We start from the raw sequence: 57,671 nt of genomic DNA, 5'->3' as shown, positions 1-57,671 counted from the left end.
AAAGCGGGCGTCTACGGACCGAGCGAGGGCAACGAATCGATCCGAGGCAACGTCGAGATCCAAGCGCCCGGCGTCACGCTGCGGAACGTAACCATTAATGGCGATTTGCTGCTCGGCGCGAACGTCGGAGAAGGCGACGTGATCCTTCGCAATGTGAAGGTGACGGGCTTGACCGAGATTCATGGCGGCGGGGCGAACAGCGTGCATATCGAGAATTCCGTCCTGGCTCAGGTGATCGTCGACAAGGCGAATCATCAGATACGCATCGTGTTGGAAGGGGATTCCTCCGTCGAGGAGATCGTGCTTCAATCCGGCGCGAAGCTTGAAGAAGCCGACGACGCAAGCCCGGGCGGCGTTAACGTCGTAACGCTGTCCGAGCAGCTGCCGGAGAAGATCTCCATCGAGCTGAGCGGTTCGTTCGATACGGTGAACGTGTTGTCCGGCAACGTGGTCGTGTCTTTGCTGAAGGGCGTCGTCCAACAGTTGAACGTATCGGCCGATTCGGCGAACAACGAGATCAAGACGGGCATGGATACTACGATCGCCAATCTGCTGCTTGACGCGGTTACGAAGGTGGTCGGTTCAGGGACGATCGAGAAGGCGATTATCAACGTGAACGGCACGACTTTCGAGAAGGCGCCGCTTCAAGTCGTGAAGAAGGAAGGCGTCGATTCGCAAGTCGGCAACTCGACGGGCGGAGGCGGGACGCCGCCAGCTCAACAACCGACCGCGCAGGAACGACTGCAGACGGCGAAAACGAACACAGCGGCGCTGCAGGAAGGCGAATATTCATCAGACAGCTGGGCCATTCTTGCGGCGGCGTTGGGGTTGCCCGAAACGACGAGTATGGAAGTCTCGGCGAAAACGACGGCGATCGAAGCGGCAATCGCGGGCTTGATCAATGCGCAAGCGGCAGCGGACTTGGCCGCTGCGGTCGCTGAAGCGAACGCTCTTGCGGAAGCGGATTACACGACGGGAAGCTGGTCTGCGCTCGAGACGGCGCTGAGCGGCGCGGAAGCGACGAACGCGCAGGTCGTGGCGAAGACGGCGGCGATCGAGGCGGCGATCGTGGACTTGGTGTTCGCGGGAGCGGCGGACTTGGCTGCGGTCGTGGCAGAAGCGAACGCTCTTGCGGAAGCGGATTACACGACGGGAAGCTGGTCGGCGCTCGAGACGGCGCTGAGCGGCGCGGAAGCGACGAACGCGCAGGTTGCGGCGAAGATGGCGGCGATCGAGGTGGCCATCGCGGACTTGGTGTTCGCGGGAGCGGCGGGCTTGGCCGATGCGGTTGCCGAGGCGAACGCGCTGACGGAAGCGGATTACACGACGGCAAGCTGGTCTGCGCTCGAGACGGCGCTGAGCAGCGCGGAAGCGACGAACGCGCAAGTTGCGGCGAAGACGACGGCGATCTATTCCGCCATTGCGGACTTTGTGTTCGCGGGAGCGGCGGACTTGGCTGCGGTTGTGGCAGAAGCTGACGCTCTTGCGGAAGCGGATTACACGACGGGAAGCTGGTCGGCGCTCGAGACGGCGCTTAGCGGCGCGGAAGCGACGAACGCGCAAGTCGTGGCGAAGACGACGGGGATCGAGGCGGCCATCGCGGACTTGGTGTTCGCGGGAACGGCGGGCTTGGCCGATGCGGTTGCCGAGGCGAACGCGCTGGCGGAAGCGGATTACACTACGGCAAGCTGGTCTGCGCTCGAGACGGTGCTTAGCGGCGCGGAAGCGACGAACGCGCAGGTTGCGGCGAAGACGACGGCGATCTATTCCGCCATTGCGGACTTGGTGTTCGCGGGAGCGGCGGACTTGGCTGCGGTCGTGGCAGAAGCGAACGCGCTGGCGGAAGCGGATTACACGACGGGAAGCTGGTCTGCGCTCGAGACGGCGCTGAGCAGTGCGGAAGCGACGAACGCGCAGGTCGTGGCGAAGACGACGGCGATCGAGGCGGCCATCGCGGACTTGGTGTTCGCGGGAGCGGCGGGCTTGGCCGATGCGGTTGCCGAGGCGAACGCGCTGGCGGAAGCGGATTACACGACGGGAAGTTGGTCGGCGCTCGAGACGGCGCTGGTCGGCGCGGAAACGACGAATGCGCAAGTCGTAGCGAAGAAGGCGGCGATCTATTCCGCCATTGCGGACTTGGTGTTCGCGGGGGCGGCGGACTTGGTCGATGCGGTTGCCGAGGCGAACGCGCTGGCGGAAGCGGATTACACGACGGGAAGTTGGTCTGCGCTCGAGACGGCGCTTGGCGGTGCGGAAACGACGAACGCGCAAGTCGTGGCGAAGACTGCGGCGATCGAAGCGGCTATCGCGGACTTGGTGTTCGCGGGAGCGGCGGGCTTGGCCGATGCCGTCGCTGTGGCGGACGCGCTCGCGGAAGCGGATTACACGACGGCAAGCTGGTCTGCGCTCGAGACGGCGCTGGTCGGCGCGGAAACGACGAATGTGCAAGTCGTAGCGAAGAAGGCGGCGATCTATTCCGCCATTGAGGACTTGGTGTTCGCGGGGGCGGCGGACTTGGCTGCGGTCGTGGCAGAAGCGAACGCGCTGGCGGAAGCGGATTACACGACGGGAAGCTGGTCTGCGCTCGAGACGGCGCTGAGCGACGAGGAAGCGACGAACGCGCAGGTCGTGGCGAAGACGGCGGCGATCGAGGCGGCCATCGCGGACTTGGTGTTCGCGGGAGCGGCGGACTTGGGCGATGCGGTCGCTGAGGCGAACGCGCTCACGGAAGAAGATTACATGCCCGAAGATTGGAATGCTCTCGTTACGGCGTTGGCAATGACGGAGGGAACGAACGCGCAGATCGTGGCGAAGACGACGGCGATCGAAGCGGCGATCTCGGCGTTGGTGACGAGAGCGGAAGCTTTGATTACGGCGGAGCAGACGGCGGCCGCTCTAACGGTAACGGCGTACACGGCAGCGAGCTGGAACGCGTTGCAGTCGGCATTGGCTTTGCCGGCTTCAACGAATCAGGAGAAGTTGGACAAGATTGATGCCATCGGGAGTACGATTGCGGAACTGGTCGTGAGGGTCGTTACGAGCGTTACGATCATTGGCGAATCGGGAGAGCCGATCGTCCTGCGGATGCAGTACCCCGGTGCGTATAATCACCTGCCATTCCAGGCCGTAGTAAGAGATCAATTCGGCATCGCGATGACCCATGAGGGCGTGACGTGGAGCATGCAGGGCAACGACGCCAATGATTTACTCCAGCAGGTCACCTCTTCTTCCGTTACATTCAGCATCAATCACAACGCCAATCCTCGCACGGCCCTGCTTGTCGCGACGTCGACCGCTAATTCTAGCGTGAGCGCGACGTTTGCCGTTCAAACGACGACCTGATCGATATAACGCCACACTCCTATCCGATGGAGGGTGCGATAATAACGGTAACAAGCTGTTCGGAACGGGAGAATCGGCGAATTGGAAGAATGAGGCGAAACGGTGATTATACGAATAACGAAGAGGCAGCCCCGCCGGGCTGCCTCTTCGCGTATGCGAGCATGTTAGTTGCAGAACGTACATCTAATTTGTCCCATTGAACCTCGGTCGGAGATTTAGTTGCAAAACCTACAGTTAGTTTAGGATCAAAGCCGCCATTCGGCCGGTTGACGCCGAAATAGCTGCACGAAATGCAACTAAACGCGCGGAAACGAGGGTGCGAGCCGAAATTAGTTGTACCAAATACAATAAGGGGCTTGCCGAGCGGCGAGTCGGTGTCAAAATCGGCACGACGGCACGACGGCACGACGGCACGACGGCACGACGGCACGACGGCACGCCGGCCCGCCGGCCACCCAACGGCCCATCCGCCTGCTCGCCTACGCGGCCCCCTCCCTACAACAACATCCCCAAGAACTCCTCGCGAGGAATCGGACCGAGATACGCCCGCAGATCGATGTCCGCCAGCGCTTCGGTAAGCGACGCGGCGTCGTAGCGCACGCCGACGAGCCGCCCGGTCACGTCGGACACTTCGCCGGTGCCGAAGAAGTCGCCGTAGATCGCCGCCTCCGTCACGATGCCGCCCTCCACGTTCAGCCGTACGTCGTACGTGCCCGCGCCTTCGACGCGTTTCTTCTGCCGCAGGTTGAACGCCGGGGACCGCCCGTAGTTCCACTCCCACGACCGGTAGCGCTCGTCCGCGAGCGCGCGGACCTCCGCCCACTGTTGCTCGCTGAGCCTATACTCCGGAATATCCGGCGAATCCGCGAAGATCGATTCCAGCAGCGACCGGCGGAACTGCGCCATCGTCATCGGCCCGGCGAGGAATTCGGAGATGTTGGCGACGCGGCTGCGCACCGACTTCGTCGCCTTCGAGGCGAACTTCGACGGGTCGACGTTCAGCGCCGAGACGACCGCGTCGATCTCGGAATCGAGCAGCAGCGTGCCGTGGCTGAACATGCGGCCTTTGGTGGCGAATTGCGCGTTTCCGGATATTTTGCGTTCGCCGACTTGCAGGTCGTTGCGTCCGCTCAGCTCGGCTTCCACCCCCAGCTTGCGCAGAGCGGTAACGACCGGCTCGGTGAACTTGCGGAAGTTATGGAACGACTTGCCGTCGTCCTTCGTCAGGAAGCTGAAGTTCAAGTTGCCGAGGTCGTGGTATACCGCGCCGCCGCCGGACAGCCGCCGAACGACGTGGATGTCGTTGTCCGAGACGTAGGCCGCGTTGACCTCTTCGGCGGTATTCTGGTTCTTGCCGATGATGATCGAAGGTTCGTTGATGTAGAAGAGGAGATAGTCTTCCTCTTCGATCGGAAGCTTGCGAAGAATATACTCCTCGAGCGCGAGGTTAAGGGTAGGGTCGGTAATGTTGCCGTTGTCGATGAAGCGCAAAGTCAGTCCTCCTGTGTGCAACGATGGAATCAGTTAATCACATTCGCCATCGAATCACAAGTCGAAGCGGACATGGCATAAATTCAAACCTATCGTGTCGCGAAAACGTAGAGAGGACGAACGGGAGCTATGCTAGACTAAGGGTGATTTTCGGGGGAAAATCGGGCGTTCACGCAGGTTCGAGGAGAACCGGGAGGTAAACAATCATATGGCGATTATCGAAGGAAGACGAATCCGGAGCGCGGTCATCGGGTACGGCGGCGCGTTCAATATCGCGAAGATGCACGCGGAGCACATGACGCAATGCGGGATCGAGTTCGTCGCTGCATGCGAAATGAACGAAGAGCGGCTGGAGCAGGCGTTGAAGGATTGGCCGGGCATCCGCGGCTTCAAGAGCGTGGAGGAGCTGCTCGCGCAACCGGATATCGATCTCGTAGCGGTCATTACGCCTCACAATACGCATTACGAGCTGGGCATGCAGGTACTGGAGAGCGGCAAGCATTGCATTCTCGAGAAGCCGATGTGCATTACGGCGGAGGAAGGCGACGCGCTCGTGCGCAAGGCGCAAGAGAAGGGCGTTGTGCTGTCCGTCTACCATAATCGCCGGTGGGATGCTTGGTATATGGCGGTCAAGGAGCTGGTCGCGCAGGGAGCGATCGGGGACATCTTCTCCGCGGAGCTGTACACGGGCGGACACGGGCATCCGGGCCATTGGTGGCGCGGCAATAAGGAGATCTCCGGCGGCATCGCGTACGACTGGGGCGCGCACTTCCTCGACGCGCTATTCGGCATTATGCCGGGCAAGCCGACGACCGTTCGCGGGTTCGCGAACAAGCTGAAGTGGAACGACGTGACCAACGAAGACCATATGGAAGTCGTCATCGGGTTCGATAACGGCGCTTCCGCTAGCTTGACCGTCTCCAGCATCTCGTACGCGCCGCGTCCGAACCGCCGCATTCTCGGCACGAAGGGCGCGATCATCAGCAACGGAGACACGGAAGTGACGCTGTATACCGAAGAAGACGGCAAGCGGGTCGAGCGGAAGATCGAGACCGGCGGGTCTCAATGGCCACGCTACTACGAGAACATCGTCGACCACCTGACGAAGGGCGGCGAGCTCGTCGTGAAGCCGGAGCAGGCGCGCCGCGTCATCGCCGTGCTCGATACGGCGGGCAAGTCGGCCGCGGAGGGCAAGGAGCTTCGCGTGCCGTTCGAGTAAGAGAGCATGGGGAGAGGCATTATCCGGGCGAGACCGGGTAGTGCCTCTTTCGTCGTTCCAAGTGCGATCATGCGTCGACGGGCTTCGATCTGTTACAATAACGGTCAAACAAGGATACAAGGATATCGGGGGATCGTCATGACGGCCTGGTTCAGTAAATCGCTCATGCGCAAGTTGTCGTTGATCATGCTGGTGTCTATTCTTGTCCCCTTATTATCGCTCGGAATCTTCTCGTACTTGACCGCTTCGGATCTGGCAGAAGAGCAAGCGAAGCTGACCGGCAGCAACATCCTGAAGCAGCTCGATACGAACCTGGAGTTCATCATGAAGGATATTCAGAACCAGTCGTTGTTCTTGATCGGCAGCAAGGACGTGCAAGCGTACTTGAACAACTCCGCCTTGGACGCGCTGAAGATGCAGACCCGGATGATCGAGTTCCTGTCCAATCTCGTCTTCTTCAAGCCGTACATCGCCGATATTACGATCTATCCGAAGAGCGGCGCGCCGCAGGCGTCGAGCACGACGTTCTTCGGCACGGAGCTGCCGGACGTCTTGGCCGAACACGGCCAGTATTCCGCGGATCACCCCTACGATTGGACGAGAAGGTACGAGACCGTTACCGACGCGGGGAAGAAAAGGGTCATCTCGCTCATTCGGCCGGTTCGCAATACGTATTCCTACAAGGAGATCGGCACGCTCGTCATCAGCATGGACGAGAAGGCGATCGGCCGCATCTTAAGCGAAGCGGGAGCGGGAGGCGAGAGCGACCTGTTGCTCGTCGACGCGGAAGGACGCATCTTGTCGGGCTCGAGACCGTCCGTGCCGGAGCGCATCGACGCGCTGTTGCCCGGCTTGCGGCTTCCGGGGGAAGCTTCCGGCTCGCTGAACCACGGGAGCGGCAAGGACAAGCGCACCGTGCTCTATCTGACGGTGCCGGGCGTCGATTGGAAGCTGGTCGAGGTCATTCCGTTCTCCGTCTACAAGGCGCAGAACCGTTACGTGCTCGCGCTGACCGCGGTCGCGGTCGGCCTCTCGCTGTTCATCGTGATCGCGCTCGTCATCTACTTCGTACGGCGGTTGACGAAGCCGCTTCGCATGCTGACCGTCTTCTTGAAGGACACCGATCCGGAGAAGCCGATGGTCACGTATCCGGTCGAATCGATGGACGAAGTCGGCCAGCTGGTGCGCAGCTACAATAAGCTGTCCGACCGAATCGGCTTGTTGACCGAGCAGGTGAAGCTGAACGAAGCGATGAAGACGGAGGCCGACATGCAGGCGCTGCAGGCGCAGATCAATCCGCATTTCCTCTATAACACGTTATCTTCGATTCACTGGATGGCGCTCATGAACAAGGACAAGAATACGGCGGACATGGTGGGCAACCTGAGCGATTTTCTCCGATTCAGCTTGAACAAGGGCGCTCAATATTGCTTGCTCGAGCAAGAAGTCGACCATGCGCGCCATTACGCGAACATCCAGGCGATCCGTTATCCGGACAAGTTCGACATCCTGTTCGCGATCGATCCGGAGCTGAACCGCTACGCGATGTTGAAGCTGCTGCTGCAGCCGCTCATCGAGAACGCGCTCGCTCACGGCATCCAGAAGCAGCCGGGCAAAGGCAGCATCAGCGTGAACGCGACGAAGCAAGGCGGGACGATCCGGTTCTCCGTCGAAGATACCGGCGTCGGAATCGTGCCGGACAAGCTGGCTGACATTCGGGCGGCGCTGAGCCGGTCGGACGAACAGGACGATGTTCCTCAGGGCAGCTACGGGCTGCGCAACGTGAACCGGAGGCTGTTGCTCCATTACGGCATTAACGCGGGATTGGTCGTCGAGAGCGTCGTCGGCGCCGGCACGCGCGTCTCGTTCACCATTCCAGTGTCGGAGGAATCGGCATGATTAAAGTATTGATCGTCGACGACGAAGTCATCATTCGCAACGGGCTCAGCACCGTCATCAATTGGGCGGAGCTGGACTTCCACCTGCTTCCTCCCGCCGAGTCGGCAGAAGAGGCGCTCGAGCGCATTCCGGGGGAGAAGCCCCATATCGTGCTAACCGATATTCGCATGACCGGCAAAGACGGATTGATGCTCGCGGCCGAGCTGAAGGAGATGCTGCCCGATACCGAAGTCATCATCTTGACGGGGTACGACGACTTCGGTTACGCCCAGCAGGCTCTTCGGGAGGGCGTCAGCGACTATTTGCTGAAGACGAGCCGGCCGGAAGAGATCATCAAGGCCGCGATCAAGGCGCGTCAACGCATCGAGTCCCGTTGGGAATCGCAGAAGCAGGATCATGTGAAGCAGTCCGCGTACCGCGATAAGCTGCTGGACCGCCTGCTCGTGGAAGGCTCGCTGGACCGGGCGGGCGTCGAGCAGGTCGGGCAGCTGCTGACCGCCGCGTGCGCGGACGCGCGGACGTACCGGGCGATGATCGTCGCCGCTTCCGGCTGGGGAGACGGCGCGCAGAGCGTGGCGTTGCTCCATTATTCCGTGCAGAATATCGCCGCCGAGCTGCTGCCCTGCGTGACGGTGCTCCGTCCGGACTGCGTCGTGCTCCTGCTCTGCGACGGCGGGGAAGCGGCGGACGCGAGCTTGCAGAAGGCTCAGATCGAGCTGGGTAGAATCGGACGCAAGCTGAAGTGCAAGCTGTTCGCCGCCGCGGGCTCCCCGGTAAGGGACGTCGAAGCCTTGAAGCGGTCGTACGAGGAAGCGTTATACGCCAGCACGTTCCGATGGATGTCCGGAGAAGATGCCGTGGTGGAATACGAACGCGTCAAAGCCCGCCAAGGCGGGAATACGGTATGCGCGCAAGAGGTAGAGACGAGAATGATCGCGATCTTGAAGCAGGGCAGCGTCATCGAGCTGCGCCATTGGGTGCAGGAGACGATGACCGCGCTCATGCAGGTTCCCGATGCGACGCCGCAATCGGTCGACTTGTATATGAACTCGGTTATCTTGTCCGCCCGGCGCTGGCTGGAGCGGGCATGGCAGGCGTTAGGCCAGCCGGGCTCGCCGCCTTATGCCTCCGGCGGATTGTCCGAAGAGCGGAACGACAAGCCGGAGGAGGCGCTGTTCGCCAGGCTGAAGTCTTATATGGATCTGTACCGCGAATCGATGTCGGGCGAGCGGGTGTCGTATATTCAACGCGCCGTCGCGTACATTCGGGACAACCTGGATCGCAACTTGACGCTGCAGCACGTGGCCAACCATATCCATCTGAATCCGAACCATTTCAGCGAAGTGTTCAAGCGCGAGATCGGCATGACGTATATCGAATACGTCACGAACGAACGCATCCGCCGAGCGATGGAGATGCTGGACGAGTCTTCGATCAAGATTAACGAAGTCGCCGGAAGGGTAGGTTACGAAGACGTGAAGTACTTCAGCCAGCTGTTCAAGAAGATCACGGGCAAGACGCCATCGGAATATCGGTTAAGAAACTGAAGTTTGTCTACCCTCCGACCGAAGCATGTCTCCTGCCGCCGATTCCGTAATGCCCCTATACTGAACTCGTAGGCAAGACAGTACACCTATCCAGGAGGGGTTCACGATATGAGAAAATGGCTTATTACGGGTTCGGCGCTCGTTCTCTCGACTTCCCTTGCTCTTACGGGCTGCGGCAGCAACGGTAACAACGACGATGCCGCGGGTTCGAACAACGCACAACCATCCCAAGCGAACGGCGAGAAAGTGAAGCTGTCGATTTGGCATAACTATACCGGCGACGACGGACGCGCCAAGACGATGCGCGCGGTGCTCGACGAGTTCCAGAAGTCGCATCCGAACATCCAGCTCGACGTTCAAGGCATTCCGCCGGACGGCTACCGCACGCGACTGAAGACGGTAGCCGCGGCCAACGAAATGCCCGACCTGTTCGTCATGTGGCCGGGCGTCATGACGAAGGAATTCCAAGCGGGCGACTTGATCCAACCGATCAACGATCTGCTCGACAAGCAGACGGAATGGAAGGAAGGGTTCCTGCCGGGTTCCTTCGACGGGTTCACGATCGACTCGAACGTCTTCAGCGCTCCGATGGCATTGTCCCCGACATCGATTCTGTACTACAACAAATCGATTCTCGAAGCGAACGGCCTGAAGGCGCCTACGACTTGGGACGAGCTGATGAACGCGGTGGAAGTTCTCAAAGGCAAGAAGATTACGCCGATCGCCCTCGGCAACAAAGCCGCATGGTTGGCGCAATCCAGCATCCTCAGCTCGCTGGCCGACCGCGTGACGGGAACGGAATGGTTCCTCAAGGCGGCCGCTCAGGACGGCGCGAAATTCACCGATCCGGAGTTCGTCCAAGCGCTGGCGTATTTGAAGCAGCTTGGCGACGCGGACGCCTTCCAAGCCGGCTTCAACTCGCTGGATAACACGCAGATGGAACAATACTTCGCCCAAGGCAAAGCGGCGATGATGATCGACGGCGGCTGGGCGCTTACGAACCTCGCGGCGAACGCTTCCCCCGAAGCGCTGGCGCAAATGGGCGCGACGGTTCTGCCGTCCATGCCGAACGGCAAAGGCGATCCGAATACGTTGTCCGGCGTCGTCGGCACGGGTCTTGGCATGGCCAAGGGCGTAACGGGCGCGAAGAAAGACGCGGCTCACGAGCTGATCTACGCGTTGGCGGGTCCGGATGCGCAGAAGCGCGTTCTCGAGAGCAACCAGCTCGTCAGCTACAAGGTCGAGCTCGATAAGAGCAAAGTATCGCCGATCTTCGCGGAAGTGTACGAGCTCGTGAATCGCGTGAACCGTACGCCGGTATACGACGGCATTCTGCCTTCGGCTACCGCTGACGAAGTGAACAACGGCTTGCAGGAATTGCTCATGGGCGGCAGCCCGGAGTCGATCGCTAAGAAGATCCAAACGGCCCACGAGAAAGCGATGGCCATTGCCCAATAATCATAGTCGAGATCGCGGTTTCAGTACTTCTCCCCCGGAGGAGGGCTGAAACCGTTCTCATTAAAGAAGAAGGAGGGGTTTGCATGACGTCCGTCAGACGTATGCGAGGCTTCATCGCTCTCGGTCTCGCGCCTGCGCTATTGCTGTTCAGCGTGTTCGTCATTATTCCGATCGTCTGGTCGGCTTACTATGGATTTTTCGATTGGAAGGGTATCGGCTCGGCGAAATTCATCGGGTTCGACAACTTCGAAGAAGTGCTGCTCGACCCGGTATTCTGGAAATCGTTCAAGAACAATATGCTCGTCGTGGCCGCGTCCGTATTCGGACAGGTGCCGATCGCGCTCATTCTCGCGTTGCTGCTCATGCGCAATACTTGGCTGCATTCGTTCATCCGTTCCGCGGTGTTCATGCCGATGGTGCTGTCCTCGGTCGTCGTCGGCATCATCTGGAGCTACATCTATCATCCCGAGATCGGCATCCTGAATTTCCTGTTCGACAAGCTCGGCCTTGAATCCTGGAAGCGGCAATGGCTGTCCGATCCGGACGTCTCGATGTACTCGCTCATGGTGCCGATCGTCTGGAATTATATCGGTCCTTACTTGATCATGTTCATGGCCGCGCTGAAGAACATTCCGGGCGACATGGACGACGCTGCGAAGATCGACGGCGCGCAAGGCGCGCGCAAGCTGTTCTCGCTCACGCTTCCGATGATCTGGGATACGATCAAGGTCGCGGTCGTGCTCTGCATCTCCGGCAGCTTGAAGGCGTTCGACCTCATCTACGTCATGACCGGAGGCGGACCGGCGCACTCGACCGAATTGCTCGCGTCCTATATGTACAACAACACGTTCGCCATCTATCGCTTCGGTTACGGCAGCGCCGTATCCACGATGATCATCCTGCTCAGCTTGCTTCTGATCGTCGGCAGCCAATATCTCATGAAGAGAGACAATCGTTAAGGAGGGCTTTGGCATGAACTTGCGCATGTGGAAAAACAGCACCGCGAACGTGCTAATGACCCTATATGCTTTGGTAACGTTATATCCGCTATTCTGGCTGTTCATCAGCTCGCTCAAGTCCAACGAGGAGTTCTTCTCCCGCCCGTTCGGGCTGCCGTCGACTTGGCATTGGGACAGCTTCTCCCGGGCTTGGCAAATATCCGATATGGGCACGAGCATGGTCAACTCGATCATCGTTACGGCGCTGTCGCTCGTCGCGACGCTCGCGGCCGGCGCGCTTGCGGCCTACGTGCTGTCCCGATTCCAATTCCGTCTGAAATGGCTCGTCATGGGCCTCTTCCTGCTCGGCATGCTGATTCCGGTTCATAGCACGCTCGTTCCGTTGTTCATTATGATGAACAAGATCGACCTGCTCAACTCGTACTGGGCGCTCGTGCTGCCGTACGTCGCCTTCGAGCTGCCGATCGCGATCTTCATCATTCAAGCCTATATGATGACGTTCCCGAAGGAAATCGAGGAAGCGGCGCACATCGACGGCTCCGGCTACTGGGGCATCTTCTTCCGAATGATGCTGCCGTTGTCCGCGCCGGCGCTGGCTACGGTGTCCATCCTGGCGTTCTTGCGGTTCTGGAACGACTTCGCGTTCGCGCTCGTGTTCATCAGCGATCCTAAGCTGAAGACGCTGCCGCTCAGCCTCTCGATGTTCGCCACGGGCTACATGACCGACTATCAATTGACGATGGCCGCGCTGGCGATCGCCGTCATTCCGACGATCGTCGTGTACTTGATCTTCCAGAGAAGCATTATGCAAGGAATGATCGCGGGAGCGGTCAAAGGTTGAATAGGATCGGTAATACAAGAACACCCTCGTCCGGGATCCGGGCGAGGGTGTTCTGATTTAGAACGGGTTGACGATGTGGAAAAACACGTTCGGCGACGCCATTCGGTAATAATAGCTGCACCAGCCGATGCCGCGATTATTGTGGCGGTTGGCGGCGCTGAAGACGAGCCGTTCTTGCTCGAGCTCTTCGATGCGCGCGAGCGTGCCGTCCGCGTATTCGGCGAGACGCTTCGACGCCGTATCCAGACGGGTCAGAATGCCGCCGTACCGGATGTCGATGACTTCCCAGCCGAACGGCTTGAACATGCGAAGCCATTGCGCGCGGTGGGCTTCGCGAAGCGCATGCACGGCGTCCGCGATCGCTGGCAGCTCGATCGTGGCGATGCTCTTGAGCGTCGCCTTATCGTTCGCGTCGTATGCTCGCTTGAGCGCGATGCCGAGCTCGCTCTTGCGCTTCAGAACGGCGCTTAGCTTCTGCGGCATCTCGAACAAGTAGTCGAGCGCGGCTTCCGGATGGCGGTCGCCGCGAATCGCTTCTTCCAGGCGAGCGTAATGGTCGTTCAGCGGAAGCCCTTCGATCTGCTTGTCGAACTGGCCGAGCAGCACGTCCTGATACAGCAGGAACTTCGAAGGATTGCTCTGCTTCCGGTTGTTCGGCTCGGAGCCCGGCGTCTCGTCGAGATCCTTCAGCCGAAGGAACGTCTCCGCTTCGATGCCGGTGCACAGCTTCACGCGGGCCGCGACATGGGCCCACTCCGGTTTACCTTCCGAGTAGGCATGCTCCGCGTACAATTGCAGGCCGAGGAGCGCCGCGAACGGATTGCCTTCGTTGCCGTCGTCGCCCCACATCGTCGCGTACGCTTCGCGGATGCCTTCCTTCTTGCACACTTGCAGAGCGGTATCGGACGCGCCGAGCGACATCCCGTAGTTGACGCCGAACGTGTTGAAGATCCATACCGCCCCCGCGAACACGAGGTTGCACCCGAGCGGACGGTGGTTGGCGATGACGCTCTCGTACTCTTCCGGCTCTTGGTGGACGTAGTCCCAGTACACGAGGTCGACGTCTTTCGGAATGCGCCTGGCCATGTCTTCCGGAATCGTCGTGCCTTTGTCGTAATAGTTATGCTCGGTGCCGGCGTTCCCGACCGCAAGCTTCAGGAACATGTCGCTCCAGATCATCGGTTTCAGGTTCATGCGGCGAACGACGGCAAGTACGGCGTCGAGATGCTCGACCATGATGTCGAACCGTTCGCGATAACCGTTCTTGTCGAGATATTTGCCTCTTCCGAGCTCCTCGGCTTCGTCCATGCCGAGATGAATCCGGCGGCTGCGGAACGGCGCGCTGGCCGCTCGGATCATGCGCTCGACGAGGTCGTCGGTGCGAGGCTCGCCGACGATGAGCGCGCCTTTCGTATCGCGGTAGTGGGAGACGGGGGCCCACTTCAGGAACTCCTCCAGGTGGGCGAGCGTCTGGATGCTCGGGAACGCTTCGATGCCGAAGCGGTCGGCGTAATCGTCGATCTCGCGCAGCTCCGCTTGCGAATAGCGGCCGCGCATGTAGCCGAAGTAAGGCTCGCCTTCGATCTCGTACGTATCTTCCATATACAGCATGACGGAGTTCATGCCCATGAGCGCAAGCTTGTTCAGCATCGTCTTGAAGGCGTCGACGGTGAGCACGGCGTTGCGGGACAAGTCGAACATCGGACCGACCCGTTCGAATTGCTGCGATTCTTGGATGCGGAAGTCGGCGCCGTCCGCACCATGTTGAACGAGCAAGCCGAGAGCCCGGTAGAATTGGTGCTTAAGCTCGTACCGGATATAGCCGGCTCCGCCGGCGAGGCCGACTTCGAGTCCGTTCGCGGACTTGTCGACATGGACGGCAATACCGTCTTCCGCTAACGTGACGCCAAGATCCGGCAGTAACGGTTCTATGCCTGGCAGCAGCGCCTCGAACTCTCCCGACAATCGTATTTTCATGTGAATAGGCACCTCCGGAGCATGCGAAACGCATGCGCAGCATGGATTTTTCATAAACATTATAACGTTATATTGTTTATTCCTTGCCTTCTATGCTATCTTAATGTGTATAGGAAATCAATCATATTCGTTTACACCAGGAGAGGCAGGCGATACCGCCGTGAGAGACACATTCGTACTGCGCAACGTCAAGCGCTTGAGCGGCGACATCGTCGATATCGTCGTCGAGGGCGGCGCGATCGCGAACATCGCCCCGGGCGGCGAAGGCGAGGGAGAGCGGATCGTCGATTGCAATGGACTCTACGCGTCCAGCGGCTGGATCGATCTGCACGTTCATGCGTTCCCGGCGCTCGACCCGTACGGGGACGAGATCGACGAGATCGGGGTTAAGGCGGGCGTCACGACGATCGTGGACGCGGGAAGCTGCGGCGCGGACCGCATCGGCGAGCTGGCGGACAGCAGGCGGCATGCGCGCACGAACTTGCTTGCGTTCTTGAACGTCTCGCGCATCGGATTAAGCCGCATAGACGAGCTGTCCCGTATGGAATGGATCGATACGACGCGAGCCGTTCATGCCGTTAATCGTTATCCGGATTTCATCGTCGGGTTGAAGGCGCGCATGAGCCGCAGCGTCGTCGGCGGCAACGGTACCGAACCGCTCCGTGTCGCGCTCGCGCTCGGCAACGTGACGGGGCTGCCGCTGATGATGCATATCGGTTCCGGACCTCCGGGCATTACGGATATCGTGCCGATGCTCCGCCGAGGCGACGTGATCACGCATTACCTGAACGGCAAGGCGAATAATCTGTTCGACGAAGAAGGTCGTCCGCTTCAAGTGCTGACGGATGCCGTGGGCCGTGGCGTGCGGCTGGACGTCGGCCACGGGACGGCGAGCTTCTCGTTCAAGGCCGCCGAAGCGGCCAAGCGGCACGGCATCGCGCCGAACACGATCAGCACCGACATCTATCGGGGCAATCGGCTGAACGGCCCCGTATATAGTCTGTCTAACGTGCTTACGAAATTTCTCTCCTTGGGCTATTCGCTCGAGGAGGTCATCGGCGCCGTAACGGAACGAGCCGCCGATTGGCTAAGAAGGCCGGCACTCGGCCGAATCCGGGCAGGGGAAGCCGCGAATCTCACGCTGTTCTCCGTCGAGGAAGCCGATACGCCGATCCGGCTGGTCGACTCCGAAGGGGACGAGAGGTTCGCGCATCGATTCATACAAGCGAGAGGGGTCGTTACGAATGGCGAATACATGGCATGCGAAGTACGGGCTTAAAAGGGTCATCAACGCGAGCGGCAGAATGAGCATTCTCGGCGTATCCGCGCCGACGGACACGGTCATGGAAGCGATGAAGCAAGGCGGCCAGCGCTACGTGGAGATTGCGGATCTCGTCGACAAGGCTGGCGATCATATCGCGGGCGTTCTCGGCTCGGAGGCGGCGGTCGTCGTCAATTCGGCGTCGAGCGGCATCGCGCTAAGCGTCGCGGCGATCGTCACGCAAGGCGACCGCCGCAAGTCGCTGCGAATGCATCAAGAGCCGATCGAGAAGAACGAGATTATTCTGATGAAAGGCCACAACGTTCAATACGGCGCACCCGTCGAGACGATGGTATTCCTGGGCGGCGGGAAAGTCGTCGAAGTCGGCTACGCGAACGAAGGACGTCCCGAGCATATCGAGGATGCGATCGGCGACCGGACGGCGGCGATCCTGTTCGTGAAATCTCATCACTGCGTGCAGAAGAATATGCTCTCCGTCGAAGAGGCGTGGGAAGTCGCGCAACGCAATGGCGTGCCGCTCATCGTCGATGCCGCGGCCGAAGAAGACGTTCGCAAATACGTGCAAGTGTCCGATCTGGCCATCTACAGCGGCTCGAAGGCAATCGAAGGCCCGTCCTCGGGCATCGTCGGAGGCAAACGGAAGTTCGTCGAATGGGTGAAGGTTCAGCTGTACGGCATCGGCCGGGGGATGAAGGTCGGCAAGGAAACGACGTTCGGCTTGCTCCAAGCGCTGGACGAGTATATCGTGAAGGAAGATACGAGCGAGCGGGATAAGGAAGCGCTGCAAGCGCTCATGCCGCTGAACGAGCTGGACGGCGTTCGCGTGAGCGTCGTGCAGGACGAGGCGGGCAGGGCGATTTTCCGCGCGCGTGTTCAGCTCGATCCGGCTGCGGGGGCGGGCGCATCGGCCAAGGAGGCAGCCGCGGCGCTGCAGAACGGGGACATCGCCGTCTACACGCGCGACTACGGCGTGAAGCAAGGTTACTTCGACATCGACGCGAGATCGTTGCAAGGCGACGATATTCACGTCATCGCATCTAGAATCCGCGAAATCGCAGGGGGGCAATAACATGTCTATACTATCGAATCGTCTATACCAAGATCGGGTCGGCTTGAACGTGCTGGCTAACAGCATCGAGAACGCCAAGGAAGTATTCGAGGCCGCCGAAGGCTACGTGCTCGTCGGCGTGCTGTCTAAGGCGTATCCGACCGTGGAAGAGGCGGTCGCCGCGATGAAGGCTTACGGGGAAGCGATCGACGGAGCGGTATCGATCGGTCTTGGCGCGGGAGATAACCGCCAGGCTGCGGTCGTCGCGGAAATCGCGAAGCATTACGCCGGCGCGCACATTAACCAGGTGTTCCCGGCCGTCGGAGCGACGCGCGCGAACTTGGGCGGCAAGAGCAGCTGGATCAACAGCCTCGTGTCCCCTTCGGGACGCGTCGGCTACGTGAACGTCTCGACCGGTCCGGCTAGCGCGGCGGCAGGCGAGCACGCCATCGTGCCGGTCAAGGCGGCGATCGCTCTCGTCAAGGATATGGGCGGTAACGCGTTGAAGTACTTCCCGATGAACGGATTGAGCTGCGAAGACGAATACCGCGCCGTCGCTCAGGCGTGCGCCGAAGAAGGGCTCGCGCTGGAGCCGACGGGCGGCATCGATATGGACAACTTCGAGCCGATCCTGCGCATCGCGCTCGAGGCGGGCGTAAGGCAAGTCATTCCGCACGTCTACTCGTCGATCATCGACAAGGCGTCGGGGAAGACGCGGACGGAAGACGCGGCGGCGTTGCTCGCCATCGTGAAAAGGCTGGTTGACGCCGATGGCCGCTAAGCGAGTCGCCGCTTTCGGGGAAGTGATGATGCGGCTGCAAGTGCCGGGTTACGACCTGCTGGCGCAAGCGGACACGCTGAAGTATTCGTTCTCCGGTACCGGCGTGAACGTCGTCTCGGCGCTCGCGCGCTTCGGCCACGAAGGCCGGCTCGTGACGACGTTGCCGGACAACCCGCTCGGGGACGCCGCGCTTGCGGCGTTGCGCCGATTGGGCATTAGCGACTCGTTCATCCGGAGGGACGGCCGATTAATCGGCATGTATTTCCTGGAGAACGGATTCGGCGCGAGAGCGAGCCGCGTGACGTACGCCGACCGGCTGTCGAGCAGCTTCAACACGGCGCCGGACGGGGCGTACGATTACGAGGCGATCGCTCGCGAGGTCGACTTTATGCACTTCTGCGGCATTACGTTCGCGATGAACGACGGCGTGCGCGAGCACGCCAAGAAGCTGGCGCGCGCCGTGAAGGCGAACGGCGGCACCGTCGCGTTCGATTGCAACTATCGGCCTTCGCTATGGGGCGAGGACGGGTACGCGAAGGCGAAGCCGCATTATATCGAGATGCTGCGGCTCGCGGATATCGTCTTCATGAACGAGAAGGACGCGATAGGTATTCTCGGCATGCAATCCGAGCATGAAGGGCGGCGAGAGCGGCTGACCGACCTTATTCCGCAAGTCGCGCGCGAATACGGCATCTCCGTCGTCGCCGGCACGCACCGGTCGATCAACGGGGACAACACGCATTCGTTGACGGGGTATATTTTCGCGGAGGGAATGTTCGCCTTCTCGGGTCAGCTAACGTTCTCGGTCTATGATAGAATTGGAGCAGGAGACGCCTTCGCGAGCGGTATCGCGCACGGCGTACTGGAAGGTTGGGAGCCATCGCCGACGGTCCGCTTCGCGTCCGCCGCCGCGATGCTCGCGCATACGGTCGCGGGCGATACGCCGATGTCGTCGGCCGCGGAGATCATGCGGGCGATGACCGACGCTCCAGGAGACGTAGAAAGGTAGCGGGTGCGCATGAGCTTGTCCCGGAACAAACGTCCGTTATATTTGCAAATACAGAGCATTCTGAAGGATCGGATCCTTCACGGCTTGTATCCGATCGACACGAACATTCCTTCCGAGCCGCAGCTCGAGAAGGAGTTCGGCGTCAGCAAGATCACAGTACGCGGAGCGATCAAGGCGCTCGTGCAGGAAGGCTACCTGGAGACGAGCAGCGGGAAAGGGACGCGCGTCGTCCGCAACACGTCGACCTCGAAGCGCTCGACGTGGAAGAGGTTCACCGAAGCGCTCGTCGAGGAAGGCCACCGCGTCGAGAAACGGCTGCTTGGCGCTTCCGTCGTACGCTGCGACGCGGACACCGAGCCTTATCGGCTATATGGCGATAGCTGCATCCGCATCGAACGCCAGTATTCGCTCGACGGCGTTCCGTACATCCATTACGCGCACCATGTGCCGGAGCGGCTGGGCGAAGCGGATCTGACCGAGCTTAGCGAGCGGTCGCTGTACGGCTGGCTGGAGGAACGCCAGGTGACGATCGTGCGATTCCGCGACGAATTCGGCGTCGCGTTCGCGACGGCGGAGCTGGCCGAGCTGCTCGGCGTGGAGCCGGGCGCTCCGCTGCTGAAGCGGCTGCGCTATTCGTACGACGCGTCCGGAGAGGTCGTCGAGTACAGCGAGGGCGTCTATAATTCGGCGATGCACCGGTACGTCGTGCACTCGGACGTGTAGCGCGGAGCGCGGACGACCGCTTCCAGTTCGCTTCCTTGACAGCGCGGGGCGGATACGATAGATTACTACCATTAGCAACGCCATATGGAATAGCGATGACCCAAGGAAATGACGTTCGGCATCGGTCGCACAGAGAGGGAGCCCCCGGCTGCAAGGCTTCCCGACGCGAACGGACGCTCCCCGCCTTGCGAGCTGCCGCGGAGAATTCGAGTATCCGCCGCCGGGACGATCCCGTTATCCGATTGAGAACCGCTGGTTGCGGCGCATTCACGATGCGTCCGGCGCGGTTGAATTAGGGTGGTACCGCGAACGCATTCGTCCCTGACGAATGCGTTTTTTTGCGTTTCGCGGGGTGCCGCGCACCCGGGTGACCGAGACGGATTAGCGTTATGAGACAGCGCTAATTTGCCGAAGTCCGAAGTTTCGCCGCAATAGCGTTATGAGACAGCGCTAATTCGCCGGAGTACGGGATTACGCCGCAGTAACGTTATAAGACAGCATTATCAAATACAAATCATACGGAGGCCACCCCCATGAGACAAAACAACCTATTCGCGCCGACGCTGCGAGAGGCGCCTGCCGACAGCGAGGCGATCAGCCACCAGTTGCTGCTCCGCGCCGGCTTCGTTCGCCAGCTGGCGGCCGGCATCTATACGTATCTGCCGCTCGGCTGGCGGGTGCTGCGCAAGCTCGAGCGCATCGTCCGCGAGGAGATGGACCGCGCGGGCGCGCAGGAACTGCTCATGCCGGCGATGCAGCCGGCCGAGCTATGGCAAGAGTCGGGCCGCTACAACGTGTACGGACCGGAGCTGATTCGCTTGAACGACCGCCACGACCGGGCGTTCGCGCTCGGCCCGACGCACGAGGAGGTCATCACGGCGCTCGTACGAGACGAGATCCAATCGTACCGGAAGCTGCCGGTGACGCTCTATCAGATCCAGACGAAGTTCCGCGACGAGCGGCGTCCAAGATATGGGCTGCTGCGGGGCAGGGAGTTTCTCATGAAGGACGCCTATTCGTTCGACGCGAGCTGGGAGGGACTGGACCGGATCTATTGGCGGATGTATGAAGCGTACGAGGCGATTTTCGCGCGTGCGGGCTTGAACGTCCGCCCCGTCGAAGCCGACGCGGGCGCGATCGGCGGCGAAGGCAGCACGAACGAGTTCATGGCGCTCGCCGACATCGGCGAAGATACGATCGCGAGCTGCACGCATTGCGGCTACGCCTCCAACCTGGAGAAAGCCGAGAGCGGAAGGCGCGAAGGCAACGTCGACTCTCGCGAGCAAGCGCCGATACCGCAACCCGAGAAGCTCCTAACGCCGGACATCCGCACGATCGACCAGCTGGTCGAAGCGCTTGGCGTCCAGCCCCAAGAGCTGATCAAGACGATCGTCGCCGTCGTCGACGGCAAGGCGATCGCCATCCTCGTCCGCGGCGACCATGAGGTGAACGGCATCAAGGTGCTGGGCGCCCTCGGCGGCGCGGAAAGTTTCGAGATGGCGGACGCGGAGACGATAGCGAAGCTAACCGGCGCGCCCGTCGGCTTCCTTGGCCCGACCGGCTTGCCGTCCGACCTGCCGCTGCTCGTCGACGCCGAAGTCGCGCGTCTCTCCAGCGGAATTGCGGGCGCGAATGAACGAGATTATCACCTTCGTTACGTTCAGCCAGGACGCGACTTCCCGTTGGCGCATGTCGGCGACTTCCGCAACGCGGCGGAGCACGATCCGTGCCCGCGCTGCGCGGAAGGCACGCTCGCGTTCAATCGGGGCATAGAGGTCGGCCACGTGTTCAAGCTCGGCACCAAGTACAGCGAGAAGCTCGGCGCGACGTTCCTGAATGCCTCCGGCCAGCCGCAAGCGGCGATCATGGGCTGCTACGGCATCGGCGTCTCGCGCATGATGTCTGCGGTATGCGAACAGCATCACGACGACAATGGGCTCGTCTGGCCGCTCGCGATCGCGCCGTTCCATGTCCACGTTATTCCGGTATCCGCGAAGGACGAGACGCAACGGAGCGTGGCCGAGCAACTCTACGCGCAGCTAACCCGCCAAGGCGTCGAAGTTCTCCTCGACGACCGAGACGAGCGCCCGGGCGTGAAGTTCAAGGATGCGGACTTGTACGGCATCCCGATGCAAGTTATCGTCGGCAAGCAAGCCGGCGAAGGGCTCGTGGAATTCAAGGAGCGAGGCGGCCAATCCGCCCGGAGCACGATAACGATCGAAGAGGCGATCGTACGTATTATGCAGAAGATGGACGGTAAAGAGAATAGCGAATAGGTGAAGCAATTATGAAAAGAATTATGTTCAAAGTGGCGGTATGGAAGGGTCACGTCATGGTTTCCAAGCCGTAGGCTGGACCGCCGAACTAGACGGGCTTCCGAACGAGAGTAGTTACGTTGTTGACCTGATTAACCGAGATCGTGGAAGCGGCGACGCGAAACTGGATTATTCGAATTAGAAAGCTGCTTGCCGAGATAAAGCGTCCATGGCGATAGGGAGGGGCGTGGTCGCGTTCATCAGCGATGGAAAGCATGCAAGAAGGCGGCTACCCGAACTCCGGGTAGCCGCCTTCTTCTGTCCGATGACCGATCAGCTCGTGAACAACCGGCCCGTCGGAATGACTTGCTTCGTCTGCGAAGCGCTCGACCAGCTCAACTTCGCGTGCGCGTTGCCGCCGTTCTCGAGATATTCCATGACGAGGTCGTACTTGACGCCCGCGGAGAGCGTAATCGTCGCGCTAAGCTCGCCGTTCATGGATACCCAGTTGTTGATCAATTGCACGCCGTTCACCCAGAGGCGAACGCCGTCGTCCGTGTCCGTGTAGAACGTGTACGTCTCCGAATATTGAGGTTGAACCTTGCCGGAGAATCTGGCCGTGAACCATTCGCCAGGCACGTCCGGGGTAGGACGACCTCCGCCCCAATCGAGGTCGATCGTCGCGATCGTCTCGGTCAGCGCGAGCGTGCCGAAGTTGCCCGAGTAGTATTGCGCGACGACGCCGTTGCCGCCCGAGGAGGCCGCGTTGGTCGTCACGTTAAGCGCGGAGCTCGATGCGGATAAGTTGCCCGCCGCATCCTTCGCTTTGACCGTGAACGCGTACGCCGTGCTCGCGGTCAATCCGGTCGCCGCGTATGTCGTCGCTCCGGTCGTGGAGCCCGCGAGCGCGCCGCCGATATAGACGTTATAGCCCGTCACGCCGACGTTGTCCGTCGATGCCGTCCAGGACAAGTTCACGCTCGTATCCGTCTTGGAAGGCGAGGCGAGTCCCGTCGGAGCCGTCGGAGCCGTCGTGTCGGAGACCGCGCTCGTCGTCACGTTCAATGCGGAGCTCGCCGCGGATGCGTTACCCGCCGCGTCCTTGGCCTTGACCGTGAACGAATACGCCGTGTTGGCCGTCAGGCCCGTAACGTTGTAAGTCGTCGCGCCCGTCGTGGAACCCGCGAGCGTGCTGCCGTAATAGACATCGTAACCCGTTACGCCGACGTTGTCCGTCGAAGCCGTCCAGGACAAGCTGACGCTCGTCGTCGTCTTCGAAGGCGAAGACAGGCCCGTCGGAGCCGTAGGCGCCGTCGTGTCGGAGCCCGCGTTCGTCGTCACGTTCAATGCGGTGCTCGCCGCGGATGCGTTGCCCGCCGCGTCCTTGGCCTTGACCGTGAACGAATACGAAGTGTTCGCCGCCAGGCTGCCTACCGTATACGTCGTCGCGCCTGTCGTCGATCCGGCCAATACGCCGCCGACGTAGACGTCGTAACCCGTGACCGCGACATTATCGGTCGAAGCCGTCCAAGACAAGCTGACGCTGGTCGTCGTTTTCGACGGCGAAGTCAGGGCCGTCGGTACCGAAGGCGCCGTCGTGTCGCCGCCGCTGCCGCCCGCCAGGTTCACGTCGCAATGCTTGTATTGTCCGGCCGCGGGATCCGTGCCGAACCCGTTATTGGAGCACATGACGGAATTCGTGAAGTTGCCGTACACGTAGCTGCCCGTCACGCCGTAACGCACCGGCTTGGTGCCCGAGAAGGAACACAGATTGTTCTCGCCGGCGCAGAGCGTCCAGTTCGCTGCGGGGTCCGTCGTCACGTTGAGCGTATTGCTCGCCGCGGACAGGTTGTTCGAAGCGTCGATCGCCTTGACCGTGTAAGCGAACGCCGTGCTCGCCGACAACCCGGTCAACGTGATCGTCGTCGCGGCCGCGCCTGTCGTCGTGCCGACTTGCGACGAGCCGTTGTAGATCCGGTAGCCCGTGACGCCGACGTTATCCGTCGATCCCGACCATGCCAGGCTTACGCTCGTATCCGACTTAGCCGGGGAATACAAGCCTGAAGGAGCCGTCGGCGCTTGCGTATCGCCCGCGTCCGTCGTCACGTTCAGCGTGTTGCTCGCCGCGGACACGTTGCCGGAAGCGTCCTTGGCCTTGACGGTGAAGCTGTACGCCGTGCTCGGCGTAAGGCCCGTCGCCGTCAACGTCCTGAGCGTCGTCGTGGAGCCGATCAGCGTGCCGCCTCTGTAGACGTCGTAACCGACGACGCCGACGTTATCCGTCGATGCCGTCCAGGACAGATCGACCGTTACGTTGGATTTCGTAGGCGCGGAGAGCGTCGGCGCCGAAGGAGCCGTCGTGTCCGGCGGTCCCGTGAATACGGTAACCGTCTGTTCCTTGACGCTCGCGCGGCCGCCGTTATCCCACACGCCGAGGATGACCTTGTAAGTGCCGGCCTTCTGGTACGTGTAAGTCGGACTAGCGGTCGTCACCGGAATGCCTTCGCCGAGATCCCACAAGTTCTCCACGATCGTACCGTTATCGGTCGACGTGTTCGTGAACGTGATCGGCTGGCCCAATTGTACCGTCAGCGGCGCCGTGAAGTTCGCGACCGGCTTCGGATCGGTGAAGCCGCGGCTCGTCAGTTGCGTGTTCGTGCCGTTGCCGCTGACGGTATTGCCGCTCCATTCCAAGTCTGCCGCGGAGGACGGGTATTGGTCGATGGACGGACCCGCGTTGCCCGTGATCGTGTTGTTAATGAAGCTCAGGCGATCGGTGCCGGAAGCGGTCGTGATCTCGATCGCCTTGCGTCCGTTGTTCAGGATCTGGTTGCTGTCGAACACGATGTTCTTCGTATTGCCGTGAATCCGGATCGCGTTGCCGTCGTAGCCCGCGTATGCCGCGGCCGGGTTGCCCGCCGCTCCGTCCTTCAACGTATTCTTATAGAAGTATTGGTACTGCTCGGTGAAGCCGGTTCCCTCGCCTTGGAGCTGCATGCCCCACATGACGATGTTCTGAATCGTATTATAGTTCCACAGCTGGTAGCCGGTACCCGGCGACTGCTGCATGCCGACTTGCTGGCCGCCGTCGACCAGATTGCCCGACGTGACGCCGTGGTCGACCATGACTTCGAGGCCCATGTAGCCGACGGAGCCGTCGTTCGCCTTCACGATGTTGTTCCGCACGGCGATGTATTTGGAGCGTACCGCGCTGATCCAGTGGTCGACGTTGTTGTTCTCGATCAGGGAGTAGTCGACGTTCGTATGGAGCTCGATACCGAGCCCTTCCGTATGATGCCCGGTGCCCGTGACCGTGTTGCCGCGAACGATCGCGTAGGGGCTGTCGTCGTTGACGAATATGCCGCCGCGGCCCGTATCGTGGACGGTGTTGTTCTCTATCAGCGCGTGGCTGGAGCCCCAGCCTGCCCGAACGGCGCCGCCCCAAGCGGAGTTCACGCCGATATTCGTGACGATGTTGTTCGAGATCTCGATATACTCGGAATCTATCGAATAGAGTGCGAACGGACCGAAGCCGGCGGAAGCCGCGAAGTCCTTGGCTCTCAGATTGCGCATTTTGTTGCCGGTCCCGCCTTCGGACGTCACCGCGGAGAGAAGCGTCGTGCTGTTGTTGCCGTCGAGCGTCATGTCGGCGACTTCCGCGTTGTTCACGTTGTGCATATAGACGAACATCGTCGAGCCGGAGCCGGACGTCATCCGCACCGTCGTCGAATCGCGTCCCGCGCCCGCGATCTTCACGCCGGTCTTGCCGTTCAAGTTCGTGGACAAGTAGTAGGTGCCCGCCGGCAGCAGGACGGTATCGCCGACGGCCGCGGAGTTGATGGCGTTCTGGATCGGCGTCGCGTCGTCCGTCGTATCTCCGCCGTTCGCTCCGAAAGCGGTTACATTAATCGTCGCGGCAAAAGCCGTCGTGGCCGGAATGACCGGGAAGACCATCGTTGCAGCGCATAATAGCCCGATTACTTTCGATCTCAGCTTGCCCGGTTGTCTTGTGTTCTTCGTCATCGTCATGAATCCCTCGCTTCATTGTGTACGTGCTCTTCCATTCACTGCATGTTGCCATGGCTTGCGAATCAGAGAAGTAGGTGCGCCAAAACGCGAATCGTCTGCTTATTCGCCTCCCTTCGTCACTATCATGTATGGAGAAAGTTGGCAAGTACAGTATGACATCTTCGAAAACATCGAGTTCCTACTGTTAAAAACGTCAATTCCTGCGTATTCGCAAAGCCCGTATCCTATCGAATTCCAGCGTTGTCGGACGGTTCCCAACACAAAGTTCGAGACGTCGCGAAATCCGTTAGCCATGAACGAAGCGATTGCACGTATAATGGGGAAGATGTGAAGTATACGAGAGTATCGAGTAGGTGAAGAGTCAATATGAACAAGAAGCGGAAGATCATGTTCACGGGCGGCGGGACGGCGGGTCACGTTACGGTGAATCTCGCGCTCATTCCGAGGTTCCAAGCCGAAGGATGGACCGCCGAATACATCGGCTCGCAAGCGGGCATCGAGAAGCAACTGATCGCGGACGTGCCGAACGTGAAGTATCACGGCATCGCGACCGGCAAGCTGCGCAGATACTTGGACTGGAACAACGTGAAGGATCCGTTTCGCGTCGTCCAGGGCGTGTTCCAGGCGTACCGGACGATCAAGCGGAGCAAGCCGGACGTGATTTTCTCCAAAGGGGGATTCGTCTCGGTTCCCGTCGTGCTCGGCGCCAAGCTGAACCGCGTGCCGGTCGTCATTCACGAATCGGACGTGACGCCGGGACTGGCGAACAAGATCGCGATTCCGTTCGCGACGAAGGTGTGCACGACGTTCGCGGACACGGATCGGCATCTGCCGAAGAACAAGGCGCAGTATGTCGGCCCGGTCATCCGCGAAGCGCTGAACGAAGGCGACGCCAAGCGAGGAAGAGCGTGGGCCGGGTTCTCCGACGGCAAGCCGGTACTGCTCGTGATGGGCGGAAGCCTCGGCTCCCGCCGAATCAACCTGGCGATACGGGCGGCGCTCGAGCGGCTGACGAAACGGTATCAGATCGTGCATCTGTGCGGCAAAGGGCAGACGGACGACGCCGCGAAGGCGCCGGGCTACGTGCAGGTGGAATACGTGCAGGACGAACTGCCTGATATTCTCGCGATGACCGACGTCATCGTATCCCGGGCGGGGGCGAACGCGATCTTCGAATTCCTGCACCTGCGCAAGCCGATGCTGCTCATTCCGCTCACGAAGGCGCAGAGCCGCGGCGACCAGCTGCTGAACGCGGAATCGTTCCGCAAGTCGGGCTACTGCGACGTGCTGCAGGAAGAGAATCTGACCTCGGAGGAGCTCGCTTCGCGGATCGATCGGCTGTACGACGACCGGCAAACCTACATTGACCGCATGGTGAAGGGCGCGCCGCATAAAGATACGTTGGCGAGCTTGATGAATCTCATCAAGAGCGTGGCGAAGAAGAAGTGAACAATAACAGAGTAACCGAATCGCCGTCTCTGCTTCGCGCAGGGGCGGCTTTCTCGTATTGCACGGGGCAATCACGGGGCAATGGCGGCGCGGCTTTATGCGTTGGACTCGATTTTTCGAATACAATTTGGCGAATAACGCTCATTCGATCCAATACATCCGAATTTTCATATACATATTTCGATTTTCTCGATTCAGCGTGCCATGTGTATGATTATTCGAATATAAGGATGATTTTTGCCCGAACGGTAATGAATAGACTCGAAATTTCGAACATAATGGACCGGACTAGCGCCAGCAGACACGAACCGCCCGCCTCTCCAGAAATTCCGCGCGGAAGCACGCTAACACGACTCGCTCCCTGCGCCTGATACTCCGCCCGCCCCGCACGCAACCAAGACGCTCCTACCTCCCCCAACTCCGTAAGAATGCCAACGATTTGCATAGGTTCAGACATTAAGGCGCCGGGCGAGCCGTGCTATCCTGTCACAAGAAGCCGCGAATGCGGCCATTTCGCAGGGGGAAGGACGGGTTATCATGGCGAAAGTGGCGGACAAATATTTGAAAGTGAATCCGTGGGCGGTCATCGAGGAGGGCTTCGATCCGGCGCGCAACCGGGTGTCGGAATCGATCTTCTCCTTGGGCAACGAATATATGGGCGTGCGGGGGTACCCGGACGAAGGGTATAGCGGAGACAGCCTCGTCGGCAGCTACTTCAACGGCTTGTACGAGGAGATGAAGCTCGGCGCGCATTACAAGGGCATTATCCGCAGCCTGCGGTTCATGGCGAACGCGGTGAACTGGCTGCACACGCGCATCGAAGCGGACGGCGAGACGCTGGACTTGGCCAAGAGCGACTTCTCGAACTACGTCCGCCGCGTCGACTTCCGCACCGGCGTGTACGAGCGCCAATTCGTCTGGCATCTCGCCGGCGGCAAGTCGATCCGCGTGACGTTCGAGCGCCTCGTGAGCATGACGCATTCGAACTTGGGCGGGCAGCGCGTCACGTTCGAGTCCGACGACTTCGAGGGCGACATCCGCGTCCAAGCGGGGCTCGACTTCTCGCCGATTCACGAAGACCAGGGCAAGAATCTGTGGAACGCGGTATCGAGCGGCGAAGAGAACGGTTGGACGGGCATCGTCGCGAAGACGATCAATACCGGCAACCGGCTCGTGTCGGCGTTCGCGCTCGAAACTTCGAACGGCGTTGATACGAAGCTCGTCCTCGAGGACAAATACGTCGGCCAGGCTTTCTCGCTGCCGCTTAAGCCGGGACAGCTCGCGCACTTCGGCAAGCTGGTCGTTAACTTCGCGGAGAAGGACGCCTCCGTCGACATGCCGGCGCTGAAGGAGAACGTCCTCTCGATTATCCGATCGCTGCCGATCAAGACGTTCAACGAGTTCATCGCCGACCAGACCGCCTATTGGACGCGCATCTGGGACACGTCGGACATCGCGATCGAGGGCGATCCGGACAATCAGCAGGGGATCCGGTTTTGTATTTTCCAGCTGTACCAGACGTACCGGGGCGACAACCCGGGCTTCAACATCGGCGCCAAAGGGCTGACCGGCGAAGCCTACCGCGGCCTCGCGTTCTGGGACACGGAGACGTATTGCTTGCCGTTCTACCTGTTCAACAATCCGAAAGCGGCCAGAAGTTTGCTCGAATTCCGTTACCGGTCGCTGCCGAACGCGCTCGAGCGGGCGAAGGAAGTCGATTGCAAGGGCGCGTTCTATCCGATCGCGACGATCGACGGCACCGAGAGCTGCGACCTGTGGCAACACTCGAACCTGCAGCTGCAAGTCGGCACGGCCGTCGGCTACGGCATCTGGCACTACGTGAAGGTGACTGGCGACAAGTCATTCCTGCACGAACAGGGGATGGAAATGCTGATGCAGCTGTGCCGGTTCTACGAGAGCAGGGGCCAATGGGGCCAGCAGTCCGGCAAGTTCGGCTATTTCGGCGTCATGGGTCCGGACGAATTCCAGCTGATGGTCAACAACAACTGCTACCTGAACTTGATGGCCAAGAACCTGTTCGAGTACACGCTGCAAGCGATCGCCGACATGCAGGAAGAAGCGCCGGAGGCGTTCGACGCGCTGGCCGAGCGGCTTGGCGTCACGGGCGCGGAGTGGAGCGGCTGGAAGCGGCTGGCGGACGACATGAAAATCCCGTTGAACGAGGAGACGGGGGTTTACGAGCAACACGACGGATTTTTCGATATGCCGCATATCGACATCCATGCCATCCCGGTGACGGACTTCCCGCTGTACCATAACTGGTCGTACGACCGCATCTATCGCTACGACATGATCAAGCAGCCGGACGTGCTCATGTTCATGTTCCTGTACAATCAGCAATTCTCGCACGACTCGAAGCTTGCGAACTACGAATACTATGAATCGCGCTGCATCCACGAGTCGTCGCTGTCGCCGTCGATCCATTCGATCTTCGCGGCCGAGCTCGGCAAGCACGAGGAAGCGTACCGGTTCTTCGAATTCGCAACGCGGCTCGATCTGGACAACTACAACCGCAATACGCGCGAAGGGCTGCACACGACTTCGATCGCCGCGTCCTGGATGAACATCGTCTACGGCTTCGGCGGTTTGCGCTCGGACGGTCCGGGCGGACTGATTCTGAACCCGACGATTCCGAGCCAATGGAGCGGCTATAGCTTCAAGTTCCTGTATCAAGGCACGGTGCTGAGCGTCAAGACGACCCAGTCGGAAGTCGAAGTGAAGGCGGTGTCCGGCGGCCCGGTCCGGATTCGCTTGTATGGCGGAGACTACGAGATCGACGCCGAGGGCGTGAAGATCGAGCTGGAAGCGGTGCGGGTAGGCTAATCGGCATCATCTATAGCGGGAGACGAGGGACGCCTATGCGGGCGTCTCTTTTGCGTTGCGTGCATGGTGCGGACACCAGAGACGTTAATGTCGTGAAAATAGCGGGTATCGACGAAAAGACGGACACAGGAGTCGTTATTCTCGCCAATCGCCTGCTCGACGAGCTGGTTAGCATCAAATAACGTTCGCGGTGTCCGCGATTGGTCCGAAACTGCGCGAATCGTCCCGGATAGCGTCTTCTGTGTCCGTTCCATGCGATCAGTTGCGGGGCTTATTGCAAAAAAAGTCGTTTATCCTTATGATCGATTCATATTATAAGCATACCGATGCACTCGAACAAAGGATGATCGCGCATGACGTCAGCATTGGCAGGAAGCATCATATCCGCAATGGCGACCGTACTCGGGGCCGCCCCGATTTTTTTCATCAAGCAACTATCCGAGAAGTGGAAAGACATATTGATCGCGTTCACCGCGGGAATCATGGTGTCCGCCTCGACGTTCGGGCTTATGCCGCAGGCAATCAAGGAGTCGGGCATCGTTGCGCTGACGATCGGCTTGTTGCTTGGAATCGTCGCTCTAGACCTGATCGAGAAGAACATCCCCCACATCGACGTGGAGAACGACAGCCGCATCTCGTCGTTCGACAAGAAGTCGCTCCTCGTCATTATCGCGCTGTTCATCCATAACATCCCGGAAGGACTGAGCACCGGGTTCAGCTACGCCAGCCAGAACGCGGGCCTCGGTCCGATGGTGGCGATCTCGATCGGGGCTCAGAACATCCCCGAAGGGCTCATACTCGCCGTGTTCCTCATCAATTCGAACGTGAAGAAGCTGAAGTCGTTCGCGATCGTCTTCTTGACGGGACTTATGGAGGCGGTGTCCGCCATCGTCGGTTATATGACCGCGAGCGGCATCGGGTCGATGATCGGAGGCGGACTCGCGTTCGCCGCCGGCGCGATGATGTTCATCGTCTACAAGGAACTTATCCCCGAGAGCCACGGTCACGGCTTCGAGCGGCCGTCGACGTATTCGTTCATCATCGGGCTGCTGGTCATGGTCTATATCAGTCATTGGTTCGGTTAAGCCGTCCAGCATAGAAAGGGTGCCTCATTCGCATGAACGCCAAAACACGATCTACCTTAACCGCCGTCGGCGTGTTCTTGCTCGCGAAGTTCAAGTGGGCGATCGCGCTGCTGAAGTGGACCAAATTCGGGGGCACGCTCATTACGATGGCCGCGAGCGTGTCTACTTACGCGATATTCTTCGGGTGGAAGTTCGCCGTCGCTCTCGTCTATCTGATCTTCGTTCACGAGATGGGGCACGTCGTCGCCGCCCGGATGAAGGGCATCGCCGTGTCGCCTGCCATCTTCATCCCGTTCGTCGGCGCGATGGTCTCGATGAAAGAGCAGCCGCGGGATGCCGCGACCGAGGCGTTCCTCGCTTACGGAGGCCCGCTCGCGGGACTGATCTCGTTCCTGCCCGCGATCGCGCTCTACGAGTCGACGGGCGATCCGTTCTGGGCGCTCGTCATCTACATGGGCGCGTTAATCAATCTATTCAATCTGCTGCCGGTCACGCCGCTCGACGGCGGCCGGATCGTATCGGTGCTCTCGACGAAAATATGGCTCATCGGACTCGGCATCCTTGTCGCCATCGTTATCCTGTATCCCGCGAATCCGATCATGTACATCGTGCTTATCGTTGGCGTGGTCGGCTGGTGGAATCGGGCGAGAGAAGGCTATCGCGCCTCCGTGCTCGCCTACGAGAAGGAGAAGCTCGAGCAATTCGTCGCCATGGTGCGCGAATGGCCGAGCCTGACGAGCACGCTGCACGTGAAGCTCGCGCTAACGGCGGAAGCCGAAGACGCGATGAAGCAGTCCGGCGAGCTGCGGAAGTGGTCGATCCCGTTCCTGCACGACAAGGAGAAGTTCGCGAAGGAGAAGGCGGCGATCGATCTGCGGCACGTCGAGCGGACGCGCCAGCTGCTGCAAGCGTGGGAGCACCAGCCGGTGCTCTACGAGGACGGGGATCCGGACCGTCCGGTGCCTTCGGAGCTGCTCGCCGATGCGGAGCAACGGGCGCTCGACGCGATCAAGCTCATCGAAGAGGAACAAACCCGCTATCGTACGTATTATCTATCTTCTCCGTCCGTGAAGTGGAAGGTGCTGATCGCGTATTTGGCGCTTGCGGCGGTACTGTCGGCGCTCATGATGTACGGCCATCATCTGATGGAGCTTCATCCGCTCGATCGATAGATCGTGCTTAGGCGGCGCGTTGCGGGATTTCCCGCATGCGCCGTTTTTGGTGCGCGCATGCGCGGGAGCCATCGTCACAAATCGTTGCCGATTGGAGTGATTGCGATCACAGGGTCGCCTTGCTTCTCTGGGTATACTTGACCGTGTCAAGGATTCACAGAGAGCAGAGGAGCGATGCACATGCTTAGCCAGAATACGATACGCATCATCAAATCGACGGTGCCGGTGCTGGAAGTGCACGGTACGGCGATTACGAAGCGATTCTACCAGATGCTGTTCGAGAACCATCCGGAGCTGCTCAACGTGTTCAACCATGCCAACCAGAAGCAGGGCAGGCAGCAAGCGGCGCTCGCGAACGCGGTATACGCGGCCGCGCTTCATATCGACCGGCTGGAGACGATACTCCCGGCCGTGAAGCAGATCGCCCACAAGCATCGGAGCTTGGGCATCCGCGCGGAGCAATATCCGATCGTAGGCAAGCATCTGCTGGCGGCGATCAAGGACGTGCTGGGCGACGCGGCGACCGACGAGATTGTGCAAGCTTGGGCGGAAGCGTACGGCGTCATCGCGAATGTCTTCATCTCGGTGGAGGCGGACATGTACTTGCAGGCGGAGCGTCAGGAGGGCGGCTGGGCCGGGTTCAGGGAATTCACGGTCGAGCGGATCGAGAAGGAGAGCGAAGCGATCGCGTCCTTCTACCTCGTGCCGAAGGACGGAAGCGCGATCGCGTCGTTCGAGCCCGGCCAATACGTTAGCGTGCGCTTAACGGTGCCTGGCAGTCCGTATACGCATATCCGGCAATACAGCTTGTCAGACGCGCCGGGGCGGTCGTATTACCGCATTACCGTGAAGCGGGAAGACGGAAGCGAAGAAGCGGACGGGGGCGTCGTGTCCCGGTTCTTGCACGAAGCGGTCAAGGAAGGCGACGTTTTGTCGTTGTCCGCGCCGGCGGGAGACTTCGTCTTGGACGTTCGCGACGCGCGTCCGGTCGTGCTCCTGAGCGGAGGCGTCGGCTTGACGCCGATGGTCAGCATGCTCAAGACGCTCTCCGAGCGCTATCCGAAGCGGCAAGTCACGTTCGTCCACGCGGCGCGCTACGGCAAGCTGCACGCGCTGAGGGACGAAGTCGAGGCGATCGCGCGCGACAACCCGCAGGTCGGCGTCTACTGGTGCTACAGCGAGCCGACGGAAGCCGACCGCGACGCGCGGGCGTTCCATAAGGAAGGGTTCGTCGACGCGGACTGGCTGAACGCCGTCGTTCCGAACAAGGATGCCGCCTATTACTTCTGCGGGCCGATTCCGTTCATGGCGGGGATCAACGCGTCGCTGAAGTCTCTCGGCGTGCCGGACGCGGACATTCGCTACGAGTTCTTCGGCCCGGCGGGCAAGCTGGAGGCGCCGGTCGCCGAGCGAGTCTGACCGCGGAGCAACCGGTTGACGGTCTCGCGGCGCAAGCCGATGAACTGGCCGATCTCGTCCTGAGTCAGCACGTCGGTCAGGGCGGCGGGCGCGATATAGGCGTCGAACCAAGCCTGTAGCTTCCGCAAGCGGTCGGCCGGAGCGACTTCGGTCAGTTGGTCGATCCGCTGCTGCATCATCCGGAGCTTGTCCTGCAGCTTGCGCGCGACGGTTAGGCATAGCTGCGGGTCGTTCTCCAGCGAACGGTACCAGTCGTCGGAGCGCAGCGTCTCGGTCTCGCTCGTCGTCAGCGCGATCGCGGTCCCGTAATAAGGCGCCGGCGTAATGAGCGAATGATGCGGAATCATCTCGCCGGGCACGATCACGTTGACGAGCGTCGGCGTGCCGTCCGCATGGACGCGGACGATTTTCAGCAGGCCGCTTTTCAGATGGTACAGCGGGCCGGTCTCTCCTTGGCGGAACAGGACTTCGCCTTTGTGCAGAATCATAGGGAGTTCCTCATTTATCGAATATGGAAAAGGCGAAGCGTCCGAGACCGGACCTTCGCCTTTTTGGGCGTGTCTATAGTATACCGGAAAATAGGCTCCATGAATTTACCGTTTGTCGTACGCGTTGAACATGACGTGGTAGATCGCGGCGGACAGGACGGCGATGCCGGCGAGCAGCCCGAACGTCCAGTCGAAGCCGATCGCGCTGCTGAGCGGAATCGAGAGCGGCGCGATCGTACGGCCGAGCGTGAAGCGCATGCTGGCGGCGGCGAAGTATTGCCCGCGCAAGTGCTCCGGCGCGATTCGGGAGACGAACGTCATCTGCGGACCGGCGGACATGAGCTCGGCGAGAGTGAAGACGGCGATCGCCAGCGTGAAGCCCCAGAACGCTGACATCTGGCCGAACATGACGATGCCGAGCGCGTAGAACAGCGCGCTGCCGACGAAGACGACGCGGTCGCGGAAACCGAGCATCCACTTCGTTACGGCGACCGTGAACAGCGCGACGAACAAGCCGTTCTCCGAGACGATGAGGCCGAACAGCTGCTGGCTCGTTACGGTAAGATCCCAATCGCCGAAGGACAGCAGTCTCGAGGTGTCGATCGTCTCGTCGATGAAGACGGGGAACAGCAGGTCGAGCTGCATGAAAGTCTGGGACAATAACACGCCGGCAACGATGAACAGCAGGAAGACGCGGTCCGTCGCGATGATGCGGTAGTCTCGTAGCTGCGCGCCCAAGAAGCGGTACCACGGCTGGCCGCCGTCGTCCCGGCGGCCGGTCGCGATCGATGCGGGCAGCGTCTCCGTCAGCTTGCGCCCGAGCACGAAGAAGAGCACGGCGCTGAGGACCGCGGCGGCGAACAGCATCGGGTACGGATTGTCGTCGTACGTAAGCGAGCCGATGAGCGGTCCGAATACGACGGCGATGTTGGCCGACGTATAGAAGATCGCGAAGACGCTCGATCGGTGCTGCTCGGGTACGACGTCGGCGACCATTGCTTGGCTCGCGGGCCAGTATAAGGCGCCGCTTACGCTGGCGAGGCTGAAGCCGGCGAAGCCGAGAAGGGGCAGCGACAAGAGGGGGGACGCGGCGAGGGCGAACGCGCCGTAGCCGATCGTCTGTCCGGCGGCCGCGATGACCATCATGCGCTTGCGACCGAACCGGTCCGCGCAATAGCCGCCGAGCAGATTGCCTAGGACGGACAATGCTTGCGACAGCATGAGCAGCACGCCGGTCCAGCCTTTGCCGAACGTAGAGGCGAAATAGATGGACAGGAACGGGAAGAACGTCCAGAATATCGTGTTATAAGCGAACTCTCCGGCTAACCGGAGCTTTAAATTGCCGTCCCAATCTTTGATTCTCATGATGTCGTTAATCCTCTGGTTGTCGAAGTCGTCCGTCCATCATACCGCTTGTCGCGGGAGCGATACAAGGAGGATTCGGTTTCCACGGCTCGAATACCGAATACGTACAAGTAAATTCATCGCATGAAGCGATAAGCCATAAGCATAAGGGAGTCGTTACCATGACTATCGAGTTGGACCGATGGATCGTCGAGGCGGATATCGCCGGCATGCAACGGGGGATGGAGGAAGGCTCGCTGCGCTCGGAAGAGCTAACCCGCGCGTATATAGACCGCATTCAAGCCTGCAACGATAAGCTCAGAGCCGTTCTGGAGATCAATCCGGAAGCGATCGCTATCGCGAAGGCGCTCGACGCGGAGAGACGGGAGCGGGGCAGCCGCGGCATCTTGCACGGCATTCCGATCTTGTTGAAAGATAATATCGACACGCACGACCGAATGCATACGAGCGCCGGTTCCGTCGCGTTGGCGAATTCCGTCGCCGCGGAGGATTCCTGGGTCGCGAAGAGGTTAAGGGCGGCCGGGGCCGTACTCCTCGGGAAGACGAACATGACGGAATGGGCGGGTTACATGGCCGGAGGCATCTGGGCGGGCTACAGCTCGAGAGGCGGGCTTACGCTGAATCCCTACGGCCCCGGCGAGATGTTCGTCGGCGGCTCGAGCTCCGGCTCCGCCGTCGCCGCGGCGGCGAATCTCGCGGCGGCCGCGATCGGGACGGAGACGTCGGGCTCGATCATCAGTCCGGCCAGCCAGAACAACATCGTCGGCTTGAAGCCGACGATCGGCCTGATCGGCAGAAGCGGCATCATTCCGATCTCGCATTCGCAGGATACCGCAGGGCCGATGGCGAGAACGGTGGCGGACGCGGCGAGGTTGCTCGGCGCGCTGACGGGCGTCGACGAACGGGATGCCGCGACGAAGGCAAGCGACGGGCGCGCTTACGCGGATTACACGCCGTTCTTGGACGCTTCTTACTTACGGCATGCCCGTATCGGGATTCCGAGATTTTATTACGGCGAATTGGACGAGGCGAGGCTGGCCATCATCGAGGCGGCTATCGAAGCGCTGCGCCAAGCGGGGGCGACGATCGTGGATCCCGTAACGCTTCCGTGCGAGCGGACCGAGTGGACTTGGGACGTTCTTCGCTACGAGTTCAAGAAGGGCGTCGACGATTATTTGGCGGGCGTAGGCTCGGACGTTCCGGTTCGTACGCTCTCGGACGTGATCGCGTACAACGAACGCCATGGCGACGTTGCCTTGAAGTACGGCCAAGACGGGTTAGAGAAGGCTAACGAGACGAGCGGGACGTTGACGGAGCAAGCTTACGCCGACGCGTTGAAGCAGAACGAGGAGATGGCCCGCCGGCTCGGATTGGACCATGCATTGAAGGAGCACCGCCTGGACGCGCTGCTGTTCCTTGGCAACGAAGGCGGCTCCGACCTCGCCGCGAGGGCGGGCTATCCTTCGATTACGGTCCCGGGCGGCTTCGCCGCTACCGGAATCGTCGCGCCCGGAGGTTACGTGACCAAGGGCCCGCAGGGGATTACGTTCGTAGGCGCGGCGTATAGCGAGCCGGTCTTGATTAAGCTCGCGTACGGCTATGAGCAAGCGACCAAGCACCGGACCCCGCCTCCGCTTGGTTAACCGGCGTTCATGACCGCGGCGATTACGGCCAGCGCGGCGAGATGAGCGGGATAGAAGCTTCGCCATACCCAGCGGGGCGGAGCGATGCCGAGCTTGAACTCGGCGAACAGCGTCTCCCGGTACGCAAGGAACACCGTCGGGACGATGCTGAACGACTGCACCCACCAGCCGTTATCGAACCATAGCGCGAACAGGTTCAGCGCGAAATGGGCGGCAACCCAATAATGGCGATGGAGGTAACGGTACATCAAGACGAGCGCCAGCGCGTAGTAGCCGTAGCTGAACGGGAGCGCTTCGAGCGCGAGCGCGCCGGCGGCGACGAATCCGATCGTCCAGAGCGGGTAGCGATTGGCGGCGACGATGACGGCCAGGCAGACGGCAAGCGTCGCAATGACGTTAATATTCAACGTGCTGAAGCTTAGCATGTAAGGGACTTGGGAGATCGCGGCAAGAACGGTCAGGCGCCGCAAGTAGTTATTGACGCTGCGCGTATGAAGGAAGCCTTGCACGATGCAGTACGCGTAGATCGGCAGCGCGATGCGCCCGATGATCCGCCACACGGCGTTGTCCGGGAAGAAGATCAAGCCGATATGATCGATCAGCATCGTAATCATGGCCATAATCTGCATATGGACGGCCTCCTGCGCGATGGTATAGTTAGAGAATATACGAAGGGGTCCGCACGAACAAGGGGCCGCGATTCGCGAGAAGGAGCAATCATGAAATCTACTATGGAACAACCGCTGGGCCTCGCGCGAAGCGGACGTAAGGCGGTCGCTTGGCTGATCGTCCTGCTCGGCTCGTTGACCGCTTTCGGTCCGTTGACGATCGACTTATACTTGCCCGCGCTGCCGCTGATCGCCGACGAACTCGGTACGAGCTCGTCGCTCGCGCAGCTGAGCCTGACCGCGTGCATGCTCGGCTTGTCCGTCGGGCAGCTGTTCGCCGGCGCGTGGAGCGACGTGCGGGGCCGAAGGATGCCGCTGCTGATCGGCCTTGCGGCGTACGCCGTCGCATCTTCGCTGTGCGCGCTTAGCCCGTCGATCGGAACGTTCGTCGCGATGCGCTTCCTGCAAGGGCTGGCGGGCTCGGCCGGTCTCGTCATCGCCCGAGCGGCGGTACGAGATCTCTACGAAGGACCGGAGTTGACGAAGTTCTACGCGATGCTGATGCTCGTGAACGGCGCGGCGCCGATACTCGCCCCGATCGCCGGGGGGCAGTTGCTGAAGGCGATGGCATGGGAAGGGTTGTTCTTCGTATTGGCGGGCTGGGGGTTATTGCTGTTCGCTTGGGTATGGTTCGGCTTCCGCGAGACGTTAAGCCCCGGGAAGCGCATGAGAGGCGGACTCGGGGAGACGCTGCGGACGTTCCGCAGGCTGCTCGGCGACCGGACGTTCATGGGCTACGCGCTCTCGCAAGCGCTCGTAACCGCCGCGATGTTCGCCTACATCTCGGGATCGCCGTTCGTGCTGCAGGACATCTACGGCATCTCGCCGCAGCAGTTCAGCCTCGTCTTCGCGATGAACGGCGTCGGCATCATCATCGCCAGCCAGACCGCGGGCAGGCTGGCCGCGCGCATCGGGGAGAAGCGGCTGTTCGTCATCGGGCTCGTCGCTTCGTGCGCGGGCGGTCTATGGCTCTTGGCCGCGATATTGGCGTCGGCCGCGCTGCCGATGATCTTGATCGGGTTCTTCGTCGTCGTGTCGAGCGTCGGCATCGTCGGCGCGACCGGCTTCGGGCTCGCGATGCGGGACCAGGCGCAAGCGGCGGGCAGCGCGTCGGCGCTGCTCGGCTTGCTGGCGTTCCTGCTCGGCGGCATCGTCGCGCCGCTAGTCGGCATCGCGGGCGGGGATAACGCGCTGCCGATGGGCATTATCATCGCGGTTGCGGAGCTGGGCGCGGCGGCGGTGTTCGTCGTCATGATTCAGCGGCGGAAGGGCCGAAGTTGAAGTTGCATCGGCCGAACGAGTCAGGTACGCTAAATTCTGAGATTACGGTTCATGCGGGTTGCGCAGGACGAGGAGGATTACGGTGAGCCAAGCAAGCGGTCGGACGAACGAGCAATTACAAGAATCCTACGATAAATACGCGGAACAACGGGACCAATCCCGAATGGAGCCGTGGAAGTTCGAAGAGCGTCAGCATTATTTGCAAGCGCTGCTCGAAGAGGATAGGAACGATATTTTGGAGCTGGGCGCGGGCACGGGTCGCGACGGGCTCTATTTTCAAGAAAACCGGTTCGAGGTCGTGTGCGTGGACCAGTCCGCGGAGATGGTCCGGCTGTGCAAGGAGAAGGGGCTTGACGCGCGCCAGATGGACATTCGCGAGATGAAGTTCGAAGACGGGCAATTCGACAGCGTCTACGCGATGAACAGCCTGCTGCACATCCCGAAGGAGGAGATCGGCGGCGTGCTGGCGCAAGTTCACCGGGTGCTCAGGCCGGGCGGCTTGTTCTTCTACGGCGTATACGGCGGCGAGAGCAGCGAGGGCATTTGGGAAGGGGACAGCTACGAGCCGAAGCGCTTCTTCGCGATGTATACGGACGAGGAGCTTCAGTCGTTGGCGCAGCCGCTGTTCGCCGTTGAAGAGTTCCACACGGTGGCGATGGGCGAAGGGAAGCCGCATTTTCAATCGCTGTTGTTGCGCAAGTCGGGAGAGTAGCCGGAAGGTAGGGAGATAAGATGGCGAAGCAGAAGTGGTACGTCGTATGGGTCGGCAAGGAGCCGGGCCTCTATATAACCTGGGACGAATGCAAGCGACAGGTCGACGGGTTCGACGGCGCGAAGTACAAGTCCTACGAATCGAAGTCGGAAGCCGAGATCGCCTACGCGGCGGGCTGGAAGAAGACGTTCGGACAAGCCCATGCTTCCGGCGGCAAGGCGAAGAAGGCCGCGGGCGCGGCGTCCGGCGAGAAGATCGACTACGACAGCATCTCCGTCGACGTCGGTACCGCGGGCAATCCGGGGCCGGTCGAATACAAGGGCGTGGACACGCAGACGGGAGACGTCCTGTTCTCCGTCGGCCCGATCAGCAAGGGAACGAACAATCTCGGCGAGTTCCTGGCGATCGTGCACGGGCTGGCGTACTTGCAGAAGCTCGGCAGCGCGAAGACCATCTATAGCGATTCGGTCAACGCGATCAACTGGGTGAAGAAGAAGGAAGTCGCCTCGACGCTCGTACGCGACGCCTCGACAGCCGAGATCTGGCGTCTCGTCGACCGCGCCGTCCACTGGCTCAAGACGAATCCGTACAAGAATAAAGTCGCGAAGTGGCAGACCAAAGAGTGGGGCGAGATCAAGGCGGACTACGGGCGGAAGTGATGCGCGGCACCATGGTAGCGGCGGCGGACTTCGGTTGATCTTGGCGAAAAAGAGTCACATATGCTTCTATCGATCCGTCGGCAGGCCGCCCGCCTTCCGAAAGTCGGTCGGCGACATTCCCGTCCGGGCGAGGAAGACGCGCGCGAACGTCGGATACGAGGAGAAGCCGACTTCGTAGCAGACGTCCGCGACCTTCATCTTGCTGCCGAGCAGCAGGTTGCGGGCGTGCGCGAGCCGGATGCGTTCGAGGAAGCGGGAATAGTTCTCCCCGGTTAGCTCCTTGAACGCCGCGCTAATATAAGGGACTGCGAAGCCGAATCGGTCGGCGAGCGACCGCAGCGAGATCGGCTCGCGATAATGTTGGTAAACGTGCTTAATGACGTCCCACATGCCCGTCGGACGGGGGCTCGCCGATCCGGCAGGGCGATTCCGCATGCCCGCCGCTAGGCGATGCCGGTCCAACCTTACGAATACTTCGAATAGCTTGGAGACGTACAGCACCTGGTGCCAAGCCTGTCCCCCCAGCAATTCCTCATGCATCCTCTTCAATAACGCGAGCATGTCGCTCGCGGCTTCCCCTTCCAGCGCATAGGACGTATTCCAATCGTTCTCCGCGTCCCGCAACAGCCGCTGCAACGACAGCAACGTATCCGTCCGATCGAAGAACGCCTGCAAGCCGATCGCGCCGATATACAGGAACACTTCCTCGCCCGGAGCGAACCGGATCTCGTGCACTTGATGCGGGAACAGAAGGGTGAACGTGCCCGGCAATAAGGGGCGTTCGATTCCGTTGATGATTTCGGTGGCGCGTCCTTGGAACGCGTAAGTATATTCGATGAAGTTGTGCACGTGGGCAGGAACGTGTCCCGTTAGATGATGGATTTTCAGCGTATGCGGGAACTCGCCGTGAATTTCCTGGTCTCCGTGCAGATGCTTCGGAATGGACATCGCTCGCTTCTCCCCGCTCCTCAAGCTTGATCATTCCCTTCATTATAACGAACATGAACGCCGTTGCTCAATGGTTCCACCTTAAATATTGAGAGGTTGTCGCAAAGGCTGGTACGACCGGGAGCCGCCTGCTTCATACAATGGGAATATACGCCGAATCCAGGCGACAGCCCTTAGGAGGCACGAGTACCCGATGACGAATTATTTGCCTTACGTGAACCCGCTGCAAGGAACGGCTTCCACGTTCCATTATTCCAACGGCAACACGCTTCCGCTCGTCTCCCGGCCATTCGGAATGGCTTCGTGGAGCCCGCAGACGAAGCTCGAGCAAGACGGCTGGTTCTTCCATCCGTCCGACAGGCATGTATACGGGATTCGGTTGACGCATCAGCCGAGCCCATGGATCGGCGACTATGGGCAGTTGCTCTTCATGCCCCAGAGCGGCGAGCTGCGCGTAGATCCCGCGAAGCAATGGAGCTCGGTGCTGCCGGAGGAGACTATCGTGCGGCCCGACTATTACGCAACGAAGCTGCAAGGGTGCCGAACGAAGCTGGAGATGACGCCCACGGAGCGCGGCGCGGCGTTCCGGCTGACGTTCGACGAGCCGGAGCAAGGCGCGCGGCTGCTCGTCTCGACGTTCAAAGGGGAATCGGCGATCCGTTGGCAAGCCGCCGAACGGCGAATCACGGGCTATACGCGCGCGAACCGCGGGGGCGTTCCCGACAACTTCGCGCATTACTTCGCGATCTCGTTCGATTGCGAATGGGACGACGCGGCGAGCGGCACGTTCGACGAAGAGCTGCGGCTGCAGGCATCGCCGACCGACGCGGCGGGCGAACGGGTCGGCGCATACATCGGCTTGAAGCTGCCGCCGAGTAATGAAGCGATCGTCCGCATCGGGACTTCGTTCATCAGCGAGGAGCAGGCAATTCTTAATCTGGAGCGCGAAGCGCCCGCGGGGACGAGCTTCGACGAGCTTAGAGAAGAGTCGGCGCAAGCGTGGGAGGAGCGACTGAAGTCGATCGAGGTCGACCCTTCCGGCGAGGACCCGGAGAAGCTTCGAACGCTGTATACGTGCTTGTACCGAACGTTGCTGTTCCCGCGCCGAACGTACGAATTCGACGCGTCCGGGGCGATGGTTCATTACAGCCCGTTCAACGGAGAGATCCTGCCCGGGCCTATGTATTCGGATATCGGGTTCTGGGACGTCTACCGGACGACGGTGCCGCTGTATAGCCTGCTCTGCCCGACGCAATTGTCCGAGATGATGGAGGCATGGGCGAACGTCTATAAGGAGAGCGGATGGATGCCGAAGTGGGTGTCTCCGGGAGAACGGGGAGTGATGCCGGGCACGCTGATCGACGCCGCCATCGCCGACGCGTTCGTCAAAGGCATCCGGGGCTTCGACGTGCAAGCCGCCTACGAAGGGTTGCTTAAGCATGCGAAGTATCCGGTGGATCGGCCGCACGTCGGCCGCGAAGGCCTCGCGCGCTACGAGCAACTGGGTTACTTGCCTGACGAAGAGGTGCATCATAGCGTGAGCTATTCGCTCGATTACGCCTACGGAGACTTCTGCATCGCGCAGCTGGCGCGGGAGCTAGGGGACGAGGAGACGTACCGGAAGCTGATCGAACGCTCCGGCAATTACCGTCACTTGTTCGACGCGGACGTCGGCTTCATGCGCGCGCGGAATGCTTCGGGCGAGTGGGCTGGCGACTTCGATCCGATCGAGTGGGGCGGGCCTTACTGCGAAGGCGGTCCTTGGCAATCGAGCTGGGCGGTGCAGCACGACCTGCTCGGGCTCGCCGAGCTGCACGGAGGACGCGAACGCATGGCGGCGAAGCTCGACGAATTGTTCGCGGCGCCTCCGACGTTCCGAGTCGGCTCGTACGGGCAAGAGATCCACGAGATGTCGGAGATGGCCGCCGGCGGGCTTGGCCAGTTCGCCATCAGCAACCAACCGAGCTTCCACATCCCGTATATCTATACGGCGTTAGGGTATCCTTCCCGCGCGCAGCGTTGGATCAGGGAGACGCTAGAGACGCAATTCAGCGCCGAGCCGGACGGCTTGCCGGGCGACGAGGACAACGGCAGCTTGGGGGCATGGTATCTTTTCTCGGCGATGGGGCTATATCCGCTCAGTCCGGGAGTGCCGCAGTATGCCCTCGGCAGCCCGCTGTTCAAGCGGATGACGGTCCGGCTGGACAATGGCCGCGCCTTGACGATCGAAGCGCCGGACAACGGGCCGGCGAAGCCTTACGTCGCCGGCGTTACGGTGGACGGCCGGCCGCACGAGGCGCTGTACTTCATGCACGAGCAGCTTGTCGAAGGAGCTCGTATCATATTCGAGATGGCGGAGGAGCCCGCCGCGAAGCAGGAGCCGTATTCGCTAGACCTATTGCCGTTCTCGTTATCGCAAGCCCGCGCCGACGCTTGATGCCGGATGCAAGAGAGCCGTTCCCCGCGCCGACGCAGGGAACGGCTCTTGCTTATTCGATGACGTGCGCTACCGTAATGACCACGTTCCCCCTCTTGCGTCCTTGCTCCACGTACCGATGGGCGTCGGGGATCCCCTCGAGCGGATAACGGCGGTCGATGACCGCCTTGTACTTGCCCGCCGCAAGCAGCGATTGCAGGAATTCCAAATCCGACGCAAGCTCCTTCGCGACGTCCAATCCTTCCACGGTGACGTATCGGCCGTTCGGGGCGAGAACGCCTCGGCATGCCGCCTTCGTCGTCTTGCCGACCGCGTCGAAGACGAGGTCGTATCGCTCCGACCTGGCCGTGAAGTCCTCCGACGTATGATCGATGACGTCGTCGGCGCCAAGAGATCGCACTAATTCGGCGTTAGCCGCGCTGCACACCCCGGTAACCGTCGCTCCGAAGTGCTTGGCTAGCTGTACCGCGGCCGTACCGACCGCGCCGGACGCGCCGTAGATCAGCACCTTGTCCCCTTCCCGAATGATCCCTTTCCTCAGAAAATGCAGCGCAGTCGTTCCTCCGAACGGAATCGATGCCGCTTCCTCGTAGCTCACGCCGTCGGATAAGCTCGCAATAGCTCCGCCTTCGGACAGCAGCGCGTACTCCGCGTGCGCGCCGAACCGGAACCCGGTCATCGCGAACACGCGGTCACCTGGCTTGAACAGCTTCACGGCCCGGCCGACCGCCTCGACTTCCCCTGCCAGCTCCACGCCGAGAATCGGCTTCCTCGGCTTCGTGAATCCGAGAACGATCCGCATCGGCAGCCAGAACAGGGGAGGGCTCCGGAAGCCTCGAACGCGGCAATCTCCCGAGGTGACAGTCGTCGCATGGACGCGGACAAGGATGTCGCGAGGTCCCGGAATCGGCTTCTTCACTTCGCGCAGCCGAAGCACCTCCGGCGGTCCGTATTTCGTGCACAGCATCGCTTTCATTCGCATAAATGACTCCCTTTCGTCGCATTTTCTACGTTATACTAGAAGCATACTCGGGCATTCGCGGCGACATGAACCTACTTAAGTAGGGTGCGGGGGGATGACTCGTAGGACTTTGTCCTTGGTTTCCGCCAACAAATGAAAGCGTCGCCATTTATTTACGTCAACTTTCTTAACATTGTGCCAAAGATTCCCGTTGCAATCGGACAGGGATGCTTGGTACACTTTTGCTAGATTAGAGTCATTATTCATAGGGGGAACTTAGATGAAGAAGAGCGGCATGCTGCTCGCGTCCGTCATCGGCTTGACGATGATCGTGACCGCGTGCGGATCTAAAGAAAATAACGGCAACAACGCTTCGGGCGGAGACACGAAGGTATACAAATTCGCGACGGACGCGGCGTACGCTCCGATGGAGAGCATGGACAAGGATGAGATCGTAGGCTTCGACGTCGACTTCCTCGCCGCGGTCATGGAAGAAGCGGGCCTGAAGTACGAGCTGAAGAACATCGGCTGGGAGACGCTTCTGGTGAGCGTGGAGCAAGGTACGGAATTCGACGGCGGCATCTCGGCGATGTCCATCACGGATGACCGCAAAAAAGTGTACGATTTCTCGCCGGCTTACTTCGAATCGACGAACATGATCATCGTCAAGGAAGACAGCCCGGTCGCGAGCGCGCTCGACCTTAAGGACAAGAAGGTAGCGGTTCAAACCGGCACGACCGCGGATACGTTGATGACCGAGATCATGGGCGAAGGCAACACGGACCTGAGGCGCTTCGAGACCAACACGCTCGCGCTGATGGAGTTGGCGAACAACGGCGTAGACGCGGTCGTCGCGGACATCGCGGTCGCGCAGGAATATTTGAAGAACAATCCGGATTCGAAATTCAAGACGCTGCTCGACCGCGAGAACTTCGCTTCCGAGTATTACGGCATTGCATTCCCTAAGGGCAGCGAGCTTGCGGTTAAGCTCGAGCCTGCGGTGAAGAAAGTGCTCGAGAGCGACAAATACAAAGAAATTTACGCGAAATGGATCGGCGGCGAGCCGGATATGACCGGCGTGCTGAATCAGAAGTAAGGTTTGGGGAAGCATGCGTAATGGAACATTGCGCATGCTTTTTTGTCTGTAAGGAAGCTATCACCATAATTACGTTTAGAGGAAGTGTCGGATGAGCGACTTCAGGTTCGATATTATAGAGGATTACTTCGAGCTCTTCATGCGCGGTACGCTGTATACGATCGGCATCTCGTTCGGAGGGATCGTCATAGGCGCGGTTCTCGGCTTGCTGATCGCCTTCGGGAACATGTCGCGCAAATGGTATCTGCACCTGCCGACGCAAGGCTATATCCATCTGTTCCGAGGAACGCCGTTGCTCTTGCAGGTGTTGATCGTGCACTTCGGAGTCATTACCCAAGTGCTTGGGAGGACGGATGCGGTCATCGCCGGCATCACGGCGCTCGCGCTCAATTCGGCTGCTTATATGGCGGAGATCTACCGGGCGGGTATCCAGTCGATCGACAAAGGTCAGACGGAGGCGGCCGTCTCGTTAGGAATGACCCGAGGCCAAGCGATGCGGCATATCGTCTTGCCGCAGGCGATCAAGCGGATGATTCCGGCGTTCGGCAACGAATTCATCGTGCTGATCAAGGATTCGTCGCTCGTCGCGATCATAGCCGCGCCGGAACTTATGTATTGGGCGCGCTCCGCCGTAGCTTCGGAAGGCAAAGTGTGGGAGCCGTATCTGTTCGCGGGATTCATCTACTTGGTGCTGACCTATTCCATGTCCAAGCTGCTTAAATTCATCGAGAGGAGGATGTAGCCCGATGAATCCGATCATTGAAGTTAGAGGGATTTCCAAAGCTTACGGCAGCAATGTCGTGCTGAAGGACGTCGGCCTCGACGTCGCCCGTCAGGAAGTCGTCGTCGTTATAGGGCCTTCCGGCTCCGGCAAGTCTACGTTCCTTCGCTGCCTGAACCTGCTCGAGCGCCCGGAATCGGGCGATATCCGAATCGAAGGTCAATCTCTGTTCGACAGAAACACGAAGATCGAGGAGATTCGCGCCGAGGTCGGGATGGTGTTCCAGCAGTTCAACCTGTTCCCGCATAAGACGGTGCTGGAGAACATTATGCTAGCGCCGGTGAAGGTGCGCGGGCAATCCGAGGAGCATGCCCGCGCGAAGGCGCTGGAGCTGCTCGACAAAGTCGGCTTGTCCGAGAAGGCCGACGCCAAGCCGAACTCGCTGTCCGGCGGACAGGCGCAGCGCGTCGCGATCGCCCGCGCGCTCGCGATGGAGCCGAAGGTGATGCTGTTCGACGAACCGACGTCCGCGCTCGATCCCGAGATGGTCGGCGAGGTGCTCGGCGTCATGAAGCAGCTCGCGAAGGAAGGAATGACGATGGTTGTCGTCACCCACGAGATGGGCTTCGCGCGCGAGGTAGGCGACCGGATCGTGTTCATGGAGCAGGGGAGGATCGTGGAGGTCGGCGAGCCGAAGCAAATTTTCGAATCGCCGAAGGAAGAGCGGACGCGGGTATTTTTGTCCAAAGTGCTGTAAATGCTAGCCGTAACCATAGGATTCGACGCGCTCTTGTAGTACAATTTACCTACTGGAATTGTACATAGAGGAGATCGGTGTCGGATGAAGAAGGATGGCGGCAAGACTTGGCGGTCGATGTTGGGCGGATTCGGAGAGGGCGGAACGGACGGGGCGCGCGTGCGCTGGCTGTTCGCGTACCTGTTCTGCGTCGTGTCGGCGTCGACGGTCGGACGGACGGCGGCGGATACGTTGTTCCTGTCGCGTTTCGATGCGTCGTGGTTGTCGAAGATGTATTTGCCGCAGGCGGCGTCTCTTATTCTCGTAGGGTTCTTATTCCAAAAATACGGCAGCCGATTCCGTCTGGATCGGCTGCTTTTGCTGCTTATTCCGGTTATTTCGGGCGGCGTGGTACTGTCGCGGATGGGCGTCGGGCTGGATCTCCAGTGGGTGTATCCCGTTATCTACGTCGGGTTCGACGTATTCAACTTCCTCATGATCGTGTGCTTCTGGCAGTTCGCCTCTTCCGTGCTCGACCAACGCAAAGCGAAGCGCACGATCCCGATCGTCGGCAGCGGCGGCATCGTCGGGGGCATCTTGAGCGGCTTCGGTCTGAAGCTGCTGGCCCCGCTCATCGGCACGAGTAATCTATTGTTCGCTTATGCGGCGCTGCAACTGCTTGCTCTAACCGCCGTTCTGTTCATCAACCGCACGATCGCGAGCCCCGCCGAGACGTTCGGCGGCTCGCCGTCGGGGGCGAAGGACAACAAGCAGGCCAAGCGCGCGGCGCAGGAGCCGGGCGGAGGCTTATTCGCGAGCGTGCCTCACTTGAAGTACGTCGCGATCCTGTCGGCCGCGCTCGTCCTCTCGCTGACGTTCATCGACTATCAATTCAAGGTCATTCTCAGAAGCGAGATGGAAGGCGACGCGCTAGCCGGCTTCATGGGCAGCTTCTACGGTTTCTCCGGCCTGTGCGCCCTGCTCGTCCAGCTGTTCGTCGCGGGCAAGCTGTTGAGCCGGTTCGGCGTCATGTTGTCGATCCTCGTCTTCCCGATCGCGCTGCTCGCGGGCAGCGTCGGTCTGTTGTTCGTTCCGGTGCTGGCGCTCGCGCTCGTCGTGAAGGGCAGCGACAAAGTGCTCGGGGACACGATCAACTCGTCGGTGAACCAGCTCATCATGTTCCCGATCTCGCCGGAATGGCGCAATCGCGCGAAGAGCTTCCTCGACGGCGTCGTGCGCAACGGGGCGAAGGGCGTTGCGGCTATCAGCTTGATCGTGCTGTCGCCGCTGCTTAGCGTCCGGGAGTTCAGCTTCATCGTTATCGCGCTCGTCGCCGTCGGCATCTATGCGGCGATTCGCGTCAAGGGCGCTTACTTGCGCATGCTGCTGTCGACGCTGGAAGCGCGCGGCGCCGACTTGCCGGATTCCGAGCTCGACCTGATGGACCCGGCGAGCCGCGGGTTGCTTGCCGGCGCGCTCCGCAGTCCCGATCGACAACAGTCCCTGTACGCGTTGCGGACGTTGGCGAAGCTGGAGTCGTTCGATCTCGCGCCGTACTTGCCGGAGCTCGTTCGCCATCCGGCTTCCGAGGTGGCCGAAGAGGCGCTTCGTTACATCGAGCGGAAGACGCCGGCGGGGATGGAGCCGGAGCTGCTGCGGTTGCTGTCGGAGCCGGCCGAAGCGAACGTGAAGTCGCAGGCGCTCATCGCGCTCGCGGCTTACGCGCAGGACGCCAATCTGGATACGTTGACGGAGCGGCTCGATGCGGACGAAGTGGCCGTTCGGGCAGGCGCGATCGCGGGCTTGATCAAGTACTACGGCATCGAGGGGATGTTCCGGGCGGTCGGGACGTTGAAGACGCTTATCGAGAGCTGGAAAGATAACGAACGGACGGCGATGGCGTCGTTGTTCGGCCGGATCGGCGTCCGCGAGTTCTACAAGCCGCTCATTCCGATGCTGCAGGACGCCTCCTCGGAAGTACGCAGATGCGCGCTGGAGTCGGCCGGACAGCTCGCCGTGCCCGAGCTCGTGCCGCATATCGTTCCGCTCCTTCGCGAGAGCCGTACGCGCCGGCAGGCTATCGAGGCGCTGACGGCATACGAGGACAAGGTCGTGCTGCCGCTGCTCGATCCGTACTTGGTCGGTGAGTCCGCCTCCCCGCACGTGCCCGCGGCGATCGCGCGAATCGGCACGCAGTCGGCGTTCGCCATGCTGCTGAAGCATTACGGCGAAGCGAGCTTCGATATGCGGGATCGGTTGCTGGACGCGATGAGCGGCATGCATAGGGAGCAACTGCAAGTCGACGCCGCGGAGGTCGAGCGATTGGCGCTGCTGGAGCTCGTCCACTACGGAAGCTTCGCGGACAACCTGGATTGGAAGCCTCGGAGAGCTTCGGACTCGGAGCTCCGGGAAGCGGCGGAGCAAGCGCGCGATTCGATGATGCGCAGGGCTTTCGGCTTGCTGGGTCTCGTCCACGACGCGCATACGATCGACGCGGTGTATCTCGGCTGGTCGGAAGGCGACGCGAGAAGACAAGCCAACGCGGCCGAGGTCATGGACCAGCTGCTGCAGGGCGATCTTCGGACCGAGCTGACGAAGTGGATGCTGGCGCCTCGGAGCGCGACCGGCGAATCGGAGAAGACGGTGAAGAAGGAGCAGTTGATCTGGCTCTACGACCATGGCGACGAGATGCTCCGCGAAGCGATCCGCTTCTCCGCCATCGGAACGGAGGCGGACCATTCCGGCCGTCGAGGGCTTCCGTTCGTCGACGAGGCCGAAGGAGACGCGCTGCGCGAGCGGATGACCCGGCTTCAGATGCTGCGGAAGTCGACGTTGTTCGAAGGCTTCAAGGGCAAGGACCTGCTGCCGCTCGTCGACTTCCTGCAGACGATCGACGTAACCGCCGGCCAAGGCGTGTTCAACGAAGGAGACCCGGGCGACGCGCTGTTCCTCGTCCGGGAAGGGAAGGCGGGCATCTATAAGGGAGACGAGTTGCTCGATGAGCGCGGTCCCGGCGACCATATCGGCGAGACGGCGGTATTGACGCGAAGGGTTCGGACGGCGACGGTTCGCGCGGTAACCGACGCCCGCCTGCTGCGGTTAAGCTCCGCGGACTTCTACGAGGCGCTGTTCGACCGGACGGAGCTGTCGATCGAGATGATGAAGCGGCTGTCCCGCAAGCTGCGGACGGCGATGATGGAGCGCCAGCGGCACGCGACCGCGGAGGCGACGGCGGCGACGGCGGAAGCCGCCGCGGCGAGCGAAGCGGCCGAGGCTCCGGCGGAGCAGCGAGGCGAATCCGTATCGGCGCCTGCTGCGGATGCGCCAGTACCTGCACCTGTGCCTGCATCTGCGCCTGCACCTGCGCCAGCGTCCGCGCCTGCATCGGCGGCCGATCCGAACGCGGAGATCACGAACCAAGTCATCCTGCGCCGGGTGCTCGTCCTGCAGAAGATCGAGCTGTTTGCCCACCTGTCCCAGGACGATTTCGTCCGGCTCGCGAACCAAGTCGAAGAGGTCGTCTATGCGCCCGGCGAGGCGATCTGCCGGATGGACGAGCACGGAGACTCGATGTTCGGCATTATCGAGGGAAGCATCCAAGTGCATCGGGGGCCGGAGAAGCTGGCGACGCTCGGCGTCGGCCAATACTTCGGCGAGATGGCGATCATCGACAGCGGACCGCGCTCGGCCGACTGCACGGCGGTCGAACGCGCCGTGCTGCTCAAGCTGGGTCGCCAGCACGTGTACGCGATCTGCTTCCAGCAGATCGACGCGTTGAAGGGCATGATGAAGGTTCTCGCGGATCGGCTGCGGGAATTGGGGTAATGACGGGAGTACGACGAATGTAGAACGAAGAACGGCGCTTGCGCCTCGGAATGAACTTCCGGGGGCGAGCGCCGTTCTTCGATTTTGCCGGCCAACCGGACTGTAGCGACCTTATTCATAGGGAAAGCGGCGAAATGGCGGACTCCGCGGACGGAGAGGACCTTATTCGCTAGCTTAGCGGGCGATATCGCGATACTTTCGACGAATAACGGCTACTGTGTCCGCTGCCGCCTCCAATAGTGCCGATATCCGCACAATAGCGCCCCCTGTGTCCGCGCCGACTGTCCCACGCCAGCACGCCTCCATCCCGCGCCGACTGTCCCTAGTCCGCTCGCAACACAAAAACGGCGAAGCCCCGTAGGGCCCCGCCGTCGCGCGCAAGCGCGTCTTACTTGATCACTTCAGGCTCTGCAGCCTCGTAGCCGTTCAGTTCCACCGTAACCTTCGCCATGACCGGAGGCGTCTTCGGACGGTTCTGCGAGCCCGTCGGCACGCTGACGATCTCGTCCGCGACGTCTTGGCCTTCCGTCACTTTGCCGAACGCCGCGTAAGCGCCGTCCAGGTGCGGAGCGTCCGCGACCATGAGGAAGAACTGGGATCCCGCGGAGTTCGGGTTGCCCGAACGCGCCATCGAGAGAACGCCCTTCGTGTGCTTCAGGTCGTTCTTGAAGCCGTTCTGCGAGAACTCGCCCTTAATGCCGTAGTCGGGACCGCCCATGCCGGTGCCGTCCGGGTCGCCGCCCTGAATCATGAAGTCGGGGATGACGCGGTGGAAAATCGTCCCGTCGTAGAAGCCTTTCTGTACGAGCGAGATGAAGTTGTTGACGGTGTTCGGAGCGACTTTCGGATACAGCTCTACTTTGATGATTTTACCGCTGTCCATTTCGATCGTTACGATCGGGATGTTGCCGGATGTGTCTACGGTACTCGTGGCGTCCGCCTCCTCGGTATTGGTTGGTGCTGGTTCGGTTGATGCCGGTTGCGATGCCGTCGCCGTCGCGTCGTAGCCGTTCCCGCCGCCTTGAACGGCGTTCGGGTCGGCCGTCTCGCGTTTGCCGCAGCCTGCCGCGATGAGCAGGACGACGAGCGCGAGGATGGCGAAGCTTGTCCATTTTCTTGCCGCGATCAACTTCGGTTCCCCCTTGCATGCACGTTTACTTTCCGTATCATACCATGTCCTCGCGTGTCGATTCCAGTTTTCGCCTCGCCCTTATAGCACCTCGAAGTAAGACTGGCACTCGTCAAGCGCGAGGACGGGCTCGGGCAACGCCTCCCGGTCGCCGCGAATGCGCCGCGAGAGATCGCGGCACGCCTCGATCACCAGCTCCGCCTTGACGCTGCCCCAGCAAGCGCGCCTGGCGTCCGCGATGAGGCGGGCCTCCCCGATTGCCGGGCGGCGGAAGTCGAGCAGGAACGACGACCACCCGACGATATCGAAGCGATGCCCGCGTCCGGGAAGCTCGCAGCGCGCGTATCCGCAACGTCCGCCGGCGCACAGCCGGAGCACGCCGTACCTGTCCGTATCCCCTCGACCCTCGAATTGCAGAAATTCGATTCCGGTAATGCGATAACCGTCCGCGTCGTCCACCGTTCCATCCGCTCCTCTGCTTACGCCAACAGGCGTGCCTCGATCGATAGCTCTCAATATAACGCCGCGCGAGGTAAGTCGCCAAACGATAATCGTCTCCTATTGCGCGCTTTTTCGATGAAATTCAACCGATTTAACCGGGTTTGCGGCACCTATTGCGATCGGTTCACGCGAACGGGCGGGGTATGCTCTCTCTGGCTCGCGATTCCGAATTTAAGCGTTCCGCTGCCGGAATCGAGGAGCGATAGGCAAGCATGCTTTTTACGAGAAACGGAGAAAGAGAGAGCCGGAGAGAGATCTGTAGAGGTCACTGCGATTGTAAACGGTACAACTGCGCGGCTTGCCGGAATGCGGCGCTTAAACCCTACCTGTCATTCCTTTACAAACATCGGGGGCAAGCGTAATATTCGATTCAGTCAATTGAATATCGTTCCATTCGTAATCGCTGAGTTTCCGTGTCCGCACGGAAAACGGGGGAACCAACGATGGCGCCGTTCCGGTGTGAGAGCCGGGAGAAGCGCCGTCCGGGGTGAATCCGTCGGCAGCCGCGCCTAGGATGCGGCCTCCGACGGTAGGGCTACTCTCACGGCCCGAATCCGACAGCTAACCTCGTAAGCGCCGATGCGTCCGTTAAGACCGGATGCCTCAAATGGAGAGAGGATGATGAACTGTGACCGTGTCGGCCGCAGGGTAAGCATGCATGCTTATTTCTTAGCGGTCTTTGTTATGCCATGAATCGCTGAATTCCCGATGCGTCGGGAAGCGGGGGAACCAACGGAGCGTGCCCGGGAGAGACGGGCGCGCGTCCATGGGGTGAATCCCGGGGCCTTAGCCGGCTCTGGGTAGGGCAACTCTCAAGCCCGAATCCGGCAGCTAACCTCGCAAGCGTACCGAGAGAGGCAACGGATCGTGACGGGCGAGGTTTATTTGGCCATGCCGGGAAGCCACGAGAAGACTCTCTTCTCGCGGCTTCTTTTTTGTTGCCTTCTTCCAAGAGAAGAAGAGGAGATGAACGAGAATGGCCGGACGGGACGTCGTGTTGGTATCGGCCCCGAATATCGCGGGCGAGCGGTTCATGAAGCTGCTTCAGCAGAGGAAGATTCCGTTCGCGGCGATCGTGAACAATCCCGAGGAACACGAGCGCGTAAGTTCGCTCGGAGCGGAGCACATTATAGTGGTAAATACGACCAAGGAGCAATCCTGGATCATCCCCCCGATTGATATCGGGCGGGTGTACTTGTTCGAGACGAGCGTGACGCTGTGCTGCAGATACGTGCAAATATGCCGGAGTTGGACCGGCAGATCGATATACGTCATTACGGGAAGCCACAACCCCCGCAACGTCTACAAGACGATGGGCGTCGACTACGTGATTCATAGCCAAGCGCAGGACTACGCTTTTCTCATTACCGACGATTTGCTCGCGAGATAACGTAACGAAGAAGGAGGCATTCGCCCATGCTCGACGTGTATATGGTTCTTATGCTAGCCGGCCTATTCGGTCTATTCTACGGCTTCATGCATTGGTGCGGCCGGGTAATCGACGAAGGAGGAGGCAACCGATGATCGTCGTCTCGATCTTCACCGTGTTTATTTTCCTCTATTTAATCTACGCCTTAGTGAATCCGGAGAAATTCTAAGCAGGCTTGGCGAGCCGAAAATGCAGGAGGGACGTCAATGGGCATCATGCAGATCGTTATCGTCTTGGCGGTGTTGTTGCTGCTTGTGAAACCGCTTGGGACGTATGTATATCACGTGTTCTCCAACGAGCCGAACCGGACGGACAAGATCTTCGGATCTGCCGAGCGGTTCATCTATCGACTCATGGGACTGCACAACCGCAACGGCATGAATTGGAAAAAATACGCGCTAAGCTTCCTGTTAACGAACATCGTATTGGTGGCTATCGGGTACGCGATGCTGCGGCTGCAGAAGATCTTGCCGTTCAACCCGAACGACATCGGCAACATGGAAGAGACGCTGTCGTTCAACACGATCATCAGCTTCATTACGAACACCAACTTGCAGCATTACAGCGGGGAGAGCGGCTTGTCCTACTTCTCGCAGATGGCCGTCATCATGATGATGATGTTCACGTCGGCCGCTTCCGGCTTCTCGGTAGCCATCGCTTTCGTGCGCGGCATCACGAGCAAGGGAACGACGATCGGCAACTTCTTCGAGGATTTCGTCAAGGCGCACGTCCGGATCTTCCTTCCGGCGGCCGTGCTCGTCACGCTGCTGCTCGTCGCCTTGCAAGTGCCGCAGACGCTCGATCCGACGTTAACCGTCACGACGCTCGAAGGCGTTACGCAGCACATCGCGATCGGGCCGGTCGCCGCGCTCGAATCGATCAAGCATCTAGGCACGAACGGCGGCGGCTTCTTCGGCGTCAACTCGGCGCACCCGTTCGAGAATCCGAACGCGCTGACGAACGTCGTCGAGATTCTGTCGATGTGGCTGCTGCCGGCCTCTCTGCCTTACGTCTATGGGAGGTTCGCGAACAACCGCAAGCAAGGCTGGGTCGTCTTCAGCGCGATGATGACGCTGTTCATCCTGTTCCTATCGCTCATCTACTTCTCGGAGCTGCGCGGCAACCCGGCGATGAACGCGCTCGGCATCGATGCGTCGCAAGGCAGCATGGAGGGCAAGGAAGTCCGGTTCGGCATTCCGCAGTCATCGCTGTTCACGGCGGTTACGACGGCAGCGACGACGGGGACGGTCAACAACATGCACGATACGCTGACGCCGCTCGGCGGTCTCGGTGCGCTCGGGGAAATGATGCTGAACGTCGTGTTCGGAGGCAAAGGCGTCGGGCTGATCAATATGCTCATGTACGCGATATTGGGCGTGTTCCTGTGCGGGCTCATGGTCGGACGGACGCCGGAGTTCCTCGGCAGGAAGATCGAGCCTAGGGAGATCAAGCTGATCGCGATCGCCATTCTGATGCATCCGCTCATCATCCTGGGGCCGACGGCCATCGCGTTCCTGACCGATCTGGGGCATGGAGCGATTACGAATCCGGGATCTCACGGCATCTCGCAGGTGTTGTACGAATACACGTCTTCCGCCGCGAACAACGGCTCCGGCTTCGAGGGCTTGGCCGACAATACGCCGTTCTGGAACATCACGACGGGGATCGTCATGCTGCTCGGCCGTTACGTCTCGATGATCGCGATGCTGGCGGTCGCCGGGTCGCTCGTTCGCAAGCAATGGGTTCCGGAGACGATCGGCACGTTCCGGACGGATAACCGGTTGTTCTACGGCATTCTGATCGGCGTCGTTTTGATCATCGGCGCGTTAACGTTCTTGCCTGCCATCGTGCTTGGTCCGATCGCAGAGCATCTGAAGCTAGGGTAAAGGCGAGGTGAACCGTATATGAGCGCAGAGCGCAAAAACATGTTGTCTTCGGCGATCGTCGGTCGCGCGATGAAAGATAGCTTCATGAAACTAAATCCGATCGCGATGATGAAAAATCCGGTCATGTTCGTCGTCGAGGTGGGTACGCTGATCGTCCTGCTAATGACGCTGTTCCCCGCGTATTTCGACGCGAAGGACGATATCGGCTTTAATCTGACCGTTTTCTTCATTCTGCTCTTCACCGTCCTATTCGCCAACTTCGCGGAGGCGCTGGCCGAAGGCAGGGGCAAAGCGCAGGCGGATTCGTTGAAGCAGTCGAAGAAGGAGATTACCGCGAACAAGGTCGTGGGCGGCGGCGTCAAAGTCGTACCGTCTACCGAGTTGCGCAAAGGGGACATCGTCGTCGTCGCGGAAGGCGAGATGATTCCGGGCGACGGCGAAGTCGTCGAAGGACTCGCGTCCGTCGACGAATCCGCGATCACCGGCGAATCCGCGCCCGTCATTAAGGAAGCGGGAGGAGACTTCAGCTCCGTAACCGGCGGCACGCGAGTCGTCAGCGACCGGATCGTCGTCCGCATCTCCAGCGATCCGGGCGAATCGTTCATCGATCGCATGATTTCGCTCGTCGAAGGCGCGCAGCGGCAGAAGACGCCGAACGAGCTCGCGCTGAACACGCTGCTGACCAGCTTGACGATCATCTTCCTGATCGTCGTCGTGACGCTGGGACCGATCGCGGGTTACTTGGATATCGACCTGAAGGTGCCGGTATTGATCGCGTTGCTCGTCTGCCTCATTCCGACGACGATCGGCGGATTGCTGTCCGCAATCGGCATCGCGGGCATGGACCGGGTGACCCGGTTCAACGTACTGGCGATGTCCGGCAAAGCCGTCGAGGCGGCCGGCGATATCAACACGATGATTCTCGACAAGACGGGGACGATCACGTACGGCAACCGGATGGCGAGCGAGTTCGCGCCGGTCGGCGGGGCTAGCGCTCAAGTCGTCGGAGAATGGGCGGCGATCGGCTCGGTGCAAGACGAGACGCCGGAAGGCCGTTCCGTGCTCGAGCTGATGAAGAAGCAAGGGTACGCGTACGACGAGCAGCTTGCCGCAGGCGGAGAGTTCGTGGCGTTCAAGGCGGAGACGCGGATGAGCGGCATCGACCTGAAGGACGGGCGCAAGGTGCGCAAAGGCGCGGTCGACGCGGTGAAAAAGTGGGTATCCGCGCAAGGAGGAGCGATTCCCGCGGACTTGGACGCGCGCGGCGACGCGATTGCCCGGGAAGGCGGGACGCCGCTCGCCGTCGCGGTCGATGATCGGATATACGGCTTGATCTACTTGAAGGATACGGTGAAGC

Annotated in this window: 41 protein-coding genes and 2 riboswitches (2 of these 43 cut by a window edge); of the genes, 31 read left to right on the top strand and 10 right to left on the bottom strand. The window is 60.6% G+C overall.

Annotation, left to right across the window (positions count from 1 at the left end; all coding sequences use genetic code 11):
- Positions 1-3,342, top strand: partial view of an S-layer homology domain-containing protein gene (locus ACFQZG_RS20180; RefSeq protein ID WP_378155772.1) — the 3' portion only. Its footprint begins 630 nt before the window's first position; only the last 3,342 of its 3,972 coding nucleotides appear in the window; its start codon lies off the left edge, out of view; its stop codon occupies positions 3,340-3,342.
- 495 nt (positions 3,343-3,837) lie between these two features.
- Here ACFQZG_RS20180 and lplA read toward each other — a convergent pair whose 3' ends face one another.
- Complete coding sequence (gene lplA, locus ACFQZG_RS20175; RefSeq protein WP_378155770.1) at positions 3,838-4,833, bottom strand: lipoate--protein ligase; 996 nt, start codon at positions 4,831-4,833, stop codon at positions 3,838-3,840.
- A gap of 208 nt (positions 4,834-5,041) precedes the next feature.
- Between lplA and ACFQZG_RS20170 the strand changes: the two genes are divergently transcribed.
- From ACFQZG_RS20170 to ACFQZG_RS20145, 6 genes are all read left to right on the top strand, one after another.
- Positions 5,042-6,052: a Gfo/Idh/MocA family protein gene (locus ACFQZG_RS20170; protein ID WP_378155768.1), complete on the top strand. Its 1,011-nt coding sequence runs from the start codon at positions 5,042-5,044 to the stop codon at positions 6,050-6,052.
- A 138-nt stretch (positions 6,053-6,190) separates the two neighbouring features.
- Positions 6,191-7,951, top strand: a complete 1,761-nt coding sequence (locus ACFQZG_RS20165; protein ID WP_378155766.1) for a sensor histidine kinase — start codon at positions 6,191-6,193, stop codon at positions 7,949-7,951.
- Positions 7,948-9,498: a response regulator gene (locus ACFQZG_RS20160; protein WP_378155764.1), complete on the top strand. Its 1,551-nt coding sequence runs from the start codon at positions 7,948-7,950 to the stop codon at positions 9,496-9,498. Before ACFQZG_RS20165 ends, ACFQZG_RS20160 begins: the two co-directional genes overlap by 4 nt.
- Before the next feature lie 108 nt (positions 9,499-9,606).
- On the top strand, positions 9,607-10,956 hold the full coding sequence (locus tag ACFQZG_RS20155; protein WP_378155762.1) for an extracellular solute-binding protein: 1,350 nt from the start codon (positions 9,607-9,609) through the stop codon (positions 10,954-10,956).
- Positions 10,957-11,039: 83 nt separating this feature from the next.
- Positions 11,040-11,915 carry a carbohydrate ABC transporter permease gene (locus ACFQZG_RS20150; protein WP_378155760.1) on the top strand — a complete coding sequence of 292 codons (876 nt, stop codon included), beginning with the start codon at positions 11,040-11,042 and terminating at the stop codon, positions 11,913-11,915.
- Between the two features lie 13 nt (positions 11,916-11,928).
- The gene (locus tag ACFQZG_RS20145) at positions 11,929-12,756 is read left to right on the top strand and encodes a carbohydrate ABC transporter permease (protein WP_378155758.1); all 828 of its coding nucleotides are present in this window, start codon (positions 11,929-11,931) and stop codon (positions 12,754-12,756) included.
- Positions 12,757-12,813: 57 nt separating this feature from the next.
- Here ACFQZG_RS20145 and ACFQZG_RS20140 read toward each other — a convergent pair whose 3' ends face one another.
- Positions 12,814-14,733: a beta-N-acetylhexosaminidase gene (locus ACFQZG_RS20140; protein WP_378155756.1), complete on the bottom strand. Its 1,920-nt coding sequence runs from the start codon at positions 14,731-14,733 to the stop codon at positions 12,814-12,816.
- A gap of 160 nt (positions 14,734-14,893) precedes the next feature.
- Between ACFQZG_RS20140 and ACFQZG_RS20135 the strand changes: the two genes are divergently transcribed.
- The 6 genes from ACFQZG_RS20135 to ACFQZG_RS20110 all read left to right on the top strand — a co-directional run bounded on the left by ACFQZG_RS20135 (position 14,894) and on the right by ACFQZG_RS20110 (position 21,852).
- Entirely contained in the window at positions 14,894-16,012 is a 1,119-nt protein-coding gene (locus ACFQZG_RS20135; protein WP_378155754.1) for an amidohydrolase/deacetylase family metallohydrolase, read from the top strand.
- Entirely contained in the window at positions 15,978-17,084 is a 1,107-nt protein-coding gene (locus ACFQZG_RS20130) for a DgaE family pyridoxal phosphate-dependent ammonia lyase (RefSeq protein ID WP_378155752.1), read from the top strand. Before ACFQZG_RS20135 ends, ACFQZG_RS20130 begins: the two co-directional genes overlap by 35 nt.
- A gap of 1 nt (position 17,085) precedes the next feature.
- Positions 17,086-17,844 (top strand): 2-dehydro-3-deoxy-phosphogluconate aldolase, encoded by a 759-nt coding sequence (dagF, locus tag ACFQZG_RS20125; RefSeq protein WP_378155750.1) that lies wholly within the window; start codon positions 17,086-17,088, stop codon positions 17,842-17,844.
- A complete protein-coding gene (locus ACFQZG_RS20120; protein ID WP_378155748.1) occupies positions 17,834-18,853 on the top strand; it encodes a sugar kinase in 1,020 nt (339 codons plus the stop codon). The genes dagF and ACFQZG_RS20120 overlap by 11 nt, the downstream gene beginning before the upstream one ends.
- Before the next feature lie 9 nt (positions 18,854-18,862).
- Positions 18,863-19,576 carry a GntR family transcriptional regulator gene (locus ACFQZG_RS20115; protein ID WP_378155746.1) on the top strand — a complete coding sequence of 238 codons (714 nt, stop codon included), beginning with the start codon at positions 18,863-18,865 and terminating at the stop codon, positions 19,574-19,576.
- Positions 19,577-20,109: 533 nt separating this feature from the next.
- Positions 20,110-21,852, top strand: a complete 1,743-nt coding sequence (locus tag ACFQZG_RS20110) for a proline--tRNA ligase (RefSeq protein ID WP_378155744.1) — start codon at positions 20,110-20,112, stop codon at positions 21,850-21,852.
- 312 nt (positions 21,853-22,164) lie between these two features.
- On the opposite strand, the gene ACFQZG_RS20105 is transcribed toward ACFQZG_RS20110, so the two are convergent.
- Positions 22,165-25,854: a fibronectin type III domain-containing protein gene (locus ACFQZG_RS20105; protein ID WP_378155743.1), complete on the bottom strand. Its 3,690-nt coding sequence runs from the start codon at positions 25,852-25,854 to the stop codon at positions 22,165-22,167.
- 372 nt (positions 25,855-26,226) lie between these two features.
- Here ACFQZG_RS20105 and ACFQZG_RS20100 point away from each other — a divergent pair, with 372 nt between their 5' ends.
- The 5 genes from ACFQZG_RS20100 (at position 26,227) to hmpA (ending at position 33,829) form a co-directional block, all read left to right on the top strand.
- Positions 26,227-27,309: an undecaprenyldiphospho-muramoylpentapeptide beta-N-acetylglucosaminyltransferase gene (locus tag ACFQZG_RS20100; protein WP_378155741.1), complete on the top strand. Its 1,083-nt coding sequence runs from the start codon at positions 26,227-26,229 to the stop codon at positions 27,307-27,309.
- 537 nt (positions 27,310-27,846) lie between these two features.
- Complete coding sequence (locus tag ACFQZG_RS20095; protein WP_378155739.1) at positions 27,847-30,153, top strand: glycoside hydrolase family 65 protein; 2,307 nt, start codon at positions 27,847-27,849, stop codon at positions 30,151-30,153.
- Between the two features lie 353 nt (positions 30,154-30,506).
- Entirely contained in the window at positions 30,507-31,238 is a 732-nt protein-coding gene (locus ACFQZG_RS20090) for a ZIP family metal transporter (protein WP_378155737.1), read from the top strand.
- A 32-nt stretch (positions 31,239-31,270) separates the two neighbouring features.
- Positions 31,271-32,410 carry a site-2 protease family protein gene (locus tag ACFQZG_RS20085; RefSeq protein WP_378155735.1) on the top strand — a complete coding sequence of 380 codons (1,140 nt, stop codon included), beginning with the start codon at positions 31,271-31,273 and terminating at the stop codon, positions 32,408-32,410.
- Between the two features lie 180 nt (positions 32,411-32,590).
- Positions 32,591-33,829, top strand: coding sequence for an NO-inducible flavohemoprotein (hmpA, locus tag ACFQZG_RS20080; RefSeq protein ID WP_378155734.1), 1,239 nt, complete (start codon positions 32,591-32,593; stop codon positions 33,827-33,829).
- On the opposite strand, the gene ACFQZG_RS20075 is transcribed toward hmpA, so the two are convergent.
- The gene (locus tag ACFQZG_RS20075) at positions 33,772-34,317 is read right to left on the bottom strand and encodes a Crp/Fnr family transcriptional regulator (protein WP_378155732.1); all 546 of its coding nucleotides are present in this window, start codon (positions 34,315-34,317) and stop codon (positions 33,772-33,774) included. The two genes, hmpA and ACFQZG_RS20075, sit on opposite strands and share 58 nt — an antisense overlap.
- A gap of 105 nt (positions 34,318-34,422) precedes the next feature.
- Entirely contained in the window at positions 34,423-35,682 is a 1,260-nt protein-coding gene (locus ACFQZG_RS20070) for an MDR family MFS transporter (protein WP_378155730.1), read from the bottom strand.
- Positions 35,683-35,843: 161 nt separating this feature from the next.
- Between ACFQZG_RS20070 and ACFQZG_RS20065 the strand changes: the two genes are divergently transcribed.
- A complete protein-coding gene (locus ACFQZG_RS20065; protein WP_378155728.1) occupies positions 35,844-37,325 on the top strand; it encodes an amidase family protein in 1,482 nt (493 codons plus the stop codon).
- Here the strand turns inward: ACFQZG_RS20065 and ACFQZG_RS20060 are convergent.
- The gene (locus tag ACFQZG_RS20060) at positions 37,322-37,954 is read right to left on the bottom strand and encodes a TraX family protein (RefSeq protein ID WP_378155726.1); all 633 of its coding nucleotides are present in this window, start codon (positions 37,952-37,954) and stop codon (positions 37,322-37,324) included. The two genes, ACFQZG_RS20065 and ACFQZG_RS20060, sit on opposite strands and share 4 nt — an antisense overlap.
- Positions 37,955-38,044: 90 nt before the next feature.
- Here ACFQZG_RS20060 and ACFQZG_RS20055 point away from each other — a divergent pair, with 90 nt between their 5' ends.
- From ACFQZG_RS20055 to rnhA, 3 genes are all read left to right on the top strand, one after another.
- Positions 38,045-39,274, top strand: coding sequence for a multidrug effflux MFS transporter (locus tag ACFQZG_RS20055; RefSeq protein WP_378155725.1), 1,230 nt, complete (start codon positions 38,045-38,047; stop codon positions 39,272-39,274).
- 82 nt (positions 39,275-39,356) lie between these two features.
- Positions 39,357-39,986 carry a class I SAM-dependent methyltransferase gene (locus ACFQZG_RS20050; RefSeq protein ID WP_378155723.1) on the top strand — a complete coding sequence of 210 codons (630 nt, stop codon included), beginning with the start codon at positions 39,357-39,359 and terminating at the stop codon, positions 39,984-39,986.
- A 20-nt stretch (positions 39,987-40,006) separates the two neighbouring features.
- A complete protein-coding gene (rnhA, locus tag ACFQZG_RS20045; RefSeq protein ID WP_378155722.1) occupies positions 40,007-40,645 on the top strand; it encodes a ribonuclease H in 639 nt (212 codons plus the stop codon).
- Positions 40,646-40,711: 66 nt separating this feature from the next.
- Here rnhA and ACFQZG_RS20040 read toward each other — a convergent pair whose 3' ends face one another.
- Positions 40,712-41,593, bottom strand: a complete 882-nt coding sequence (locus tag ACFQZG_RS20040) for a helix-turn-helix transcriptional regulator (protein ID WP_378155721.1) — start codon at positions 41,591-41,593, stop codon at positions 40,712-40,714.
- Positions 41,594-41,786: 193 nt separating this feature from the next.
- Here ACFQZG_RS20040 and ACFQZG_RS20035 point away from each other — a divergent pair, with 193 nt between their 5' ends.
- The gene (locus ACFQZG_RS20035; protein ID WP_378155719.1) at positions 41,787-44,030 is read left to right on the top strand and encodes a GH92 family glycosyl hydrolase; all 2,244 of its coding nucleotides are present in this window, start codon (positions 41,787-41,789) and stop codon (positions 44,028-44,030) included.
- A 52-nt stretch (positions 44,031-44,082) separates the two neighbouring features.
- Here the strand turns inward: ACFQZG_RS20035 and ACFQZG_RS20030 are convergent, their stop codons facing one another.
- Positions 44,083-45,006, bottom strand: coding sequence for an NAD(P)-dependent alcohol dehydrogenase (locus tag ACFQZG_RS20030; RefSeq protein ID WP_378155717.1), 924 nt, complete (start codon positions 45,004-45,006; stop codon positions 44,083-44,085).
- Positions 45,007-45,271: 265 nt separating this feature from the next.
- Here ACFQZG_RS20030 and ACFQZG_RS20025 point away from each other — a divergent pair, with 265 nt between their 5' ends.
- The 4 genes from ACFQZG_RS20025 (at position 45,272) to ACFQZG_RS20010 (ending at position 51,369) form a co-directional block, all read left to right on the top strand.
- Positions 45,272-46,087: a basic amino acid ABC transporter substrate-binding protein gene (locus ACFQZG_RS20025; RefSeq protein ID WP_378155715.1), complete on the top strand. Its 816-nt coding sequence runs from the start codon at positions 45,272-45,274 to the stop codon at positions 46,085-46,087.
- A 91-nt stretch (positions 46,088-46,178) separates the two neighbouring features.
- Complete coding sequence (locus ACFQZG_RS20020) at positions 46,179-46,829, top strand: amino acid ABC transporter permease (protein ID WP_378155713.1); 651 nt, start codon at positions 46,179-46,181, stop codon at positions 46,827-46,829.
- 13 nt (positions 46,830-46,842) lie between these two features.
- Positions 46,843-47,565 carry an amino acid ABC transporter ATP-binding protein gene (locus ACFQZG_RS20015; protein ID WP_378155893.1) on the top strand — a complete coding sequence of 241 codons (723 nt, stop codon included), beginning with the start codon at positions 46,843-46,845 and terminating at the stop codon, positions 47,563-47,565.
- A gap of 84 nt (positions 47,566-47,649) precedes the next feature.
- Positions 47,650-51,369, top strand: coding sequence for an Npt1/Npt2 family nucleotide transporter (locus tag ACFQZG_RS20010; protein WP_378155711.1), 3,720 nt, complete (start codon positions 47,650-47,652; stop codon positions 51,367-51,369).
- Between the two features lie 388 nt (positions 51,370-51,757).
- Here ACFQZG_RS20010 and ACFQZG_RS20005 read toward each other — a convergent pair whose 3' ends face one another.
- Both ACFQZG_RS20005 and ACFQZG_RS20000 read right to left on the bottom strand, forming a co-directional pair.
- Entirely contained in the window at positions 51,758-52,498 is a 741-nt protein-coding gene (locus ACFQZG_RS20005; RefSeq protein ID WP_378155709.1) for a peptidylprolyl isomerase, read from the bottom strand.
- Positions 52,499-52,579: 81 nt separating this feature from the next.
- Positions 52,580-52,957 carry a hypothetical protein gene (locus tag ACFQZG_RS20000; RefSeq protein ID WP_378155707.1) on the bottom strand — a complete coding sequence of 126 codons (378 nt, stop codon included), beginning with the start codon at positions 52,955-52,957 and terminating at the stop codon, positions 52,580-52,582.
- A 433-nt stretch (positions 52,958-53,390) separates the two neighbouring features.
- Positions 53,391-53,590, top strand: a riboswitch (cyclic di-AMP (ydaO/yuaA leader).
- A 94-nt stretch (positions 53,591-53,684) separates the two neighbouring features.
- A riboswitch (cyclic di-AMP (ydaO/yuaA leader) is annotated at positions 53,685-53,861 on the top strand.
- Positions 53,862-53,975: 114 nt separating this feature from the next.
- Between ACFQZG_RS20000 and ACFQZG_RS19995 the strand changes: the two genes are divergently transcribed.
- The 4 genes from ACFQZG_RS19995 to kdpB all read left to right on the top strand — a co-directional run.
- Entirely contained in the window at positions 53,976-54,389 is a 414-nt protein-coding gene (locus ACFQZG_RS19995) for a hypothetical protein (protein WP_378155705.1), read from the top strand.
- A gap of 130 nt (positions 54,390-54,519) precedes the next feature.
- Positions 54,520-54,597 (top strand): potassium-transporting ATPase subunit F, encoded by a 78-nt coding sequence (locus ACFQZG_RS19990; RefSeq protein ID WP_378155891.1) that lies wholly within the window; start codon positions 54,520-54,522, stop codon positions 54,595-54,597.
- Positions 54,598-54,634: 37 nt separating this feature from the next.
- On the top strand, positions 54,635-56,314 hold the full coding sequence (gene kdpA / locus ACFQZG_RS19985; RefSeq protein WP_378155703.1) for a potassium-transporting ATPase subunit KdpA: 1,680 nt from the start codon (positions 54,635-54,637) through the stop codon (positions 56,312-56,314).
- An 18-nt stretch (positions 56,315-56,332) separates the two neighbouring features.
- Positions 56,333-57,671, top strand: partial view of a potassium-transporting ATPase subunit KdpB gene (gene kdpB / locus ACFQZG_RS19980; RefSeq protein ID WP_378155701.1) — the 5' portion only. The gene runs 692 nt beyond the window's last position; only the first 1,339 of its 2,031 coding nucleotides appear in the window; its start codon is at positions 56,333-56,335; its stop codon lies off the right edge, out of view.

It is taken from the genome of Cohnella sp. GCM10027633 (assembly GCF_042675445.1).
In the GTDB taxonomy this organism is placed as follows: domain Bacteria; phylum Bacillota; class Bacilli; order Paenibacillales; family Paenibacillaceae; genus Cohnella.
This window is presented reverse-complemented; position numbering and strand designations above follow the sequence as displayed.

Bases quoted from the DNA above. Each gene is read 5' to 3' on its own strand.
- ACFQZG_RS20090 (WP_378155737.1), top strand. From the start codon at position 30,507: ATGACGTCAGCATTGGCAGGAAGCATCATATCCGCAATGGCGACCGTA.
- ACFQZG_RS19990 (WP_378155891.1), top strand. From the start codon at position 54,520: ATGATCGTCGTCTCGATCTTCACCGTGTTTATTTTCCTCTATTTAATC.
- ACFQZG_RS20115 (WP_378155746.1), top strand. From the start codon at position 18,863: ATGAGCTTGTCCCGGAACAAACGTCCGTTATATTTGCAAATACAGAGC.
- ACFQZG_RS20150 (WP_378155760.1), top strand. From the start codon at position 11,040: ATGACGTCCGTCAGACGTATGCGAGGCTTCATCGCTCTCGGTCTCGCG.
- ACFQZG_RS20010 (WP_378155711.1), top strand. From the start codon at position 47,650: ATGAAGAAGGATGGCGGCAAGACTTGGCGGTCGATGTTGGGCGGATTC.
- rnhA (WP_378155722.1), top strand. From the start codon at position 40,007: ATGGCGAAGCAGAAGTGGTACGTCGTATGGGTCGGCAAGGAGCCGGGC.
- ACFQZG_RS20065 (WP_378155728.1), top strand. From the start codon at position 35,844: ATGACTATCGAGTTGGACCGATGGATCGTCGAGGCGGATATCGCCGGC.
- ACFQZG_RS20110 (WP_378155744.1), top strand. From the start codon at position 20,110: ATGAGACAAAACAACCTATTCGCGCCGACGCTGCGAGAGGCGCCTGCC.
- kdpA (WP_378155703.1), top strand. From the start codon at position 54,635: ATGGGCATCATGCAGATCGTTATCGTCTTGGCGGTGTTGTTGCTGCTT.
- ACFQZG_RS20030 (WP_378155717.1), bottom strand. From the start codon at position 45,006: ATGAAAGCGATGCTGTGCACGAAATACGGACCGCCGGAGGTGCTTCGG.
- ACFQZG_RS20160 (WP_378155764.1), top strand. From the start codon at position 7,948: ATGATTAAAGTATTGATCGTCGACGACGAAGTCATCATTCGCAACGGG.
- ACFQZG_RS20145 (WP_378155758.1), top strand. From the start codon at position 11,929: ATGAACTTGCGCATGTGGAAAAACAGCACCGCGAACGTGCTAATGACC.
- ACFQZG_RS20140 (WP_378155756.1), bottom strand. From the start codon at position 14,733: ATGAAAATACGATTGTCGGGAGAGTTCGAGGCGCTGCTGCCAGGCATA.
- ACFQZG_RS20085 (WP_378155735.1), top strand. From the start codon at position 31,271: ATGAACGCCAAAACACGATCTACCTTAACCGCCGTCGGCGTGTTCTTG.
- ACFQZG_RS20060 (WP_378155726.1), bottom strand. From the start codon at position 37,954: ATGCAGATTATGGCCATGATTACGATGCTGATCGATCATATCGGCTTG.
- ACFQZG_RS20035 (WP_378155719.1), top strand. From the start codon at position 41,787: ATGACGAATTATTTGCCTTACGTGAACCCGCTGCAAGGAACGGCTTCC.
- ACFQZG_RS20020 (WP_378155713.1), top strand. From the start codon at position 46,179: ATGAGCGACTTCAGGTTCGATATTATAGAGGATTACTTCGAGCTCTTC.
- ACFQZG_RS20075 (WP_378155732.1), bottom strand. From the start codon at position 34,317: ATGATTCTGCACAAAGGCGAAGTCCTGTTCCGCCAAGGAGAGACCGGC.
- ACFQZG_RS20070 (WP_378155730.1), bottom strand. From the start codon at position 35,682: ATGAGAATCAAAGATTGGGACGGCAATTTAAAGCTCCGGTTAGCCGGA.
- ACFQZG_RS20100 (WP_378155741.1), top strand. From the start codon at position 26,227: ATGAACAAGAAGCGGAAGATCATGTTCACGGGCGGCGGGACGGCGGGT.
- ACFQZG_RS20105 (WP_378155743.1), bottom strand. From the start codon at position 25,854: ATGACGAAGAACACAAGACAACCGGGCAAGCTGAGATCGAAAGTAATC.
- ACFQZG_RS20165 (WP_378155766.1), top strand. From the start codon at position 6,191: ATGACGGCCTGGTTCAGTAAATCGCTCATGCGCAAGTTGTCGTTGATC.
- ACFQZG_RS20095 (WP_378155739.1), top strand. From the start codon at position 27,847: ATGGCGAAAGTGGCGGACAAATATTTGAAAGTGAATCCGTGGGCGGTC.
- ACFQZG_RS20055 (WP_378155725.1), top strand. From the start codon at position 38,045: ATGAAATCTACTATGGAACAACCGCTGGGCCTCGCGCGAAGCGGACGT.
- ACFQZG_RS20155 (WP_378155762.1), top strand. From the start codon at position 9,607: ATGAGAAAATGGCTTATTACGGGTTCGGCGCTCGTTCTCTCGACTTCC.
- ACFQZG_RS19995 (WP_378155705.1), top strand. From the start codon at position 53,976: ATGGCCGGACGGGACGTCGTGTTGGTATCGGCCCCGAATATCGCGGGC.
- ACFQZG_RS20170 (WP_378155768.1), top strand. From the start codon at position 5,042: ATGGCGATTATCGAAGGAAGACGAATCCGGAGCGCGGTCATCGGGTAC.
- ACFQZG_RS20025 (WP_378155715.1), top strand. From the start codon at position 45,272: ATGAAGAAGAGCGGCATGCTGCTCGCGTCCGTCATCGGCTTGACGATG.
- hmpA (WP_378155734.1), top strand. From the start codon at position 32,591: ATGCTTAGCCAGAATACGATACGCATCATCAAATCGACGGTGCCGGTG.
- ACFQZG_RS20120 (WP_378155748.1), top strand. From the start codon at position 17,834: ATGGCCGCTAAGCGAGTCGCCGCTTTCGGGGAAGTGATGATGCGGCTG.
- dagF (WP_378155750.1), top strand. From the start codon at position 17,086: ATGTCTATACTATCGAATCGTCTATACCAAGATCGGGTCGGCTTGAAC.
- ACFQZG_RS20040 (WP_378155721.1), bottom strand. From the start codon at position 41,593: ATGTCCATTCCGAAGCATCTGCACGGAGACCAGGAAATTCACGGCGAG.
- ACFQZG_RS20130 (WP_378155752.1), top strand. From the start codon at position 15,978: ATGGCGAATACATGGCATGCGAAGTACGGGCTTAAAAGGGTCATCAAC.